Source organism: Ralstonia psammae, from assembly GCF_958405935.1.
GTDB classification, from domain to species: domain Bacteria; phylum Pseudomonadota; class Gammaproteobacteria; order Burkholderiales; family Burkholderiaceae; genus Ralstonia; species Ralstonia psammae.
This window is the reverse complement of record NZ_CATZBU010000004.1, coordinates 511,625-553,333: the sequence shown is the minus strand read 5'-3', so window position 1 is coordinate 553,333 and position 41,709 is coordinate 511,625. Positions and strand designations below refer to the sequence as shown.

Annotated in this window: 45 protein-coding genes (1 of these 45 running past the window's edge); 15 read left to right on the top strand and 30 right to left on the bottom strand. The window is 63.9% G+C overall.

Features of this window, described 5'->3' with window-relative positions:
- Positions 1–600 precede the first annotated feature (600 nt).
- Both R2N16_RS12105 and R2N16_RS12100 read right to left on the bottom strand, forming a co-directional pair.
- The gene (locus tag R2N16_RS12105; RefSeq protein WP_428984119.1) at positions 601–1,320 is read right to left on the bottom strand and encodes a hypothetical protein; all 720 of its coding nucleotides are present in this window, start codon (positions 1,318–1,320) and stop codon (positions 601–603) included.
- Positions 1,321–1,428: 108 nt separating this feature from the next.
- Positions 1,429–2,001 carry a DUF4337 domain-containing protein gene (locus R2N16_RS12100; protein WP_316665919.1) on the bottom strand — a complete coding sequence of 191 codons (573 nt, stop codon included), beginning with the start codon at positions 1,999–2,001 and terminating at the stop codon, positions 1,429–1,431.
- Between the two features lie 292 nt (positions 2,002–2,293).
- Here R2N16_RS12100 and R2N16_RS12095 point away from each other — a divergent pair, with 292 nt between their 5' ends.
- Both R2N16_RS12095 and R2N16_RS12090 read left to right on the top strand, forming a co-directional pair.
- Complete coding sequence (locus R2N16_RS12095; protein ID WP_316665918.1) at positions 2,294–3,499, top strand: sterol desaturase family protein; 1,206 nt, start codon at positions 2,294–2,296, stop codon at positions 3,497–3,499.
- 17 nt (positions 3,500–3,516) lie between these two features.
- On the top strand, positions 3,517–4,035 hold the full coding sequence (locus R2N16_RS12090; RefSeq protein WP_316665917.1) for a cupin domain-containing protein: 519 nt from the start codon (positions 3,517–3,519) through the stop codon (positions 4,033–4,035).
- Here the strand turns inward: R2N16_RS12090 and R2N16_RS12085 are convergent, their stop codons facing one another.
- Entirely contained in the window at positions 4,036–4,164 is a 129-nt protein-coding gene (locus tag R2N16_RS12085) for a hypothetical protein (protein ID WP_316665916.1), read from the bottom strand. It abuts the gene before it with no gap.
- Positions 4,165–4,466: 302 nt separating this feature from the next.
- Here R2N16_RS12085 and R2N16_RS12080 point away from each other — a divergent pair, with 302 nt between their 5' ends.
- Positions 4,467–5,345: a 2-hydroxy-3-oxopropionate reductase gene (locus tag R2N16_RS12080; protein ID WP_316665915.1), complete on the top strand. Its 879-nt coding sequence runs from the start codon at positions 4,467–4,469 to the stop codon at positions 5,343–5,345.
- A gap of 65 nt (positions 5,346–5,410) precedes the next feature.
- Here R2N16_RS12080 and R2N16_RS12075 read toward each other — a convergent pair whose 3' ends face one another.
- From R2N16_RS12075 to R2N16_RS12000, 16 genes are all read right to left on the bottom strand, one after another.
- Positions 5,411–6,814, bottom strand: a complete 1,404-nt coding sequence (locus tag R2N16_RS12075) for an MFS transporter (RefSeq protein WP_316665914.1) — start codon at positions 6,812–6,814, stop codon at positions 5,411–5,413.
- Between the two features lie 71 nt (positions 6,815–6,885).
- Complete coding sequence (locus R2N16_RS12070) at positions 6,886–7,986, bottom strand: porin (RefSeq protein ID WP_316665913.1); 1,101 nt, start codon at positions 7,984–7,986, stop codon at positions 6,886–6,888.
- A gap of 175 nt (positions 7,987–8,161) precedes the next feature.
- On the bottom strand, positions 8,162–9,112 hold the full coding sequence (locus R2N16_RS12065) for a PDR/VanB family oxidoreductase (protein ID WP_316665912.1): 951 nt from the start codon (positions 9,110–9,112) through the stop codon (positions 8,162–8,164).
- Positions 9,113–9,133: 21 nt separating this feature from the next.
- Positions 9,134–10,096, bottom strand: a complete 963-nt coding sequence (locus R2N16_RS12060; protein ID WP_316665911.1) for a VOC family protein — start codon at positions 10,094–10,096, stop codon at positions 9,134–9,136.
- A 47-nt stretch (positions 10,097–10,143) separates the two neighbouring features.
- Complete coding sequence (locus R2N16_RS12055; RefSeq protein WP_316665910.1) at positions 10,144–11,646, bottom strand: aldehyde dehydrogenase; 1,503 nt, start codon at positions 11,644–11,646, stop codon at positions 10,144–10,146.
- A gap of 16 nt (positions 11,647–11,662) precedes the next feature.
- A complete protein-coding gene (locus R2N16_RS12050) occupies positions 11,663–12,466 on the bottom strand; it encodes an aspartate dehydrogenase (protein ID WP_316665909.1) in 804 nt (267 codons plus the stop codon).
- A 32-nt stretch (positions 12,467–12,498) separates the two neighbouring features.
- Positions 12,499–14,226, bottom strand: coding sequence for a thiamine pyrophosphate-binding protein (locus R2N16_RS12045; protein ID WP_316665908.1), 1,728 nt, complete (start codon positions 14,224–14,226; stop codon positions 12,499–12,501).
- Complete coding sequence (locus tag R2N16_RS12040) at positions 14,219–15,022, bottom strand: SDR family oxidoreductase (protein ID WP_316665907.1); 804 nt, start codon at positions 15,020–15,022, stop codon at positions 14,219–14,221. The genes R2N16_RS12045 and R2N16_RS12040 overlap by 8 nt, the downstream gene beginning before the upstream one ends.
- Before the next feature lie 2 nt (positions 15,023–15,024).
- Complete coding sequence (locus tag R2N16_RS12035) at positions 15,025–15,852, bottom strand: IclR family transcriptional regulator (RefSeq protein WP_316665906.1); 828 nt, start codon at positions 15,850–15,852, stop codon at positions 15,025–15,027.
- Between the two features lie 12 nt (positions 15,853–15,864).
- A complete protein-coding gene (locus tag R2N16_RS12030; RefSeq protein ID WP_316665905.1) occupies positions 15,865–16,767 on the bottom strand; it encodes an alpha/beta fold hydrolase in 903 nt (300 codons plus the stop codon).
- Positions 16,768–16,771: 4 nt separating this feature from the next.
- Positions 16,772–17,308: a cupin domain-containing protein gene (locus R2N16_RS12025; RefSeq protein ID WP_253542638.1), complete on the bottom strand. Its 537-nt coding sequence runs from the start codon at positions 17,306–17,308 to the stop codon at positions 16,772–16,774.
- Between the two features lie 32 nt (positions 17,309–17,340).
- Positions 17,341–18,114, bottom strand: a complete 774-nt coding sequence (locus R2N16_RS12020) for an SDR family oxidoreductase (protein WP_316665904.1) — start codon at positions 18,112–18,114, stop codon at positions 17,341–17,343.
- Entirely contained in the window at positions 18,107–19,174 is a 1,068-nt protein-coding gene (locus tag R2N16_RS12015) for a Rieske 2Fe-2S domain-containing protein (RefSeq protein WP_316665903.1), read from the bottom strand. The genes R2N16_RS12020 and R2N16_RS12015 overlap by 8 nt, the downstream gene beginning before the upstream one ends.
- 94 nt (positions 19,175–19,268) lie before the next feature.
- On the bottom strand, positions 19,269–19,574 hold the full coding sequence (locus tag R2N16_RS12010) for a recombinase-like helix-turn-helix domain-containing protein (RefSeq protein WP_316665902.1): 306 nt from the start codon (positions 19,572–19,574) through the stop codon (positions 19,269–19,271).
- Between the two features lie 281 nt (positions 19,575–19,855).
- Positions 19,856–20,323 (bottom strand): GNAT family N-acetyltransferase, encoded by a 468-nt coding sequence (locus R2N16_RS12005; RefSeq protein ID WP_316665901.1) that lies wholly within the window; start codon positions 20,321–20,323, stop codon positions 19,856–19,858.
- A 400-nt stretch (positions 20,324–20,723) separates the two neighbouring features.
- Positions 20,724–20,975, bottom strand: a complete 252-nt coding sequence (locus tag R2N16_RS12000) for a DUF2798 domain-containing protein (protein WP_316665900.1) — start codon at positions 20,973–20,975, stop codon at positions 20,724–20,726.
- A 106-nt stretch (positions 20,976–21,081) separates the two neighbouring features.
- On the opposite strand from R2N16_RS12000, the gene R2N16_RS11995 reads away from it, so the two are divergent.
- The 3 genes from R2N16_RS11995 (at position 21,082) to R2N16_RS11985 (ending at position 23,432) form a co-directional block, all read left to right on the top strand.
- Positions 21,082–22,002: a LysR family transcriptional regulator gene (locus R2N16_RS11995; RefSeq protein WP_316665899.1), complete on the top strand. Its 921-nt coding sequence runs from the start codon at positions 21,082–21,084 to the stop codon at positions 22,000–22,002.
- A gap of 86 nt (positions 22,003–22,088) precedes the next feature.
- Positions 22,089–23,039 carry an alpha/beta fold hydrolase gene (locus tag R2N16_RS11990; RefSeq protein ID WP_316665898.1) on the top strand — a complete coding sequence of 317 codons (951 nt, stop codon included), beginning with the start codon at positions 22,089–22,091 and terminating at the stop codon, positions 23,037–23,039.
- An 87-nt stretch (positions 23,040–23,126) separates the two neighbouring features.
- Entirely contained in the window at positions 23,127–23,432 is a 306-nt protein-coding gene (locus R2N16_RS11985; protein WP_316665897.1) for a hypothetical protein, read from the top strand.
- 42 nt (positions 23,433–23,474) lie between these two features.
- On the opposite strand, the gene R2N16_RS11980 is transcribed toward R2N16_RS11985, so the two are convergent.
- Together R2N16_RS11980 and R2N16_RS11975 are read right to left on the bottom strand one after the other, a co-directional pair.
- A complete protein-coding gene (locus R2N16_RS11980) occupies positions 23,475–24,029 on the bottom strand; it encodes a surface-adhesin E family protein (RefSeq protein WP_316665896.1) in 555 nt (184 codons plus the stop codon).
- A 64-nt stretch (positions 24,030–24,093) separates the two neighbouring features.
- Entirely contained in the window at positions 24,094–24,966 is an 873-nt protein-coding gene (locus tag R2N16_RS11975) for a D-amino-acid transaminase (protein WP_316665894.1), read from the bottom strand.
- Between the two features lie 166 nt (positions 24,967–25,132).
- Between R2N16_RS11975 and R2N16_RS11970 the strand changes: the two genes are divergently transcribed.
- Together R2N16_RS11970 and R2N16_RS11965 are read left to right on the top strand one after the other, a co-directional pair.
- A complete protein-coding gene (locus R2N16_RS11970; protein WP_316665893.1) occupies positions 25,133–25,642 on the top strand; it encodes a GNAT family N-acetyltransferase in 510 nt (169 codons plus the stop codon).
- A 104-nt stretch (positions 25,643–25,746) separates the two neighbouring features.
- Positions 25,747–26,088, top strand: a complete 342-nt coding sequence (locus R2N16_RS11965; RefSeq protein ID WP_316665892.1) for a hypothetical protein — start codon at positions 25,747–25,749, stop codon at positions 26,086–26,088.
- A gap of 18 nt (positions 26,089–26,106) precedes the next feature.
- On the opposite strand, the gene R2N16_RS11960 is transcribed toward R2N16_RS11965, so the two are convergent.
- From R2N16_RS11960 to R2N16_RS11945, 4 genes are all read right to left on the bottom strand, one after another.
- On the bottom strand, positions 26,107–26,850 hold the full coding sequence (locus tag R2N16_RS11960; protein WP_316665891.1) for an ABC transporter ATP-binding protein: 744 nt from the start codon (positions 26,848–26,850) through the stop codon (positions 26,107–26,109).
- An 11-nt stretch (positions 26,851–26,861) separates the two neighbouring features.
- Positions 26,862–28,688 (bottom strand): branched-chain amino acid ABC transporter ATP-binding protein/permease, encoded by a 1,827-nt coding sequence (locus R2N16_RS11955; RefSeq protein ID WP_316665890.1) that lies wholly within the window; start codon positions 28,686–28,688, stop codon positions 26,862–26,864.
- Between the two features lie 4 nt (positions 28,689–28,692).
- The gene (locus tag R2N16_RS11950) at positions 28,693–29,745 is read right to left on the bottom strand and encodes a branched-chain amino acid ABC transporter permease (RefSeq protein ID WP_316665889.1); all 1,053 of its coding nucleotides are present in this window, start codon (positions 29,743–29,745) and stop codon (positions 28,693–28,695) included.
- A 114-nt stretch (positions 29,746–29,859) separates the two neighbouring features.
- The gene (locus tag R2N16_RS11945) at positions 29,860–30,744 is read right to left on the bottom strand and encodes an IclR family transcriptional regulator (RefSeq protein ID WP_316665888.1); all 885 of its coding nucleotides are present in this window, start codon (positions 30,742–30,744) and stop codon (positions 29,860–29,862) included.
- A gap of 279 nt (positions 30,745–31,023) precedes the next feature.
- Between R2N16_RS11945 and R2N16_RS11940 the strand changes: the two genes are divergently transcribed.
- Genes R2N16_RS11940 through R2N16_RS11930 form a run of 3 tightly spaced genes read left to right on the top strand, consistent with a single transcriptional unit; the run spans position 31,024 to position 33,889 of the window.
- A complete protein-coding gene (locus tag R2N16_RS11940; protein ID WP_316665887.1) occupies positions 31,024–31,983 on the top strand; it encodes an MBL fold metallo-hydrolase in 960 nt (319 codons plus the stop codon).
- Between the two features lie 2 nt (positions 31,984–31,985).
- On the top strand, positions 31,986–33,665 hold the full coding sequence (locus R2N16_RS11935) for an FAD-dependent oxidoreductase (protein WP_316665886.1): 1,680 nt from the start codon (positions 31,986–31,988) through the stop codon (positions 33,663–33,665).
- 17 nt (positions 33,666–33,682) lie between these two features.
- Positions 33,683–33,889 carry a DUF2783 domain-containing protein gene (locus tag R2N16_RS11930; RefSeq protein ID WP_316665885.1) on the top strand — a complete coding sequence of 69 codons (207 nt, stop codon included), beginning with the start codon at positions 33,683–33,685 and terminating at the stop codon, positions 33,887–33,889.
- A gap of 79 nt (positions 33,890–33,968) precedes the next feature.
- Here the strand turns inward: R2N16_RS11930 and R2N16_RS11925 are convergent, their stop codons facing one another.
- The 4 genes from R2N16_RS11925 to kduI all read right to left on the bottom strand — a co-directional run bounded on the left by R2N16_RS11925 (position 33,969) and on the right by kduI (position 37,673).
- Positions 33,969–35,021, bottom strand: a complete 1,053-nt coding sequence (locus R2N16_RS11925; RefSeq protein ID WP_316665884.1) for an aldo/keto reductase — start codon at positions 35,019–35,021, stop codon at positions 33,969–33,971.
- 102 nt (positions 35,022–35,123) lie between these two features.
- Positions 35,124–35,963: a DNA-binding transcriptional regulator KdgR gene (gene kdgR / locus R2N16_RS11920; protein WP_316665883.1), complete on the bottom strand. Its 840-nt coding sequence runs from the start codon at positions 35,961–35,963 to the stop codon at positions 35,124–35,126.
- Between the two features lie 83 nt (positions 35,964–36,046).
- Positions 36,047–36,832 carry a 2-dehydro-3-deoxy-D-gluconate 5-dehydrogenase KduD gene (kduD, locus tag R2N16_RS11915; protein ID WP_316665882.1) on the bottom strand — a complete coding sequence of 262 codons (786 nt, stop codon included), beginning with the start codon at positions 36,830–36,832 and terminating at the stop codon, positions 36,047–36,049.
- 4 nt (positions 36,833–36,836) lie between these two features.
- The gene (gene kduI, locus R2N16_RS11910; protein ID WP_316665881.1) at positions 36,837–37,673 is read right to left on the bottom strand and encodes a 5-dehydro-4-deoxy-D-glucuronate isomerase; all 837 of its coding nucleotides are present in this window, start codon (positions 37,671–37,673) and stop codon (positions 36,837–36,839) included.
- A gap of 282 nt (positions 37,674–37,955) precedes the next feature.
- Here kduI and kdgT point away from each other — a divergent pair, with 282 nt between their 5' ends.
- Genes kdgT through R2N16_RS11890 form a run of 4 tightly spaced genes read left to right on the top strand, consistent with a single transcriptional unit; the run spans position 37,956 to position 41,132 of the window.
- The gene (gene kdgT, locus R2N16_RS11905) at positions 37,956–38,975 is read left to right on the top strand and encodes a 2-keto-3-deoxygluconate transporter (RefSeq protein ID WP_316665880.1); all 1,020 of its coding nucleotides are present in this window, start codon (positions 37,956–37,958) and stop codon (positions 38,973–38,975) included.
- Between the two features lie 46 nt (positions 38,976–39,021).
- Positions 39,022–39,480 carry a nuclear transport factor 2 family protein gene (locus tag R2N16_RS11900; RefSeq protein WP_316665879.1) on the top strand — a complete coding sequence of 153 codons (459 nt, stop codon included), beginning with the start codon at positions 39,022–39,024 and terminating at the stop codon, positions 39,478–39,480.
- A gap of 16 nt (positions 39,481–39,496) precedes the next feature.
- A complete protein-coding gene (locus tag R2N16_RS11895; RefSeq protein WP_316665878.1) occupies positions 39,497–40,255 on the top strand; it encodes an SDR family oxidoreductase in 759 nt (252 codons plus the stop codon).
- 28 nt (positions 40,256–40,283) lie between these two features.
- On the top strand, positions 40,284–41,132 hold the full coding sequence (locus R2N16_RS11890; RefSeq protein ID WP_316665876.1) for an ureidoglycolate lyase: 849 nt from the start codon (positions 40,284–40,286) through the stop codon (positions 41,130–41,132).
- Positions 41,133–41,135: 3 nt separating this feature from the next.
- Here the strand turns inward: R2N16_RS11890 and R2N16_RS11885 are convergent, their stop codons facing one another.
- Positions 41,136–41,709: the 3' portion of a LysR family transcriptional regulator gene (locus tag R2N16_RS11885; protein WP_316665875.1), read on the bottom strand. The gene runs 344 nt beyond the window's last position; only the last 574 of its 918 coding nucleotides appear in the window; the start codon falls outside the window, past its right edge; the stop codon is at positions 41,136–41,138.

The window sequence follows — 41,709 nt, the reverse complement described above, 5'->3', positions numbered from 1 at the left end:
CTCAGAATCTGACTTGAACTTTCGTTCAAACCTTACTTCTGTGCGAGCACTTCATTACTTGTAAGCTAACGAACTCGCGTTCGTCGCATCCAGTATTAAGCGCCCACACTTATCGGCTGTTTGCTTGTTAAAGAACTTCGCGATCAACTTTGTTTATCGCGTCGCTGCGTTGTTCGCAGCAGAGAAACGAGATTATGCAGAGCTTTTTTGTCGCTGTCAACAACTCGTCGAAGAATTTTTATCCGCCAACTCGCTGCTAACCACTTCTCGACCCCCTGCCAATCGCCAACCTCTCAATCGACCGGAAACCCGCTCCAACACTGCTTCTCCGCCACTTCAACACCCCGCCGTCCCTTGCGTTTCGGCGCTGTGTTTTGCAGCGAGGGGCGAATACTAATGCGCGGATGCACGGCTGGCAAGCTTTTTTGTGAGCCACTCGCAAAAATCTTGTTGATCACCTGCCTGCTACGCGATGAGACCCCGCGTTAAGGCGGGGTTGAAAGGCCGCCGAACGCCGCGCCCGGCCTGCCAGCGGCACGGATCGGGGGTGCCATTGGTACCTGATCGCCTCTTACGTATATATAGAGAGGCGCAACTGCCTCAATGTTTGACCGGCGCCTTGCACAGTCCCTGATTGTAGAGGATCGCCTTGCTGGTCGATGCGTAGTTGTCGGCGTCGCACGGCGGCAGGCTCAGTGATGCGTCGGCCTGTGCTTTGACGGCAGTCGTCTCGGACAGCACGGCCAGACACTGGGCCTTGTCACCTCGATGGTATTCGGTCACGGCCAGATCGCTGCGGGCCTTGTCGCGCTCGATCCAGTCCATGAAGGCGTCGCAATCGGAGATCAGCGAACGTAGCGTTGTGCGGGCTGCGTCGTAATCCTTGGCGGCGTATTGCTTATGGGCCTGGCCGATGCGGGCTTGGCGCTGGCGATCTGTGCAGGCGGCGGGTGTGCGGCGGTAGTCGCCGTCGAACATGGCGCGCATGCCGCAGAAATCTCGGCAGGCCTCGGCGGTGGCAGATGAATCGAGCTTGAGCGCATCCCTGCTGCCCGACACGGCAATGCGGCACTTGCCCTCGTCCTTGTCGACGCCGATGCGGCCCCGGAATGTGCCTTCAATGGCGCACGTGTGGCAGTTGCCGCCGATGGTGGTGATGTTGAAGCTGTTGCCCTTGACTGTCATTGCGCCGCTCGCGCTGCCGCCCAGAATGTAGACGTACTCGCCTGGCTCGACGACTGGGCCGGCCGCCATGGCCCACGCGCTGACCGACAAGCCTGCGATCATCAATGCTCGCCGCACCCACATTCCAACCACCATGGTTTTCGCTCCAGATTCACGGAGGCGGAGGCCTCCGGCAAGAGCGCCATTCTGGCGGCCGGGTATGCGAGCACGCAACCGCCCGGACGAACAGCGCGCCGTAGGCGGTCAGATGTGAAGCAGCGCCAGCACGGCCACGACACCACCGACAGCGCCCACGGCGTACGAAAGCACCTGCATCCAGCGCCGCCGGGAAAGCAACGTGATGGCTGCCAGCGCGATCGACACCTGAACGGCCACCACCGCTTGCGCCCACCGGTGGTGGTGATGCACGGCAAGCTCGCTGGCCTCGTCGGCCTCTTTGGCCAGGCGTTCCTGGTCTTCGGCCTGGCGGCGGATGTCTTCCTTCTCGACGGCGTAGCGCTGGGCTTCGCGCTTGGCGGCGGCCTGATCGGTGCCGGGCAGTTGGGCCGTCAGCTCGGCAATCGCCTGCTTCTGCCCTTTGGCCTGGTAATAGGCCCAGCGGTTGGCGGCCTCGGTCTTGTGGATGGCGGCTTCGTTCTTGGCGAGTAGCGCGGCGTTTTGCGTGGCACCACCTTGGTAACCGAAGACGGCGCCGGCCGTCGAGAGAATCGCCGTCATGACGGCGATGCGCCCAGCAAAGCTGTCGGCGTGACCGCTCTCTGCTGCGTGCTCGAGCGCGTGATCATGCGCGCCGTGTACGTGAAATTCTTCGGACATGGTTGCTCCCCTTCCAGTCTTGTATGTCGTAGGCCTGTCTCAGGCACGGGCCTCACAATGCATGGCCCTGCGCGGAAAGGCAACGCCCTGCGATGCGCATCCAACACTGCAGATGCCTGACACCGATGCACACAGGAAAAGCGCGTCAATCGTAGACAATCTTTACGCCAAAAATAGCGCCGTTGAATACCCGAAACGGGTCCGTATAATCGCGCAGCAATGCGAATGAGGGCCAATATTCGATTGGCAATCGCATTGTTAATAAAACAAAACAATACTGCGAGTCAGACCCATGGATGCGTCCCAAAAGCCTTTGGCGCCATTGCCCGAAGAGGAACACCACCCTGCCATCGTCCGCGTGGCCGACGCGACGATCCGCGATGCCAATGCGCTGCTGCATGCCAACGGCGGCCTGAAGTTCGGACGCGGCATGATCGGCACGATCCTGGCGTTGGTGCTGGGTTTTCTGTGCTTGCTGGGTGTGCTGGCGTTTCACTTTCCGCAGTATCTGACGACGCCCGAATTGCGGCGCGCGTATTCGGTGGATGTAATTCGACAGATTCTGTTTGTCTCGCTGTTGATCTCGGGCGGGTTATCGCTGGCGAATATCGTGCTGGATAACCGCCGTCGCCTGAACGGCCTGGCGTTCCTGTTTGTGGTGGTTGCCGTTGCGCTGGGCGGCTCGCGCGTGCCGGTGGGCGATTTTCCGGATCACACGCCGTATATCGGCATGGACTGGTTCATTCTCGACCTGCTCGGCTCGACGGCGATTTTCGTGCTGCTAGAGAAGCTGTTCCCGCTCTACAAGAAGCAGCCGGTGTTCCGCGCCGAATGGCAGACCGATATGGTGCACTTTGCGGTGAACCACTTCATCGTGGGGCTGGTGCTGCTGGTGGTGAACTTCCTGATCCACCGCGTGTTCGGATGGATGGTGCATGCGGACTTCCAGCAGATGGTGCAACACATCTGGTTCATTCCGCAGTTGCTGCTGTGCATGCTGGTGGCCGACCTGATGGAGTACGTCACGCACCGCGCGTATCACGAGGTGCCGTTCCTCTGGCGCTTCCATGCCGTGCATCACAGCGTGAAGACGATGGACTGGCTGGCCGGATCGCGTCAGCACATTCTTGAGCTGATCGTTACGCGGGTGGCAGTACTGGGGCCCCTGTTCGTACTGGGGTTCGACAAGGCCGTGGTCGATGTCTACATCATCATCGTGGGCTTCCAGGCGGTGTTCAATCATGCCAACGTGCACTTGCCGTGGGGGCCGTTGAAGTACATCTTCGTGACGCCGGATTTCCATCACTGGCACCACTCGTCGGAAGACGAAGCGATCGACAAGAACTACGCCGCGCACTTCGCCTTCATCGATTACCTGTTCGGTACCGCGGTGAAATCGAAGAAGGCCTTCCCAGAGAAGTACGGCGTGGTGGGCGACTACATGCCCGACGGCTTCGTCAACCAGCAGCGCTTTCCGTTCCGGCGTCAGCAGAACTGAGTCGAAGGTTTCTCATCATGCCGCTCGCCGCCGCTGCTTTGCGCCTCATCGCCCGCCTCGGTCTCGAACCGCACCCGGAAGGCGGCTTCTATCGCGAAACCTATCGCAGTGAGGAACGCATCCAGCGAGGCATCCCGCCCGTCGAACGTGCGGCTGCCACCGCCATCTATTACCTGTTGGCGGATGATGCATATTCCGCCTGGCATCGGATCCAGTCGGACGAGTTGTGGCACTTCCATGCGGGGGACTCACTCAATGTGCATGTGTTGGAGGCTGACGGTACGGTGCGCACGCATCGTCTGGGCCACACGGCCCATGATGCGATGACGGTGTACCAGGCGGTGGTGCCGGCAGGCCGCTGGTTTGCGGCCGAGCGCGTGCCGGGTGAACATGGATATGCGCTGGTCGGCTGCACCGTTGCGCCGGGGTTCGAGTTCAGCGAGTTCGAACTGGCTGACGGCGGTGCTTTGCTGGCAAAGTATTCGGCACATGGCGATCTCATCCAAAGGTTGTTGCCCAAGCCGTCGGTGCCCTGATCAGCACCACACCACGCTTTCATAGCCGACCGTGCGGCGGTAGACGCTCATACCTCCCCATGTGCTGTACTCCATGTACGCGCATGTCAGGACGACGATCCAGTTCGCTGCTGTGGCTTTGGTGGACATATCTCCTCCCTCTCTGCCTGCCCGATAGCTGTCTTATCGGCACGTTTTCAGTCTATGGGAGGGGGCTCCAAAACCATTGCACGAGCAATGACGCTTCTTGGCCCTTATTTCCGGACCGCGTTTCCGCATGGGCACTGCGCGTCGCAAACGCCGACAGGGCGCCGCTCCAATGCATCTTGGAGCGCACAGCATGGCGGCCCCGTCTGGTCTTCATCGGTACCTCTGATCTACGCTTGTGACACGCGCTGCGGCGTGACGCACGCTCCCCATCCACCTCACACAGACGCCTTCGGAAGAACATCATGGCTACCATCGGATTCATCGGTCTGGGCATCATGGGTGCTCATATGGCCCGCAACCTGCTCAAGGGCGACCACACCCTGATCGTCAGCGGCAAGCATTCCGTGCCGCAAGATTTGCGTTCGCGCGCCACCGTTGTCCCCAACTCGGCGGCGGTGGCGCAAACGGCGGACATCGTCATCGCCATGGTGCCGGACACGCCGGACGTGGCCGATGTGCTGTTTGGCGAAGACGGGGTCGCGCAGGGCCTGGCTGCAGGCAAGCTCTTCATCGACATGAGTTCGATCTCGCCGATTGAAACGCAGGCCTTTGCCAAGCGCATCGAAGCACTTGGGGCGGATTACCTCGATGCGCCTGTTTCAGGCGGTGAAGTCGGTGCACGCGATGCGACGCTCACGATCATGGTCGGCGGCAAGGAAGCGGCATTCGAGCGTGCCAGACCGCTGTTCGCCTTGATGGGCAAGAACATCACGCACGTGGGCGACTCCGGCGCCGGACAGACGTGCAAGGTGGCCAACCAGATCATTGTGGCGCTGACCATCGAGGCAGTGGGCGAGGCGCTCCTGTTTGCATCCAAGGCCGGCGCTGATCCGGCACGTGTGCGCGAGGCGTTGATGGGCGGATTCGCCTCGTCGCGCATTCTCGAAGTGCATGGCGAACGCATGATCAAGCGGACGTTTGATCCGGGCTTCCGCATCGAGCTGCACCAGAAAGATCTGAACCTGGCGCTGGAAGGCGCCCGCAAGCTCGGCATCGCCCTGCCGAACACCGCCGCTGCGCAGCAGCTCTTCAACGTGTGCGCCGCTAACGGGGGCAAGGCGTGGGACCACTCCGCGATGGTGCGCGCGCTGGAACTGATGGCGGACCACTCCATCGCATGAAGCAAAACGGGGTGCGTGCCCAACCAAGCGTCGCCCCCGTTTTACGACCATCGACTGCCTTCGGCCTACAGCTCAAGCTGCTCCAGCACCTTTCCCTTGGTCTCGATACCAAGAAAGTGGATGGTGACCGCCGCCAGTATGGGCACCAAGGCCAGCAGCAAGAACGCATTGCTGACGTTGCCCGAGCCGATGGTCGAGCCGATCAGCATCGGTGAAAAGATGGCGGCAATCTTCAGCCATGCGCCGCCCATGCCGCAGCCGATCGCGCGGATATTGGTCGGGTACAGCTCGGGTGTATAGACATACGCGGTAATGAAGCCGCACGCCATCAACCCCAGCGCCAACGAGCACAACCCCGCCACCACATAGAGCGACTGCCCGTGCAGCAGCCCAGCAAGCGCCAGCGAGACGCCGCACAGCACGAATGACACCACCATCACGGGCTTGCGCCCCACTTTGTCGACGATCATCGCGCAGACCAACGAGCCGACCACACCCAGTACCGAAGCCAGCGCCGCCAGGTTCAGTGCCAGTTGGAGCGGCGCATGATAGATCGTCTTGTAGACCGTCGGCAGCCACGTCGACAGACCGTACTGGATGAAACCGCACGTTGCCCACAGCATGGCCACGACCACTGTGCGCTTGATGTACACGGGACCGAACAGATCGCGCATGCCGCGCTTGGGGTGGCGGTGCGACATCTGCTCAAAGGCCGAGGTATCGCCCAGCGGCGGCAGCGGCTCCTTGGCCTTGGCTTCAAAGCGTGCCTGCGCGGCGTCGGCCTCGGCCAGGCGGCCATGGGTCGCCAGCCAGCGCGGGGACTCCGGCACGGCCTTGGGCAACGTGAAGAACAGCACCAGCGGAATGCCGCCGAGGAAGTACATCACCTCCCAGCCGAAATGCGGCACCAGCCACGCACCCAGCGCGTTGGACACCAGCAGGCCAATCGGGAATACCACCTCATAGAGCAGCACGAAACGCCCGCGGCCATGCGCGCGCGTGACTTCGTTGATGTAGGTGGCCGCCACGGGCAACTCGCCACCCAAGCCGATGCCCTGCACGATACGCAGCGCCGCAAACACGGTAAAGCTGGGCGCCAGGCCGCACAGTAGGCTCATCAAGCCAATGATGCCCGCGCTATAACCGATCATGCGCACGCGGCCGAATCGCTCCGCAAACATGGGAAACACCAGCGCACCGATCAACTGCCCGATGCCGGGCGCGCCGATCACAAAAGCAATCTGCGCCGGCGTCAGGTGCCATTGCGCGATCAGCAGCGGCAGCGTAGCCGCAATGACGATCACGTCAAAGCCATCGAAGAACGTCGCAAGCCCGATCAGCAGACGCGCACGCACGTGCATTCCGTTGCTCTTGAGCCGCTCGATGCGCGCAACGATCTTGCCCAGGCTCATCGCGCCCAGCGGCCCATCGTGGTCAATTCCGTTATCAATCAAAACACCTGGCTTCATGTGAAGCTCCTTCCAGGGGATGTTGCGGCGCCACTGGATCGCTGCCCAGCGGCGCGCATTGGGTCAGGACGTCAGAACGAGTGATGCACCCCGGTGCTGACAACGAGCTGGTTGCGCTGCGCCGACACACCCACGCCGTTGATGGCAGCGGACTGCGCATCACCAGCCGCACGCTGGTAGGTGCCTTGCACGTACACCTGCGTGCGCTTGGAGAACGCATACACGTTACCCAGGCTGAACTGGTTCCAACGTGCGCCCTCGTACTTGCTGAAGGTATAGCCCACGTTGAGCGTGTTGGCCGCGCTGTAGTGCCACGCAGTCCCCAGGTCGACGTTCTGCGTGCGGGCATTGGCGCCGCCCAGCGTGATACGCGTTTGCGTGTAGACGGCGTTGATCTGCACCGGCAGACCGCTGAACTGGTACAGCGCGCCGGTACCGAACGACTTGACCGAACTCATCGGCGTCATCACGCCCGGCACCAGCGTCGTGCCCAGCGTATTGGTGATACCCAGGCGGCCAGCAATGTCCAGCGCGCGGTCATTGGATGCCGTAAAGGCCGCGGCTGCACGGAAACCGCCGTTGGTGTAGTACGCGCCCAGGCTGTAGCTGCGGCTCTTCGAGGGCGAACCCGGCACCTCGCCAAAACCGTACATACCGCCCAGCTGCAGCCCGCCGAAGATGGGCGAGACGTAGCGCACGGCGTTGTCGATCTGGAACTGGTTGGCCAGGTTGTCGAAGTTGCCGGGGTGGAACAGGTAGAAATTGGTGAGCTGGAAACCGTTGCTCAGGCGGCCGAGGTAATCAAACATGAAGTCCGCCTGGTGGCCGAGTTGGATGTTGCCCAGGCGATCGTTGGTGAGGCCCACCCACGCGGTCCGGTTGAACAGCTTGCCGGCCACCACGCTGCTGCCGGTGTCGCCCAGAAAGCCCGACTCCAACTGGAAGATGGCCTGCGTACCACCACCAAGATCTTCCGAGCCGCGCAGGCCGAAACGGTCCGGCTGCATCGTGCCCGGGTCCATGCGCAGGGCCGAGCCGCTGGCGGCGCCGCTCTTGAGGCTGTTGATGTAGGCCACGCCTTCATCAATGCTGCCGTACAGCGTCACGTTGCTCTGGGCTGCCGCCGTGCCTGCCAGGCTCATCGCCGCAATGGCGATCAAGGTTGTCTTCATTTGCTGTTTCCTCCACTGGACAAGGTGTCCGCCCCGCCAGTTGTTATCGCCGTCTTGGTGGACGAGCTGGTTGTGATGCTTGCCTTGTTTCGTATACGAAACATCGTTTAAAAGAAAAACACGGCGCAAAAAAGAGAGCGCGGCTGGTCAGGCCTGCGCCCAAACCATCCTGCGCTTACAGATCAATCACCAGCCGCTTGCCCTTGCAGCCGGATACGCAAACCATCATCGTTTGGTTGGATGCGCGCTCGCTCTTGGAGAGCACGCTGTCACGGTGGTCGGGCTCGCCTTCCAGCACGCGTGTTTCGCACGAACCGCACACGCCTTCCTTGCAGCTGTGTTCCACTTCGACGCCAATCTCGAGCAGCGCGTCAAGAAGCGACTTGCCTGCCGGCACACACAGCTCCGCGCCGTTGCGGGCGAGCTTGACCTGGTACTCCCCCTCCTGCACCGACTCCACACCGGGATCCGCCGCAAAGCGTTCGATATGGACGTTGGCGTAGCCGAGTTCCTCACAAGCGGCCTCGAAAGCCCGCAGCATCGGGCCAGGGCCGCAGCAATAGAAATGCGTATCGGCCGGATGCCCTGCAAGCAGCGCTTTCAGATCGGGCGGGCCGCCTGCTTCAGCATCCAAGTGGAAGCGCACCGCATCGCCATGTGCGGCCAGCTCATCGGCAAAGGCGGCTTCGGCACGCGAGCGTGCGCAGTACAGCATCGAGAACGTCTTGCCTTGCTCGGCCAGACGACGCGCCATGCAGACGATGGGCGTCACGCCAATGCCCCCCGCGACCAGCACCGTGCGCGGCGCGGTTTCGTCCAGCTCGAAGTGATTGCGTGGGCCGCCAATCTTGAGTGTCGAGCCCACGCGCAACTGCTCGTGCACGTAACGCGAGCCACCGCGGCTATGGCGGTCGAGCAGCACGCCGACCACGTAACGGTCACGCACCTCCGGCGCGCCGCACAGCGAATAGCTGCGTACCAGCCCGTTACCGAGATGCAGTTCGATATGCGCGCCAGGGGCGTACTCGGGGAGGGTCTTGCCGTCGACATCGCGCAGCTCCACGCTCACGATGCCTTGGGCTTCGTAGCGCATGGCGTGCACGCGCAGGTTGAGGGGGGGATTCATAGAACTTCTCTCTGCAACGTTTCAGCGCTTTTCCGTCAGGAACTTGCCTTCCGGGCCGACGGCGTTCTTCTGCCGGCGTGTGTTGCCGTCAATGCCGCCGTCGATGGCCCATTCGGCAAACACGGTCGGGCCGGGCTCGAAATCACGCGGTTGCCAGTCCGCATCGAGCTGGTCCTCATCGGCGTAGTACTCGATCAGGCCGCCGGCGGGGTTCTTGAAATACCAGAAGTACGCAGACGAAATCGGGTGCCGACCCGGACCCAGTTGCGTATCCCAGCCACAGCGCGACACATGCATGCCGCCGCCAAACACTTCATGGATGTCGCGCACCGTGAAGGCGACGTGGTTGAGCCCGCTCTTGGCCTGCGGCGTTTGCAGCAGGAACAGGTCGTGGTGACCGCCTTCCGGCTCACAGCGCAGGAACGCCCCACGGCCCGGGTAGTGGTCGGACGGGACAAAGCCGAGCTTGTCGATATAGAAGCGCTCCGTGGCGGCCACATCCTTCACGAAGAACACCACGTGGCCCACTTCAATGGGCGTGGCACGTTCGTAGATCGGGCTGGGCTGATTGCGGCGCGGTTTGTCCGTCCACGTGTTCATCTCAGCGCATTGCACGTCGATATCGCGCTTGACGGTCAGTTGCACGCGCACTGCCAGGCCGTTCGGATCGGTGCAACCGACCCGACCGTCGGCGTGGACGTAACCGGGCTGGTCGGCAAGTTTGTCGGCCAGGCGGTCGAGTACTGCTTGCGAATCGGCACCCCAGATCACTTCGCGCAGCGTCGGGCCGGCTTCCATGGCGGGCGGCAGCGTGGCATCGTCGCTGCGCTTGACGCGCACGCGGCAGCCGTTGAGCGTTTCGAACAGCAGGCCGCAAGCGTCTTCCGATTGCAGGGCAAGCCCCCAATCCTGGAAGAACTGCTTGCAGGCGGCGAGGTCGTCGGCACCGTAGACGATTTCGTCGATGCCTCGAATCGTGTTCATCTTCATCTCCTGTGGTCCGGGCGTTTGCTTCAGCTTCGGCTTCAGCTTCAATTGGCGTTGGCCCAGGCCAGCGGTTGTTCGTTCAGGCCCCAGTAGAGGCTCTTCTGCTCCATGTATTGCAGGATGCCAAGCCGGCCCTTCTCGCGGCCCAGGCCGCTGTCGCGCCAGCCGCCAAACGGCGTCGAAATCGAGAACTGCTTGTACGTGTTGATCCACACGTTGCCGGCCTGCACCGCGCGGCCGATGCGCCACGCGCGCTTGTAATCGCGCGTCCAGATGCCGGCGGCCAGTGCGTAGACGCTGTCGTTGGCTTGTTCGATCAGCTCGTCTTCATCGTCGAACGGCATGGCAACGAGCACGGGGCCGAAGATCTCTTCCTGGCAAATGCGTGCGCTGTTGGTGAGGCCTTCGATGATGGTCGGCGTGTAGAAGTAGCCCGACTCGCAGCCGGAAATTTCCGGGCGCAAGCCGCCCGTGCGCAGGTGGCCGCCCTCTTCCACGCCCATGGCGACGTACGACTCAATGGTCTCGCGGTGGCGATCGGTGATCAGCGGGCCCATTTGCGTGGATTCATCGGCCGGATTGCCGACGCGCAGGCGTGCTGCGGCAGCGGCCAGGCGATCCATGAACGGCTCGTACAGCGAACGCGCCACAAACAAGCGCGAGCCCGCGATGCACGATTCGCCCGACGAGCTGAAGATGCCATACAGGACGCCATTGACCGCGTGGTCAATATCCGCATCTTCAAACACCATCGTCGGCGACTTGCCACCGAGTTCGAGCGACACCGGCATCATCTTGTCAGCCGCGATGTGCGCGATATGACGGCCCGTGTTCGTGCCCCCCGTGAACGACACGCGGCGCACCAGCGGGTGCTTGGTGATCGCATCGCCAATGAGGGAGCCCTTGCCGGGCAGCACGCTGATCATGCCCTTGGGTACACCCGCCTCTTCGCAGATGGCGGCGAGTTCCAGCGCCATCAGCGGCGTGACTTCGGCCGGTTTGACGACGACGGCGTTGCCTGCGGCCAGCGCGGGCGCCATCTTTTGCGCTTCGCTGGCAATGGGCGAATTCCATGGCGTGATGGCGGCCACCACACCCATCGGCTCGTGCACGCTCATCGTCAGGCAATCGCCACGCGCGGGCGTGAGCGATTCTTCCAGCGTCTCGCATGCGGCACCGAAAAACTGGAACGTGGCGGCAGCGCTCGCCACCAGGGCGCGCGTCTCGTTGATCGGCTTGCCGTTATCCAGACGCTGGCGTTGTGCCAGTGCTTCGCTGCGCGAACGGATCAACTCGGCTACCCGGTACAAGACGGCAGCGCGCTCGTGCGGCTTACGCTGCGCCCAGCCGCCGGAGAGGAAGGCCCGATAGGCACCGGCCACAGCCTCTTCCACATCGGCGACGCTGGCAGCGTTGAGTTCAGCCACCACTTCGCCCGTGGCGGGGTAGCGCGTGACATAGCGCTCGCCAGTGCCGAGGCGCCATTCGCCTGCGATGCAGATGGGCAGCAGGGATGTTGCGGTTGCGTTCAGGGTAGAGACAGTCATGGCGCAATGGCCTCGCTTAAATCGAAACGGCGTGCGCGCGGTTGCCCAGCGCACGCACCACGCTGAACACCGTCAGCGCAGAAGTTTTTGGATTGGCCGCGAGCGGCTTGCCGCGCATCGTCAGCTCGAAGCCGCCAAAGGCACCGCGCGCCTCGACGTGATGGATGTTCTCGTCCACCGTCGGGTCGGCCAGCAGCTTGACGTGCGTGTGCTCCAGCCCGAGGCCGGCCAACGACAGCGTGGCCGCCACATTGGCGTTCTTCGGGAACAGGCGTGCAGCTTCGCGTGCGCTGCCTTCGAAGATCACCGTCGGCTCGCGCAGCGCATCAAGGTCAAACTGCTGATCGGCCGGCGTGTCCTTCCAGGCACGCGGCGGCTTGCGGCCGGTGTAGATCACGGCGTCCAACCCGCCAACGCGCGCAGCGGCCAGTGCATCGATGGCACCGATGGCGCCCGACAGCAGTTGCACTTGCGCGTTGCCACGCCGGGCCGCGGCCTCCAGCCGTTCGGCCACCCCGGGTTCGGACAGCGCACCCACCGATACCACCAGGCAATCAATGCCCTGCTCCAACGCCGGCAACACGTGCTCTTCAAGCGCGTCATGACCAGCGCATTCGACCAGCAGATCCGGATGCGCATCGGCCGACAGATGCGTCATGACACGCGCATTCGGCGCGAACGGAGCGATGGCCTCGCGCGCCTTGTCCATCGCGTGCTTGGGCACGATCACGGCGTCAAAGCAGACGTCCGGATCGCTCTTGAGCAGCTCCAGTACGCCCTGCCCGATCGCTCCGCACCCGACCATCGATACATGCAGCATGTCCGGCTCCTTGAATTGGCTCGGTGGCAGGTTCACGCCACCACCGTCGTGCGCTCGGCTGCGCGTTCGCCCTGGCCGTCCTTGGCCTGCTGATTGACCGGCGGGCCCGCAAAGATGGTCTTGAAGCTGCCGATGGAGAGCATGTCGATCTCCATCAGGAACGGGCCCTCGCCGCTGGTCGCTTCATTCAATGCGCTGCCCACGTCGGCCAGGTCCGACACGCGGCGATGGCGCAACTGCAGCGACTGCGCAAGTGCCGCGTAGTCCGGCGTGTGCAGGTCCACATAGTGGCGGCGGCCGCCGTATTGCGCGTCCTGAATGTTCTTGATGACGCCGTAACCCTTGTCGTTCATGAGCACGATGACGAGGTCGGCGCGCTCCTGCACGGCCGTGGCCAGTTCACCCAGGTTCAGGATGAAGCCGCCATCGCCGGCCAGGCAGAACGTGGTCTTGCCCGATCCGGTTGCAGCCGAACCGATGGCCGCACCGATGCCCATCGCCAAACCTTGGCCAATGCCGCCACCCAGGGCATGCACGCCCGCACGCGAATCAAAGATACGGAGCTGACGATTGCCCCACGTGCTGTTCGACACCGTCACATCGCGCACCCAGTTGAATTCGCGCCCAACTGCGGCTTGCAACGCCTCCACCAGCTTCGCGTACGGGCCAAGGCCATCGATCAGCCCGCCCACTGCCGTGTCGTGTGCGGCACGCAAGTCGGCAGCGAAGGCTGCGTCGATCTGCATCTTCTTTTCCAGCCGATCAGCCAGGCCGTCCAGCGCGAGGGCCGAATCGCCGCACACGAAGTAGTCGCTGGCGTAGCAACGGCCTTCCGCCGACGCATCCGCATCGATGCGGTACAGCGGGCGCGGCAGCTTCAGTTCGTACTTGAGCGTTTCGTTGCCGCGCAAGCGTGAGCCCACCACGACCATGGCATCGCACGTCTGGTAGAACGCTTCGACCGGCTTATGCAGGTTAAACGCGCCCAGCGAGCGCGGATCGTCTTCCGGCACGATGCCGCGGCCCTGCGTACTGGTGACCACGCCAAAGCCGAGGTCCAACAAGCGCTTGACCTGCTTGGCGGCGTGACGGGCGCCACCGCCCAGCCACAGCATCGGACGGCGTGCGCGCGACAGGCGCTCGGCCAGCTCATCCAGCGCATGGGCCGACGGCACATGCTGCGGTACCTGCAGCGGGCGCAGATCATCCGGCATCGGGATCAGCGCGGCTTGAATGTCGATGGGGATCTCCACGCTTACCGGGCCGGCCGGGGCCGTCAGCGCGGTCTGCACGGCCAGCTTCATCGTGCTGATGGCGGTGTCTGCACTGCGCACGCGGAAGGCAGCCTTGGAGACGGCCTTGAGCATCGTGAGCTGGTCCGGCGCTTCGTGGATGTACGCGAGGCTCTGGTCCAGGTACGGCGTTTCGATCTGGCCCGTGATGTGCAGCAACGGCGTGCCGGCGGTCAGTGCTTCCACCATGGCGCCCGCCGCATTGCCGGCAGCGGTGCCGGTGCTGGTCAGGCAGACGCCCAGGCCGCCCGTGGTACGGGCGTAGGCGTCGGCCATGTTGGTGCCGCCGGCCTCACCGCGCGCCATGATGAAGCGGATCTTGCCGCGCTCGCCCATCGCATCCAGGATGGGCATGTTGTGGATCGAGATGACGCCAAAGGCCGCCTTGACCTCGCAGGCCTCCAGGAAGGCGGCAATCGCGTGACCCACCGTGACCAGTTGTTGTTCCTGTTGTTGTCTATTAAGCATGACGGGAGTGTCCTCCGGAGATATCGATGTGGCTGCCCGTGGTGTACGAAGACAACGGCGAGGCAAGGAACAGAATGGCGCGGGCTGCCTCTTCTGGCAGGCCCAGGCGTCCAAGGGGAATATGTTTTTGCGAGGCAAGGCGGCGCGTCCACGCGGCCCAGTCCAGATGGCGATCTTCTTCGGGGCGAGCCTCGAAGCGGCGGCGCCATTGGCCGGACTCCACCAGCCCGATCAGGATGCCGTTGACGCGCACGCCCTTTTGTGCAAATTCGGTCGCCATTGATCGCACAAGGTTGAGCACACCGGCACGCGCGGCCGACGTGGCCACCATGTGTGGCTCGGGCTGCTGCGCCAGGAGCGAATTCACGCAGACGATCGCGCCGTGCTCCGAGCGCTCCAGTTGCGGCATGAAAGCGCGCGTCGGATGAATCACGGAGAAGAACTTGAGATGCAGTTCCTGCGTCCACGCGGCATCGTCGGTATCGGCAAACGTCGAGACGCGGCCCTGGCCAGCGTTGTTGACCAGCATGTCGACGGGGCCGAGCGTTTGCTCCACCGCATCGGCAAACGCAGCCGTCTGCGCGGTGTCGAGCACGTCGCACGTTGCAGCAAGCAGCCCGGCATTCGGGAAGCGGCTGCGCAGCCCTTGCTCGGCTTGTGCGAGACGTTCGGCATTGCGGCCGCACAGCGCCACGGCGGCACCGGCTTCCAGCAGCAGTTCAACGGTGGCAAGGCCAATGCCGGAGGAGCCTCCGGTCACGACAGCGGTCTTGCCACTCAGGTCGATCATCGGCATGGTCATTCCCGGAACAGGTTGACGACCTTGCCGCTGGCGGGGCGGTAGTCCAGCAAGTAAGACAGTTCACCGGCAGCGGCGCGCACCTTGTCGATCATCAGATCGAGTTGTGCCGCGTCAATGCGCGGCGACGGGATGGTCGTGCCGAGCGCAGCCACCACCTTGCCGGCGCGGTCCAGGACCGGCGCAGCAATCGTCGAGATGTTGGCTTCGAAGAACCCTTCCTGCAGCACGTAGCCGTGCTCGCGGTCACGCTGGACCATCTCGAACAGCTCCTCCACCGTGCGCGGCGTGTTGGCGGAAAACACCTCCAGTTGCGGCTCCGGATAAAGCTGGCGGAGTTCAGCCAGCGACAGGTCTGCCAGCAGCACACGACCCAGCACCGTGGCATGTGCCGGCAGGCGCGTACCGACATTCACCGAGCTGGTGAACGGCGTGGGCGCCACCGATTTCGCCACGTAGACGATCGAGCGGCCGTCGCGCACGACGAGGTTGCACGGGTAGTGAATGTCGTCACGCAGGCGATCGAGCAGCGGGCGGCCCAGCTCGGTCAACTCCAGCGAGGCGAGATACTCAAAGCCCAGGCGCAGCACCGCCATGCCGAGGCGGAAATCGCGGCCACCGTCCACGCGTTCGATGAAGCCCATCACTTCCAGTGTGGTCAGCAGGCGGAACACCGTGGAGCGCGGCACCTTCAGGCGGCGCGCAAGTTCCGGCGCAGACAGCACGCGGTCTTTGTGGCTGAACTCGCACAGCAGGCGCAGGCCGCGTTCGAGCCCCGGCACGATGTATTTTTCCTGCACGTCTTCTGGGATGAGGTCGTTGCTCATACGTCTTGGCGCTTAGGTGTTTTGAGATTGGGAGAGAACAGCGTGTTCGATCCAGCCTGCAACAGCGTCAGGTGCATCGATATAAGAGGCGTGCCCCGCAGACGGCACAAGCGCAAACGGCAGACCCAACGTCTTGGCTAGCGCTTCGCAGCCTTGCGGCGGCGTGATGCCATCCACATCGCCGCAAGCGATTTGCGCCGGCGTCGACGCGGGGCGTTTGCGCAGGTAGGCGCTGATGTCGTCGCCGCTGAGCATCGCCACGGCCTGGCGATAGCCGCCCTCGTTGAGGCGCTTCATGTTCCAGCGCACCCAGGCACGTTCTTCGTCGGTGGCATTCGGGCGCAGCAGGTGTGCGTGACGCGACTCCGCCATGCCATCGATGCCGAGCTGGTCGAGTGTTGCTAGCCGCTGGGCGTGCACGCTGCGGGCCTTGTCTTCCTGCCCCGGTTGGCCGTAGCCCTGTGCCGGGTTCAGAAGCAGCAGGCACTTCGGCTGCATCGCCACGGGCGCTTCGGCCACATACGCCGATGCCATCAGCGCGCCCAGCGAATGCCCCACCATCGCCGCAGGTGTCACATGCAACGCTGCGAGCCATGCCCGCAACCGCACCGCATAGTCGGCGGCGCGCGGCGCAACGTGTTCAAGCGGGGTGGAATTGCCGTAGCCCGGCGCATCCCAAGCCAGCACGCGCATGCTTTGCGAAAGAACATGCGCACAAGGCAGCCATGATGCAGCGCTAGAGCTGATGCCGTGCAACAGCACCACCACCGGTCCGCGCTCGCCCCATTGCCGATAGCCGATGCGATCGCCTCGCACGTTGATCGCGATGGTGCGCTCGGCAAACCCGGCGCCGAGCACGGCGAGCGCGTCGGCAACACGGAACGGATGGGAAGACATGACAGCCTGCACGCTCATGGCATCAACGCTTGATCTTGGCGAGCGGATGCTCGGGCGGGTACGTCGGGGTGATCGGCTTCTTGGCACCGAGCATCACGCACATCAGGGCGTCTTCATCGCCGATGTTGATTTCTTCGCGGTACACGCCGGGCGGCACCGAGACGAGATCGCGATCGGTGAGGATGGTCTCGTAGCGTTCGCCGTCCTTCTCCAGAACAAGCTTGAGCTTGCCGCGAATGACGAAGAACACCTCTTCCACATCGGTGTGCAGGTGCGACGGCCCCTCATGACCGGCCGGAATGACCATGGTCGAAAACGTGAAGTGCTCCGCCGGCACCGTGTTGGTGTCAGCCGCCACGCCCGTGCCGCCCGTGCCGAGGTAGCGCATTTGCGCACGACGGTATTTCGGGTCGTAGTCGGCCTGAAACTTGAGGGCGTCCCAGTCGTACCGACGGGTGGAGAAACGTGCCACGCGGCTGTTCATCCAGTCTTCAAACGACGCCCCTTCCGGGCGGTCCCACGTGCGTTGCACTTGCTGTTGTTCGGAGAGATCGCTCATCGAATACCTCTTCTGAATAATGTGTGGATGCGTTACTGCATGACAAAGCCGCCGTTGACGGCCAGCGTCTGGCCCGTCACGAATCGGGAAAGATCGGACAGCGCGAACAGCACGGCGCCGCACACGTCGTCCGGCAACTGATCGCGTGAAATGGCGCGCTGGTCGCGGTACAGCGCATGCCGATGCCCGGGCACGTATTCGGTGGCCTCCACCAGCGTCAGGCCGGGTGCGATAGCGTTGACCGTGATGCCGTCTGCGCCGCATTCGCGCGCCAACGACTTGGTCATACCAATGACAGCGCTCTTGCTGGCCACGTACGCCAGCAGGTTCGGCGCGCCCCACAGCGGTGTGTCCGACGACAGGTTGACGATGGCGCCGCGGCCCGACGCCTTGAGCGCCGGCAGGCAAGCCGTCGTCATCAGCCACGTCCCGCGCACGTTGACGTTCATCACGCGGTCCCAGGTGTCAACATCGATGGACGATGCATCGCGCCCACCCGAATTGGTGATGGCTGCGTTGTTGACGAGCCCGTCGAGGCCGCCCAGTGCCTGCGCAGCCGCAGCAGCGCACGCCTGAATCGAAGCGGGATCGGCCAGATCGAGCGTGAAACCGTGTGCTTCGAAGCCGGCCGCACGCAGTGCCGCGGCCTCTTGCTGCACGCGTTCGCCAAGAATGTCGGCCAGCGCAACCGCGCCGCCGGCTTCGACAATCGACTTGGCAAACGCCAGACCCAGTCCGCGCGCAGCGCCGGTCACGAGGACCTTGCGGCCAGCGAGCAACCCGGTGGTTGAATTGCGCTCAGGCATGTTGGGCTTCCGTGGGAACGGGCTTGAGCATGGCGACCGGCGCATCGGCAAGTTCAGCCGCGGCGCGGCGTGCCAGCACGCGGCGGATACGCGTGATGCCGATGTCGTGCTGATACAGCGTTTCGTGATCGCGCGCCTCGGGTGCCATCGACTCCAGCACCACGCGGTCCTGCTCCAGCACATCCCAGTGCAGACCTTCCAGGCGGTTGCGATACAGGAAGCGCCACACGTCGCGCTGCCAGCCCTGCACGTGGCGCGTGCGCCAGAAGTAGACGATGCAATGCGCTTCATCGACCGGCGTCACGATGCCGATGATGGTGAACGGGCCGCCGGGGCCGACCTTCGGCTGATACGGAATCGACAGGCGTAGCCACATCGTGCCGGTCTCGCCAAACTCGGTCCAATCGAAGTTCACCCCGCGCTGGCCGGTCTTCTGGAACATGATGCCGTGGTCGGTTTCAACCACTTCCATCACGGCCTTCTTCTCGCCGCTGGCCATCGAGTGCGACACGGCGTGCAGGTACGCACCGTGCATCGGGTCCATGACGTTGTCGATGGCATAGCGGTAGTTGACGTTCCAATGCGCGAAGCAGAGGAAGTGGCTGTGCTCGTCGCTGGTCAGTTCTTCGGGCAGGCGCAGCGTGCCGACAGCGTCATCGAACTCTGACGGGGCCTTGTCGCCAAACCACAGGAAAATGGCGCCGGCGCGCTCCTGCACCGGGTAGCTGCGCACGCAGGTCTTGCCTTCCATGGGGCAAGCGTCAACGGCCGGCACGCTCGTCACCGTACCCTGTCCGTTCACTTCAACACCGTGGTACCAGCAAGCCACGTGGTCGCCCAGGTTCCAGCCCATCGACAGGCGTGCGCCGCGGTGCGGGCAGCGGTCTTCCAGCGCATGCACCTGGCCGGCGGTATCGCGCCACAGCACGATGTTCTGGCTTAAACGGGTGATGCCCACCGGCGCGTTCTTCACATTCCACGACGCCGCCACCGGATACCAGTAGTTGCGCAGACCGGTGTTGATGCGCGCTTCCTTCTGCGCTTCCTTGTTGCCTTCCATTGCTTGCCTCTTCTGATGGGGTTGAGCCGGGCGCCTCTGCGAGCGGCGCGGCGTCGAATCGTGTTGGAACGGTCGTGTTGAACCGGGCCTCGGCTCAGGCGCCCAGGCGGCGCATCTCGGCCAGGAACGTGTCTTCCGTCCAGGTCTCGCCGCCGGCGGCATTGCGCGGGCCGCGCTCGTTCAGCACGGCCACGATGTCGGCCGGCGTTTGCGCGCCGCCCAGAAATGCCGCCTCCAGCGAATCGGCCAATTGGTTCTCATAGGCTGTCGGCTCGGTTGCGCGCGTTTGCCACACCAGATTGGCGACGTGGCCGGGCCGCTCGACACGGCCCTTGCCCGCCACGTTGTTCGGAGAAATGGGCTCCCACGGAGCGAGATCGGGGTTGTATTGCGATTGCATTTCTGTCGACTCCATCACGTTTCGCTTGTTTTACCTATGAAACGTCTGTTAATATCTGGAACACAGGTGCAACTATAGACCGCGTCTTCGAAATCGCAGATGCGGGATTACCCTATGGTTTGCAGAAAAATGAGTCGGCAGTGGGCGGCCCATGCGCCGGATCGCGCATTGGACGCAGGTCTTGGCGCCGCGCTTGCGTTGCGTTCCAAGCGCCGGCCCCGGGCAGCCTGTGTCCGCGCCAGCACGCGTTACTTCACGTCTTACTGGATGCCGTTAGCCGCTCAGAACAATTTGCGGTAGACCACGAAACCAGACTTGTCCGCCAGCGTGTCATACAACCGCATGGCGGTCGTGTTGGTTTCGTGCGTCTGCCAATAGACGCGTGGCAGCCCATCCGCCTGCGCGCGCCGGTAGACCGCCTCAATCAAGGCCCGGCCCACGCCCTGCCCGCGCGCAGCCTCAACCGTGAACAGATCCTGCAAATAGCAACTCATGCCGATCTGCGTGGTGCTGCGGTGGTAGAGAAAGTGCACGATGCCGAGCAGCTCGCCGCCACGCTCGGCCACCAGCGCGTGGACAGGCTCCGCTTCGTCGAAGAAGCGCTGCCACGTCGTCTGCGTGACGACGTCGGGCAAGGCGGTTTCACCCGCGCGGCCGTAAAAGGCGTTGTAGCCATCCCAGAGGGGTTTCCAGGCGGCAAAGTCGTCTCGGTGGATGGGGCGGATCTGGAGGTCGGCAGGTGCGGGCATGGTGGGCTGATTGAGTGGCAACGCTCCGGCATTCTGCCAGCCACCCGCCCCCTGCATGCTGCCGGCTTTCCTGCCGATGGCTTAGCGAACGCCGAGCACCGAAAGCGCCTCCAGCAGCAGCACGCCGGCACGTCGATCCTAGGGATACTCCGTAGACGACCCAGCGCCCGAAGAAAGTTTGCTGAAAGCATCGACCCTCTACAGTGCGCTCCATGGCCCGGTCACGACCCGGTATCGGGCAGTGCGATCTCCACGCACATCAGCGTCACTACGATAAGGGTCGGGTGTTGTACCAGCCATATCGCCGGACCATACGGGATGTCAGTCCGGCGTCCGTTTCATCGGTCTTTCCTGCTGTCAACCTTGCGGCCCACCGTCCTCCCGGTGGGCTGTTTTCTTTTCAGGGTTGCACGGCATTGGGCACCACCAGGCGCTGCGTCAGCCGCTGTACCGCCGGCGCCGCGATCAGCACGACGGTGAAGGCAGCCGGCCAGGCCAGCACGAAGGCATGCGCCCAGCGGGCGAGAAAGTCAGGGCTGATACCGGCGTTGATCCAGCCGATCCAGCCCGTCATCAACAGCGACATCAGGCCGGACATCAGCCAGGCAAAGATGATGCGAAGACGTGTGGGAGTGGAAACAGGCATCGACATGGCGGTTCTCCTTGCAAGCCATCAAATGTGATTGACGGTATGCTAGACAACCGCGTTTCAAGAAACTATAGACGTTTATTGAAACTTAAATTCCAAAAATGGAATCATGCTCGACGACTTGGCGCTCTTTGTCTCCATCGTGGACCACGGCAGCCTGCAGGCTGCGGCCCGTCACGCCAACCTGCCGCCCGCCACGCTGACCCGGCGCCTGCAGAAGCTCGAGGCCTCGCTTGGTTGCCAGCTTCTGCTGCGCAGCGCCCGCAGCCTGAAGCCGACACCAGAGGGCCAGCTTTACTACGAGCAATGCCGCCCGCTGCTGACCGCGCTTGCGCAAACCGCCGCCACGCTCGACGACGATCTGAACCAGGTGAAGGGCACCCTGCGCGTGCTAGCGCCACTGAACCTCTCGCGCGGGCTGCTGGCGCCCGCGTATGCGAGCTTTATGGCGACGTGGCCGGAGATCCGCCTGGAGCTGTCGCTGAGCAACCGCAATGAAGACGTGTGGCGGCATGGCGCCGATCTTGCCATCCGCGTCGGCCAGCAGGACGACCCAAAGCTGCGGCAGCGCCGGCTGGGTGCCATCGGGATGGTCCTGGTGGCGTCACCTGCGTACGTGGCGGAGCACGGCGCGCCACAACATCCGCACGAACTGCAAGCGCATGGGTTGTTGGTGTCGTCGCCGCTCTCGACATGGCGCTTCACTTCCCCCGATGGCGCAGAAACCATCGAACTGCAACCTCGTGGACGCTGCGACCTGAACGACATCGAACTGGGCGTGACGCTGGCCGAAGCCGGCCTTGGCCTGCTGTACTGTCCGCACACGCTCTGCCATCAGGCCCTGGAGGCGGGCCGGCTGGTGCGCCTGCTGCCGGAATGGCGTACGCCGCAGCGGCCCATCTACGCGGTGTGGCCGCAGCAGCAGTTGCCACGCAAGGTGCGTACGTTGCTGGAGCATCTGGCGGCCTTCACCGCCGCCACGCCGTTGCTGCAGGCTGACTCCGTCCCGAGTGCGCCACACACTGCTTGAAACGGGTGAAAACACGCGTTGTCGCATCGCCCCATCACCCCGTAGCCTGCAGAGATTCACCGCGCCCTTTTCCTGGAGGCCCGCCCATGCATAGCAGCCACGTGGTGCGCTCCGGCGACATTCGCCTGCATGCCCGCATGACACAGCCCGCCGACCATTCGGCGCAGCAGCGCCCTGCCATCGTTCTCGTGCATGGCTATCCGGACGACAGTTCCGTCTGGCACGGCGTGCGCGATACCCTGGCGCGCGACCGCCGCGTGGTCACCTTCGACGTGCGCGGCGCCGGCCTGTCAGACGCGCCTGCAGACACCATCGGTTACCGCATCCCCGAATTTGTCGACGACCTTGCCGCCGTAGTCGATGCGCTGCTGCCCGGCGAGCGTTTCCATCTGGTCGGGCACGACTGGGGCTCCATCCATAGCTGGGAATCGGTCACGACCGATCGGCTGCGTGGGCGCATCGCGTCGTACACGTCGATCTCGGGCCCGTGCCTGGACCACGTCGGCCACTGGATGCGCACGCAACTCGATGCCGGCACATGGACCGCCAAGCGCGCCGTGTGGAAGCAGCGGCTGCAATCGTGGTACGTGGGGTATTTCCACCTGCCGCTGGTGCCGGAATGGTCGTGGCGGCTGTGGGTGGCGCGCGCGTGGCCGTGGTGGCTGCACCAGACAGAAGGCATTCGCGTCGAAGCCCAGCGGCCGACGCTTGTGCGCGATGCCTGCAACGGCGTGCGGATGTATCGCGCAAATTTTCGCGACCGCCTCGCCCGCCCCCAGGCACGTGCACCGCATGCACCCGTGCAACTGATCGTGCCGACGCGCGACCGCTATGTCAGCCCCGCCGTTACGCGCGCCGTGGAAGCTTGGGTGTCGCACTACTGGCGCCACGAGGTCGACGCCGGCCACTGGTTGCCCCTGCATCGCCCCGACTGGGTGGCGGACTGCATCCGCCGCTTTGCCGACTACGTCGAATCAGGTCACGAGCCCGCCGAACTGCGGCAAGCCCGCGTGGCTGGCACGCTCGCCCTGGTCTGAAGCCATTAGAGCATTGCGCCCAACGCAAACGTTGACGTGCGTGTAACACGCTGTAATCATCGTCCGCCACCACGCTGACGGCGCGCCATGACCTGGCGCCCGGACGGCTCGAGCCGCCGCTTCGCGCAAACCGCGTCGCAGGCCATCGACAAAAGAAACAGGGACAAGACAATGAAAAGCAAGGTCGTGGTGTACGGCCCGCTGTACGGGAAGTGGTACGCAATCCTGGTCAACGACGGCGTGGCCGCCGAATCCAACCAGTTCGGCTCGTACGAAGCCGCCATGGGCTTCGCTTCACGCCGTTATCCGGAGCTTGAGCAGGAACGGCAGCCCTACGCGCGAGGCCGCGAAGAAAGCGAGAACGGCGACCGCCGGGAAGCCGCGCCGATCTGAACACGTGGGGCGGCATTGACGCCGCCCTTGCTGAGCACAGCGTTAGTGGCCCGCCCCGCAAAAGCGGCCGGCAATCCACTCGAACACGCTGCCTTCGCGCAGCGAGCGGCTTTGTGCCTCGTCGCCGTAGTGAATCTGGTAGAGCGGCTTGCCCGTTGCATTGCGCGCGCGGTAGAGCGTTTGCGCAATCACCGTGTAGCTATGTCGGGCGCAATCGAGCACCACCTGTTTGACCGACGAGCGAATCGGCTGGCCGTCTGCCGTTTTGATCGTGAAGTCGGGCAGCACGTTGCGCAGCAGCCGGAAGTGCACGGTGTGCGTGTCGGCGTCCGCCTGGGCGCCTGGCTGCGGCTTGACCGATTGCCGGTCGATATACGACACGATGCCGTTGATGCCCTCGAACCGGCGCCAGCGGGAATCGGTGCTGGCTGATTCGAGCGCGGGTGCCGCATTGCTCGAAACGGCTTGCGCGGACACCGTCGGCACAGCGGCCGACGCCGACACGGATTGTGCGGATACGGGCATCGCTGCCCACTGCGCGGCAACCAGAGCGGCCGCCGCGATGGCGCTTTGCCAGCGCCAGCCTCCTGTTTTCATGGATGTCTCGCCTTGCTGCAAAAACTGAGCGGGCGATTCTACCGCGCTGGCGCAACCGCTTACGTCACATCTGGTCGATGGGCTCGGCAACATCCACGCCGGCAAAGCGCAGATACAGCGTGCGCAATGCCTGCGTGAGCGGCCCGGGCTGGCCGTTGCCAATCTGCACGCCGTCGATGGACGCCACCGGCATCACGAACGTCGACGCGCTCGTGTAGAACGCTTCGGCAGCTTGCTGGGCTTCAGCCACGGTGAAGGTGCGTTCCTCCAGCGTCAGGCCATGTTCGCGCGCCAGCGCCAGGATCGACACGCGTGTGATGCCGGGCAGCACGGCGTTCGACAGCGGGCGCGTGATCAGGCGCTTATCGGCGGTGATGATGAACGCGGTAGACGACGCGCCTTCGGTCACGCGGTCGCCATCGGTCATCCAGGCTTCGTGCGCGCCGGCGCGGGCGGCAATCTGCTTGGCCATCACCTGCGGCAACAGGCCCACGCTCTTGATGTCGCAACGCTTCCAGCGCAGGTCGGGCACCGTCACTACGGTCGCGCCCTTCTTCGCCAGCGGGCTGTTGACGATGGACTTGACCTGCGTGAACGCCACGGCCGTCGGCGTGATGTCTGCCGGGATGCCGAAATCGCGCTCGGCCACGCCCCGCGTGACCTGCATGTACACCACGCCCTCTTCCAGCCTATTGCGCGCCACCAGCTCTTCGCACACACGCGTCCATTCGGCGGCTGTGTACGGGTTGTCGATGCCGATCTCGGACAGCGAGCGCGTCAGGCGGGCGAGGTGCGCATCGTTGTCGACGAGCTTGCCGCGCGCCACGGCGGTCACTTCGTAGATGCCATCGGCAAAGGTGAAGCCACGGTCCATGACGGAGACGGTGGCTTCGGCGGTCGGCACGTATTGGCCGTTCAGGAAGATGATTCGGGACATGCTGGGAGAAAGGAATTCAAGTGCGGGCGGGACTGCCCTGCCAACGAATTTACAGGATACGTGCACCATGCCGCGAATACCGATGTGTGCCCACGTTATGCGAAAACAGCATGATGCGCGGAACACGTCCGGTAAACTCTGCCGCTTCTCGGCCCACCGCGCGCCCATGTCCGAACTCACCATCCGCCAGATCGTTGCAGACGACTTGCCCGGCATCCTGGCCGTACAGCAGGCCTGTTACGGCGACGGGTTTCTGGAACCGGGCGATGCGCTCGCCAGCCGCTGGGCACGCAGCCCGGCCATGTGCCTGGTCGCGCTGCGTGGGGCCGATGTGGTCGGGTACCTGCTGTCGCATGCGTGGCACGCATGGACGCCGCCCAAATTGCACGTGCCGCTGCCTACCACCGATGCGGCCGATGTGCTCTGGTTCCTGCACGACATGGCCATCGCGCCGGCCGGCCGTGGCCAGCGTTTGGGCGAGCGGCTCTACGCCATTGCATCCGCCAGCGCCCAGGCACAGGGCCTGCGCCAATCCCGGCTGGTGGCGGTGCAAGGCGCGGATGTCTTCTGGCGTCGCCTGGGTTATCAGTCCGCCGACATGGATAGCGCCGCGTTGGCAGGGCTGCGGGCCCTCTACGGCGAGGATGCAGAATTGATGGAGCGCCCGCTGCCGTGAGCAGTCATCGCTTCACTCCGTTACAATTTGCAACATCCGTATATCTTCTGTAAGACTGCGCGCGCCCGGTTCAACTACAGTGCGGGGTCTTGAGGAATTCCCACATGCATAAGAACTTCGCGCTGTTCGTGCTGGGCGCTGCTGCGGCGCTGTCGTCGCAGGCGGTCCTGGCCCGCGTCAATGTCGATATTGGAATCGGCGTGCCTGTCGCACCGGTCTATGTCGAGCCCGCGCCGGTCTATGCCCCTGCACCGGTGTACGCCCCGCCCCCGCCGCCGGCCTACTATGCACCGCCGCCGGTCTATGTCGCGCCGCAGCCCGTCATCGTTGCACCTGGCTACTATGACGATGGGCGCGGCCGCGAATGGCAGGAACGCCAATGGCGCGAACAACGCTGGCGTGAGCGCGAATGGCGCAAGCACCATCGTCATGACGACGACGATTGATCCTGTACCCGGCAGCGCTCAGGCTGCCTTCTTCGCCAGGCCCAGGTAGGTCTCGATCACGCGCGGGTTGACGGCCAGTTCCGACGCAGGACCTTCGAGCGTCATGTCGCCCGTCTCCAGCACGTAACCGTAGTCGGCCACCTGCAGAGCGGCGCGTGCGTTCTGTTCGATCAGCAGCGTTGCCACGCCGGTTTTGCGCAGGTCGCTGATGATGTGGAAGATCTCTTTAACGATCAGCGGCGCAAGGCCGAGGCTCGGCTCATCCAGCATCAGCAACTGCGGCTTGGCCATCAACGCGCGGCCCACAGCGAGCATCTGGCGCTCGCCGCCGGAGAGCGTACCGGCCTCCTGCGCACGACGCTCTTTCAGGCGCGGGAACAGGTCGTACACCACATCCATCTGATCGAGGTAGTTGCGTTCACCTGCACGCTTGCGTCGGTACGCGCCGAGCACGAGGTTGTCTTCCACGCTCATGGTGGCAAAGAGTTCGCGCTTTTCCGGCACGAGGCACATGCCGCGTGCCACACGCTTTTCTACCGGCAACCCGGTGAGGTTGTGACCGAGATACGAAACCACGCCGTTGGCCGAGCCGGTGGTCGGCAGCGCCCCCATGATGGCGCCCAGCATTGTGGACTTGCCCGCGCCGTTCGGGCCAATGACGGTCACGATCTGGCCCGCCCCGACCTTCAGGTTGGCGCCATGCAGCGCTTCCACCTTGCCATAGCGGACGTGCAAATCCTTCACTTCGAGGATGACTGACATGCGCGTTCTCCTTATTCCACGCCGCCCAGGTAGGCTTCAAGCACCGCGGGGTTCTGCTGCACTTCCTGCGGCAGCCCTTCGGCGATCTTGGAGCCGAATTCCATGACGACCAGCCGATCGGTGAGGTTCATGACGAAGTCCATGTCATGCTCGACCAGCAGCACACTCATGCCTTCGGCTTTGAGCTTGGTGAGCAGCGCAGCCAGCGCCTGTTTTTCCTTGTAGCGCAGGCCGGCGGCGGGCTCGTCCAGCAGCAGCAGCGCCGGGTCGCAGCACAGCGCGCGGGCGATTTCCAGGATGCGTTGCTGGCCCAGTGCCAGACTGCCGGCTTCCTGATACATGCAATCGGCCAGGCCCACGCGCTCCAGTTGGCGGCGCGCCTCAAACAGCAGCTTCTGCTCTTCGGCCTGGTTCATGCGCACCACGCTGGCGAGCACGCCGCCCTGCGCCGCGAAGTCACCGCGCAGGTGAGCACCCAGCGCGACGTTCTCCAAGACGGTCATGCCCGACAGCAATTGCACATGCTGGAAGGTGCGGCCGATACCGCGCTTGACGATCTCACGCGAAGGCCTGCCGCTGATGCGCTCCCCGCGGTAGAGCACCTCACCACGCGTGACAGGCAGCACGCCGGTCACGAGGTTGAAGGTGGTCGACTTGCCCGCGCCGTTGGGGCCGATCAGTCCGATGATCTCGCCGGCTTTCACCTGGAAGCTGACATCGTTCACGGCAACCAGGCCGCCAAACTCCTTGCGCGCGGCGCGCACGTCCAGGATCAGCTCACCAGCTTGCGGCTTCTCGCGCTGCTTGAGTGCCGGCGCGTCGTCGGGCGCACGCGCCGTCGGCGCCGATGGAAACAGCTTGCGGATGAACGGCCATACGCCGTCGCGCGCGTACTGCAGCAGCAGCACCAGCAGCACGCCGAACACGATGATCTCGAAGTTGCCGTTGGAGCCCAGCAGCTTCGGCAGAATGCTCTGCAGGCTGTCTTTCAGGATGGTCAGCAAACCCGCGCCAAGCACCGCGCCCCACACGTGGCCCACGCCACCGACCACCGCCATGAACAGATATTCGATGCCGTAGTTCAGGCCGAACGGCGTCGGGTTCACCGCGCGCTGCAGATGCGCATAGAGAAAGCCCGAAATGCACGCCAGCACCGCCGCAAAGACAAAGATCACCACCTTCATCCACGCCGTGTTCACCCCCATTGCCTCGGCCATCGTGCCGCCGCCCTTGAGCGCGCGGATGGCGCGGCCGGGGCGTGAATTCAGCAGGTTCTGCACCGCCAAAACAGCCACGACGACGACGGCCCAGATCAGGTAGAACATCTCCCGCCCGGTCTGCAGCGATTTGCCGAGCACGTTCAGCACCGGAATGCCGTTCAGCCCGTCGTACTTGCCCAGGAATTCCAGGTTGCCGAACAGGAAGAACAACGACAGGCCCCACGCAATCGTCGCCAGCGGCAGGTAGTGGCCCGACATGCGCATCGTGATCAGGCCAATCACGTACGCGCTGACCACCGTGATCACCAGCCCGGCCAGCAAGCCGATCCACGGCGAGACACCGTACTGCGTCGTCAGGTAGGCGGTGCTGTATGCCCCCAGGCCAACAAACGCCGCTTGCCCGAACGAGGTCAGCCCACCCACACCCGTGAGCAGCACCAGCCCCAGCGCGACGAGACTATAGAGCCCGATGTAGTTGAGCAGCGTGATCCAGAACTCGGGCGTCGGCACGATGGGGATCAACGCCAGCACGACCACGAACAACGCGGTCAGCACGCGGTTGCGCGAAAGCCAGCCGCGCTGCGCAATGCCGCCGGAAGATTTGGTCAGCGTGTTCATCGGCTTATTCCTCTTCCTCGACATGCTTGGTGGTGAGCGATCGCCACAGCAGCACGGGAAGGATGAGCGTGAACACGATCACCTCCTTGAATGCCGACGCCCAGAACGATGAATACGACTCCAGCAGCCCCACCAGCAGCGCGCCCAGCGCCGCCACCGGATAGCTCACCAGGCCACCCACGATTGCGCCCACGAAGCCCTTCAGGCCGATCAGGAAACCGGACTCGTAGTAGACCGTGGTGAGCGGCGCGATCAGGATGCCGCACAGCGCGCCAAGCGCCGCGGCCAGCGTGAAAGCCAACCGCCCCGCCTGCGTGGTGCTGATGCCCACCAACCGCGCTCCCAGCCGGTTCACCGCCGTTGCGCGCAGCGCCTTGCCCGACACCGTGCGGCCAAAGTAGAAGTACAGCGCCACAATCATCAGCACCGACACGGCCACCACCCACAGGCTCTGACCCGACACGGTGAGCGTGCCCAGATCGAAGCGCGCATCGGAAAACGCATCCGTGCGCGAGCCTTCCGCACCGAACATCACGAGGCCGAGGCCCACCATCGCAAAGTGCACGCCTACCGAAACGATGAGCAGCACGAGCGTGCTCGCTTCGGCCAAGGGTTCGTAGGCTAGGCGGTAGATCATCGGCCCCATGGGAATGACGATCAGCAGCGTCAACGCGACCTGCACAATCATCGGCAACGCCATCGGGGCGAACATGCTGGCCGCCACGTACACGGCAATCGGAAAAACCAGGTATTTGCCTGCATAGATAGCGCCTGTGCGCAGCGCATGCAGGCGCAGTTCGGGTTGCAGCAGCGTGCGGCCCATCTCGACGAGAAACGTCAGCACGCCCAGCGCAACGAGCATGCTGGCCGAGAGGGGCGCCTTGTTGGCCTGGATGGCTGCCAGCGTAAGCGCGCCATACGCCACGAATTCACCCTGCGGGATGAAGATCACGCGCGTGACGGAAAACACCAGCACGAGCGCCAGTGCCAGCAGCGCGTAGATCGCGCCCGATGTCACGCCGTCTTGCGCCAGGATGGCGGCAATCGACAAGTCCATGAAGCTCCTCGTTCTTGTAGTCGTGGAGTTCGCGCCGGAAGTGAACCGGGCGAGGGGGCGCCACGAGTTACGAGATAGTAAATTTCTTACGACAGGATGAAATTGGCGACAACCCTAACGCGCGGCCCTAGTCCGTCGGCCGCCGGCCTTGGCAGGGCTCACCGCGGGCGCCTGCAGCATGGCAGACAGGCGCATCACGAACGTGCGCAGGGTGTGCTCCAGCTCGCCGCCGCGCTGCGCGTGAAACAGCGGTTGCAGGTTCAGCGCGATCAGCACAAGCACAAGTTGCCCGCGCGTGCCGAACACCGGCAGCGAGAGTGCGTTCACGCCCGGCAGCAGGCTACCCGTGACCCACGATGCGCCTTCTGTGCGGACGTCTTCGCACAGGCGGTAGTAGTCGGTCAGCGAACGCGGCAGGCCGGGTAGATCGTCGCCGGCACGCTCGTGCAGTTCGCGTTCAACCAACGGCAGCGTCTGCTCCATCGGCTGATAGGCGCCGAACAGGCGGCCGGTGGCGGAATTGAGCATCGGCAGGACATCGCCAATGCGCAGATTCACGCCGGGCGCACCACCCGCCTTCTCCCAATGCACAACGGTCGGGCCACGGTCGCTCCAGACGGCAATGCCGATGGTATGGCCGGTCTGGTCTCGCAGGTCAGCAAGCAAAGGCCGCGTGCGGACGATGGCATCGGAACGGTTGAGGCTGGCCAGACCCAGGCGCAGTGCAAACGGGCCGAGTTCGTAGCGGCCGGTCAGCGGGTCTTGTGACACCGCGCCCACGCGCTGCAAGCTCACCAGATAGCGGTGCGCCTTGGACGGATGCATGTGCGCCGCGCGTGCCAGGTCGCCGAGCGCCATCGCACGCATGGCACGCGTCAGCGCAACCAGCAATTGAGAGCCGACTTCGATGGATTGGATGCCCGAACGGTCACGGTTTGCGCGCGCGTCTTCTGCATCGCCATCGGGTGGCAGGTCGTCTTCGACTTCCGTGGTCTCCATGTCTCGGGGGCGCATTGGCTTAGGCTGAGCCGACAAAGTGCTGCGAGCGTAGCACGCGGCGTCGCCTTGACGGGCAGTTCTAAATTTTTATGCATTGTAGAAACAATGCTTCTAATCATAATTCACGTATACCCTAGGCGCATCTCCCGACCCTGCGATCTATGATTGCCAGCGTTCGGTATAGCCTGACATCAGCGCACCCCAATCCAGGCATTCCGGCCCATACACGTTGAAAAGACAATTCCCCCAACCGTAACCCACTACACAAGGAGTGACAGAATGGCCAAAGCCTTCGCCTCGCAAGCCGACCTCGAGGCCAAACAAGTCACCTTCACCCAGCTCTCCCCCAACGCCTACGCCTACACCGCCGAGGGCGACCCGAACTCGGGCGTCATCATCGGCGACGACTCGGTGCTGATCGTCGACACCACCGCCACACCGGCGATGGCGCAAGACCTGATTGCGCGCATCCGCGCCATCACCGACAAGCCGATCAAGCACGTGGTGCTGTCGCACTATCACGCGGTGCGCGTGCTGGGTGCGTCGGCCTACTTTGCAGAAGGCGCGCAGAACGTCATCGCCAGCCGCGGCACGTATGAAATGATCGTCGAGCGGGGTGAGGCGGATATGAAATCCGAAATCGAACGCTTTCCGCGCCTGTTCGCGGGCGTGGAAACAGTGCCCGGCCTGACTTGGCCGACGCTGGTGTTCGAGCGCGAACTCACGCTGTTCCTTGGGCAATTGGAAGTGAAGATCCTGCACCTGGGCCCCGGCCACACGAAGGGCGACACGGTGGTGTGGATTCCGTCGCAGAAGGTGCTGTTCTCCGGCGACTTGGTCGAGTACGACGCCGCCTGCTATTGCGGCGATGCCCAACTCGAAGAATGGCCCGCCACACTGGATGCGCTACGCGCACTCGGCGCTGACAAACTCGTGCCCGGCCGCGGCCCGGCGCTGCTCAATCCGGCCGAAGTCGACAAGGGTCTCGCCTATACGCGCGATTTCGTATCCACGCTGCTCCAGCGGGGCAAAGAAGCCGTCGCGCACAAGATGGACCTGAAGGCAGCCATGGCGCACACCCGTGCGGCCATGGACCCGAAATTCGGCAACGTCTTCATCTATGAGCACTGCCTGCCATTTGACGTGACGCGCGCCTTTGATGAGGCCAGCGGCATCAAGCACCCGCGCATCTGGACAGCGGAGCGCGACAAGGAAATGTGGGCCGCCCTGCAAGGCTGAACATGAACCCCGACTTCCAGAACCGCGTCTTCCCCTATACGCCGTGCGCCGAACAACAACCGGGCGCGGCAACGGCTGCTCGCCCCGTGGTCATCGTCGGCGCGGGGCCGGTTGGTTTGGCCACGGCAATCGATCTGGCGCAGCAGGGTGTGGCCGTGGTCATTGTGGATGACGACTGCACACTCTCTACCGGCTCGCGCGCGATCTGCTTCTCCAAGCGCTCGCTGGAGATTTTCGATCGGCTCGGCTGCGGCGATTGCATGGTCGACAAGGGCGTGAGCTGGAACGTTGGCAAGGTCTACCTGAAGAACGAACTGCTCTACAGCTTTGACCTGCTGCCGGAAACTGGCCACCGCCGGCCCGCGTTCATCAACCTGCAGCAGTACTACGTGGAAGGCTTTCTCGTTGAACGCGCGCAAGCCTTGCCGAACATCGAGCTGCGCTGGAAGAACAAGGTAACCGGCCTCACGCAGGATGCCGACGGCGTAACGCTCAGCATCGAGACGCCCGACGGCACGTACGAACAGCGCGCGCAATATGTGGTTGCCTCCGACGGCTCGCGCAGCCCGGTACGTCACATGATGGGCCTGGAAGCCCACGGCCAGACGTTCAAAGACCGCTTCCTGATCGCTGACGTGCGCATGCATGCGCCCTTCCCCAGCGAGCGCTGGTTCTGGTTTGATCCGCCGTTTCACCCGAATCAATCGGTGCTGCTGCACCACCAGCCCGATCACGTCTGGCGCATCGACTTCCAGCTCGGCTGGGACGCCGACCCCGTGGCCGAAAAGCAACCCGAGCGCGTCATCCCACGCGTGCGTGCGCTGCTGGGGGAAGGCGTCGACTTCGAGCTGGAATGGGTCAGCGTCTATACGTTCTCGTGCGAACGCATGGACCGCTTCCGCCACGGCCGCGTGCTCTTTATCGGCGATGCAGCGCATCGTGTGTCGCCATTCGGCGCGCGCGGTGCCAACAGCGGTTTGCAGGATGCCGAGAACCTCGCGTGGAAACTGCGCATGGTGCTTGCCGGCGATGCTCCCGACGCGCTGCTCGACACCTACGCGAGCGAGCGCGAATTTGCCGCCGACGACAACATCCGCCACTCCACCCGCTCGACTGATTTCATCACGCCCAAGAGCGCGGTCAGCCGGCTCTTTCGCGATGCCACGCTGCGCCTGGCCAAGCACTATCCGTTTGCCCGCACGCTGGTCAACAGCGGGCGGCTGTCGATGCCGACGGTGCTTGAGGGCTCTCCATTGCAGACAGCGGATGAGGCGCCCTTCGCCTGCGCGCTCGTGCCGGGCGCCGTCGCGCTCGACGCACCGGTGCGCAATGCCGATGGCCGCGCCGATTGGCTGCTCAGCCATCTGCACGACGGCTTCACCGCGCTGCGTTTCTGCGGTGCGGGAGAACACGTCGATGCGCTGCCGCTGCCTACGCTGGCAATCTTCCCAACCGGCGGCATGGGCACGGTCTCGGCCAACGTGACAGCGTTGGAAGACATCGACGGGCTCATCGCGCAACGCTATGACGCACGCCCCGGCACGGTCTACCTGATCCGTCCCGATCAGCACGTCTGCGCACGCTGGCGCGCGCTCGAACCTGCCAAGCTGGCCGCTGCGTTGCTTCGCGCCACGGGACAGGCCGCGCCTGCCGCAATGCCGCGGGCCGCCGTCTCCGCCTGAGCTGAATACCGACCACCATGCCCCTGAACACGCAACCCAACCTGCCGCGCCCGGACGATTTCTACGAGGCGCTGATCGACGCGCACCGCGACCTGAACGACGAGCACAGCGCGATGCTCAACGCGCAGCTCATCCTGCTGCTCGCGAACCATATTGGTGACATGGCGGTACTACGCGAAGCACTGACAGCAGCGCGACTGGCATTGCCGGCGACGACAACCTGAGCGCCGTGGCGCTCTATCTTCTGGTGGAACGGGGCAACCCGAGCCGCGTGTTCAAAGGCGAACGATTTGAGCCGGCAGACTAGCGCCCGGCCTGCCGCGTTCCGGCAAGCTGGCCACGGCGGTACTCGCCTTGGCGCTCCAGCATCCAGCCCGGGTATTCGGCCGGCAGCTTGCTCAGCGCGTCGAGCTGTGCCAGTTCTTCCGCCGTCAGTTCAACCTTGGTCGCGGCAATATTGTCGTCGAGCTGCTCGACCTTCTTGGCGCCGACGATCACGGTCGTGACTGCGCGCTGATGCAGCAGCCACGCGAGCGCAATCTGCGCAACCGACACGCTGCGCGCATCGGCCATGACGCGCATGGCATCCACACAGGTGTAGGCACGCGCACGGTCCACGGGCGGGAAGTCGAACTTGTTGCGGCGGCTGTCTTGTTCGCCGTGCTGCTCGCGCGTGTATTTGCCGCTGAGCAGGCCGCCGGCCAGCGGACTCCACACCATCAGGCCCAGGCCTTCGCTCTTGAGCATCGGCACCAGTTCACGCTCCAGGTCACGGCCGGCGATGGTGTAGTAAGCCTGCAGGCTTTCGAAGCGCGCGCAACCGAGGCGCTCTGCAATCCCCAGCGCCTTGACGATCTGCCACGCAGCCCAGTTCGATACGCCGACATAGCGCACATGGCCATGCTGCACGAGCGTATCGAGCGCGCGTACGGTTTCTTCGATGGGCGTGGCCGGGTCGAAGCCATGGATCTGGTAGAGGTCGATATGGTCGAGCTGCAGGCGCTTCAGACTCGCCTTGATGCCGTCCATGATGTGGGAGCGCGTGGCGCCGCGTGCGTTCACACTCTCACCGGTCTGGCCGAACACCTTGGTCGCGACGACCACGCTGTCGCGCGAGACCTTCAGGTTCTTGAGCGCCTGCCCCGTCATCTGTTCGGCGACACCGTTGGCGTACACATCGGCGGTGTCGATGAAGTTGATACCGGCGTCGAGCGCGCGCCCGATCAGGCGCTCGGCATCGGCTTGCTGCAAATCACCGATGTGCTGCCAGATGCCGTCGTTGCCGCCGAAGGTCATCGTGCCAAGGCACAGCTCCGATACAAACAGGCCGGTCCGGCCAAGTTGGTTGTAACGCATGTGTTCGACTCCGATACGATGGGAATGGAATGCTGAGCGCACAGGCCCAGATGCGGGAAACAACGCACAGGATAGGGCGGACTGATGGATCCTGCAGAACGCTCAGTCGGACGCCGGGTGATGACCCAGGCGCGACGAGATGGCTGCGCCCGCCTGCTGCAGCAGCGCAACGTAGTGCGCTTTGGTGTCGGCGCCACAACGCATGGTCGGGAACGAGATCGACAGCCCCGCAATCACGCGGTCAAAGCGATCGAACACCGGCACGGCAATGCATAGCAGCCCGTCTTCCTGCTCTTCGTTGTCTTCGCCAAAACCTTGCTGGCGCACGCGCGGCAGGATGCTCAGCACGGCCTCGGCCGAGCCCAGCGTCTTCTGCGTCGGCTTCTTGAACTCGACTCTGGAGAGCACCGCGCGCGACTCGTCCGGTGGCATGTACGCCAGCAGCACCTTGCCGATGGCCGTGCTGTACAGCGGCTTGCGCCATCCAACGCGCGACTGCATGCGCAGACCGTAGTCGCCCTCGATCTTGTGGATATAGATGATGGCGTCCTCGTCGAAGGCGCCCAGGTGCACCGTCTCCCGCGTGAGCTGGGCGATGCGACGCATCTCGATGTCGGCCTCGCGGACGAGGTCGACGTTTTCCAGGGCCTTGGCGCCAAGCTCGAACAGGCGGATGGTCAGCCGATAGCGATCGGTGTCACCTTCCTGCGCCACATAGCCCAGGCCTTTGAGCGTCTGCAGGAAGCGGTGCACAGTCGTCTTTGACATGCCCAGCCGCTGCGACAGTTCGCTGGGGCCTACGGCGCCAAGCTCGCCCATCGCGCCCAGGATCGTGAACACCTTGTCGACCGCCGACACCGATTCCGCTTTATCGGCACCGGTATCAACGGGTTCATTGGCAGACGGGTCTTCCGACTTGCGTTGCCGGGGCGTGGCTTTCATCTCTCGTGGTTCCGTGATTTCAAAATCTGGAGAGAGCATAACCGGTCTCATACTGCGCTCCATCAATCCATCTGCCGACTTGCCTATCGCGCCAGCCAACCGCCATCCACCGCCAGCGTGTGGCCATGCACGTAGTCCGACGCGGCAGAAGCGAGAAAGACCACCGCACCTGCGAGATCGTCCGGCACGCCCCAGCGCCCCGCCGGAATGCGCGCGAGGATCTCTTCGCTGCGCTGCCGGTCTTCGCGCAGTTGCGCCGTGTTGTCGGTTTCCATGTAGCCGGGAGCGATGGCGTTGACGTTGATGCCGCGCCCCGCCCATTCGTTGGCCAACAGCCGTGTGAGCCCCAGCACACCGCTCTTCGACGCCGTGTACGACGGCACGCGAATGCCACCCTGGAACGACAGCATCGACGCCACGTTGATGATCTTGCCGTGCCCACCTTGTTCCACGAACTGCCGCGCCACCGCTTGCGAGAGAAAGAACACACCCTTGAGGTTGACGTCGATCACCGCGTCCCAATCCGCTTCGGAAAATTCGAGTGCATCGCAGCGGCGGATGATGCCCGCGTTGTTGACCAGGATGTCGACGCGGCCAAAGGCGTCCATCGCGGCTTCGACAATGCTGTCGATCGGCTCCAGCGAAGACAGATCGGCGCGCACGTCGACGAACCGTCGACCGGCCGCTTCCACGCGCGAGGCTGTCTCTGCCGGGTTGGAACGGTTTGCCCCCACGATGTCGCAACCGGCGGCCGCGAGCGCCATCGCCATGCCCGCGCCCAAGCCCGTGTTGCTGCCGGTGACGATGGCCACCTTGCCGGTCAGGTCGAACAGGCTTGCGCTCTGGAGATAGGGATTCTCTAACCGCATGGCGTCAGCGCAGGTCTGCAATGGCGATGTGGTCCATGTCGTGGAACACCTGATTCTCGCCGACCATGCCCCAGATGAAGGTGTACGCCTGCGTGCCCACGCCAGAGTGGATCGACCAGCTTGGCGAAATGACGGCCTGCTCGTTGTGGACAAGGATGTGGCGCGTCTCCTGCGGCTCGCCGAGCATGTGGAACACAGCGGCATTCTCCGGCAGGTTGAAATAGAAATAGACCTCCATGCGGCGCTCGTGCGTGTGGCACGGCATGGTGTTCCACAGGCTGCCGGGCTCGAGCTTGGTCATGCCCATCGAGAGCTGACAGGTCGGCAGCACGTCCGGCACGATGAGCTTGTAAATCGTGCGCCGGTTGCTGGTGGCCGGATCGCCGAGCGTTTCGGGCGACGCCTGGGCCAGCGTGATCGTGCGCGTCGGATAGGCCGTATGGGCGGGCGAGCAGTTGATGTAGAACTTGGCGGGCCTGGTCGCATCGTTGCTGCCGAAGACGATGTTCTGGCCACCCAGGCCGATGTAGATCGCCTCTTCATTGCCGACGGTGTGCCGTGTGCCATCCACCTCCACCCAGCCCGGGCCGCCAATGTTGATCGCGCCCAATTCTCGGCGCTCCAGCAGATGGCTCACGCCCATCGACTTGGCGAGCGATGCGGGCACTTCCACCGGCCGTGTCGCCGGCCACGCACCTCCGACGATGATCCGGTCGATGTGGCTGTACGTGAGTTGGAGCGCATCGCGCTCGAATACCTGCTCCACCAGGAACTGGCGGCGCAGCCCGGCCGTGTCGAGGGTTCTTGCGTGTTCGCTATGGATTCCTTGCCGCACTTCCATGCCGTTTCTCCATTGGGGATGCACCGGCATTCACATGCGCTGCCGGGGGTTCTGGGCTGGATTGAAGCATAAAAAACAAAAACACGGAACGACGATCCATTTTATTGATGCAAAGCACAATGGCATTGGAATAACGACCACAGCGCTCATTTGCAGGGCAGGGTAAACGATCAACCCGACAAACCTAAAAATATGGAACATCGTTCCAATTCATCCGCTATAGTCACAGCCACGATGTTGGGACCCTAACCAACCGAGCACACAGAGGCTCATGGAGGAGACGTGAAGATCAAGAAGGCGATTGACCGCATTCCGGGCGGGCTGATGCTGGTGCCAATGCTGCTGGGCGCGTGCGTACACACGCTCGCGCCTGAGGCTGGGAAGTACTTCGGCTCGTTCACCAACGGCCTGATCAGCGGTACGGTGCCGATCCTGGCGGTGTGGTTCTTCTGCATGGGTGCGACCATCGACCTGCGTGCCACGGGTGTGGTGCTGCGCAAGTCGGGCACCCTGCTCGCCACCAAGATCGCGGTGGCATGGCTGGCCACATTGGTGGCCGCTCAGTTCATTCCGGACGATGGCATCAAGACGGGCATCTTGGCAGGGCTATCGCTGCTGGCGATCACCACGTCGATGGACATGACCAACGGGGGGCTCTACGCCGCAGTCATGCAGCAGTACGGCACCAAGGAAGAAGCCAGCGCGTTCGTGCTGATGTCGGTCGAATCGGGGCCGCTGGTGAGCATGCTGATCCTGGGGGCGACGGGCATCGCTGTGTTCGAGACGCGGCTGTTCATGGGCGCCCTGCTGCCCTTCCTGATCGGCTTCACGCTTGGCAACCTCGACAGCGAACTGCGCGAACTGTTCGGCCGCTGTGTGCACCCGCTCATCCCGTTCTTCGGATTCGCGCTGGGCAACGGTATTGACCTGGGCGTGATCGCCAAAAGCGGCTTCCCGGGCCTGCTGCTGGGCCTGACCGTGATTGTCGTGACGGGCATACCGCTGATCCTCGCAGACAAGTTCATCGCCGGCGGCAACGGCGGGGCGGGACTGGCAGCATCGTCTACGGCCGGCGCGGCAGTCGCCAACCCGGCAATCATCGGCGAGATGATCCCCAAGTTCAAACCGATGGTGCCTGCAGCGACCGTGCTGGTAGCCACCGCCTGCCTGGTAACGGCCATCCTCGTGCCGATCCTGACGGCGATGTGGGTGCGGCGCGTGGGTCGCGCGGCGCCATTGCCCGAGCGCGATGTCGCGGGCCTTCCGTCGCCGCGTACCGTGGAACGCGAAGCCCATTTCTGAACAAGCCGTTGCTGCACCCCATACAAGACCCGAGAGGAGAACCCTCATGCCACTTCACGCGCTCACCCGCCACACTGCAGGTGTCATCATGACCGCTGCCCTCATTGCAGGCAGCGCCCCGTCCCAGGCCGCCACCAATGCCGAAGCGGTCGCACAGACCGTCGAACGCCTGCGCGTCGCCATGGTGTCCAGCGACGGTGCCACACTCAAGTCGCTCATTGAAAACGACCTGACCTATGGGCACTCATCGGGCAAGCTGGAAGACCACGCGGCCTTTCTCAAGGCACTGGACGGCACGAACTCGTTCCAATCGATTGCGCTGACCAACCAGACTGTGCAGGTCAATGGCGACAACGCGTGGGTGCGCCATGTGTTCGACTCCGTCAACAACCTGCCCGACGGCAAGACCAGCACCGCGCATATCGGCGTGCTGCAGGTGTGGAAGAAGCATCCGGACGGCTGGCGCCTCTTCGCGCGCCAAGCCTACCTGCTGCCCAAGGAATGACGGAGCGGATACCCCAATGACTGCACTCGCATGCCAAAGCCGATTGGCCGGCAAGACGGCACTCGTGACCGCTGCCGCCCAAGGCATCGGCCGCGCCTGCGCCGAACGCTTCGCCCGCGAGGGCGCCCACGTGATCGCGACCGACATCCACATCGACGGGTTAAACGACCTGCCGTTTGAAGTGCGCCGCCTGGACGTGCGCGATACCCGGCAGGTGAATGCACTGGCCGCCGAGCTTGGTGGCATCGACATCCTCTTCAACTGCGCTGGCTTCGTACACGCCGGCTCGGTGCTGGAGTGCGATGAGGATGCGTGGGATTTCTCGTTCGACCTCAACGTCAAGTCGATGTACCGGACCATTCGCGCGTTCCTGCCGGCCATGCTGGAACGCGGTGGCGGCAGTGTCATTAACATGTCGTCCGCAGCATCGAGCATCAAGGGTGTGCCGAACCGCTTTGTGTACGGCGCATCAAAGGCAGCGGTGATTGGGCTGACCAAGGCGGTGGCTGCCGATTTTGTCGCGCGGGGCGTCCGCTGCAACGCGATCTGCCCCGGCACCGTGGTGTCGCCGTCGCTGGCGCAACGTATCGACGCGCAGGCAACTGCACAGGGCAAGCTGCAGGCCGAGGTCGAAGCCGCCTTCGTGGCGCGCCAACCGATGGGGCGCCTCGGGCGGCCGGAAGAGATCGCTGCGCTGGCCGCCTACCTGGCCTCCGACGAGGCGGCCTTCACCACCGGCCAGGTCCACCTGATCGACGGCGGCTGGTCAAATTAATGTTCCCTCAACGACACTGAGTCTTTCCATGAAACTGCTGCGCTTCGGCCCCCACGGCCAAGAGAAACCGGGCCTGCTCGATGCAACCGGCACCATCCGTGATCTGTCGGGCATCGTCGACGACATTGCAGGCAATGTGCTGTCGGACGCATCGCTGGCCAAGCTGCGCGACGTGGATCTCGCCACGCTGCCGGCAGTCAACGGCCAACCCCGCATTGGCCCCTGCGTCGGGCGTGTCGGCAAGTTCGTCTGCATCGGACTGAACTATGCCGACCACGCTGCGGAATCCGGCCTGCCGGTGCCGGCCGAGCCGGTCGTCTTCAATAAATGGACCAGCGCCATCTGCGGCCCGAATGACGACATCGAAATCCCGCGCGGCTCCATCAAGACCGACTGGGAGGTTGAGCTGGGCGTGGTCATCGGCAAAGCCGCCAAGTACATCGACGAAGCCAACGCGCTGGACTACGTGGCGGGCTATTGCATCGTCAACGACGTTTCCGAGCGCGAATGGCAGATCGAGCGCGGCGGCCAGTGGGACAAGGGCAAGGGCTTCGACACGTTCGGCCCGCTGGGCCCATGGCTGGTCACGCGTGACGAAGTGCCCGACCCGCAGGCGCTGGACCTCTGGCTCGAAGTGGACGGCCATCGCTATCAGAACGGCAACACGCGCACGATGGTGTTTGGCGTGGCGCAACTGGTGGCGTATCTGAGCCGCTGCATGAGCCTGCAGCCGGGCGACGTCATCTCGACGGGCACGCCGCCGGGCGTGGGGCTGGGCATCAAGCCGAACCCGGTCTACCTCAAGCCGGGACAGACCATGCGATTGGGCATTGCCGGCTTGGGCGAGCAATTGCAGCGCACGGTCTCGGCAGGCTGAGGCCTACCCTTCCAGCTCCGCAAAGCGCTGCGCGACCACGTTGCGCAGCCACTGGTTACCGGCGTCCTGATGGAAGCGCCGGTGCCAGAACACATTGGTCTGCAACGCCGGCAGCTTGAGCGGCGGCGCCACAAACTCCAGCCCGAACGGCGGGGCCGCGCGCTCGGCCAGCTTGCGCGGCACCGTTACGACCAAGTCGGTCGTGCTGACGATGTACGGCACCGCCACGAAGTGCGGCACCGAAAAACGCGCCGATTGCGTGATCCCCGCCTTGTCCAGCAGCGGCCCGATGGCGTTGTAGGGGCTGGCCGAACTGGCCACCACCAGGTGCGACGCGGCGCGAAAGCGTTCCAGCGTCAGCTTGCCCTCCGATAGCGCATGGCCGCGCCGGAACATCGTCACGTAATCCTGCTGAAACAGACGCCGCTGGAAGATGCTCTCGCCGGACAGATCATCGAACGCGCCGATGGCGAGGTCGATGGCGCCCGCCTCCATCTCCGCTTTCATGTCGAATCCGCCCGCACGCATGGTGTCGATGCGCACGCCGGGCGCCTGCTCGGCACACAACTGCGCCAGC

Bases quoted from the DNA above. Each gene is read 5' to 3' on its own strand.
- R2N16_RS12015 (WP_316665903.1), bottom strand. From the start codon at position 19,174: ATGGAAGGCAACAAGGAAGCGCAGAAGGAAGCGCGCATCAACACCGGT.
- R2N16_RS12085 (WP_316665916.1), bottom strand. From the start codon at position 4,164: ATGTCCACCAAAGCCACAGCAGCGAACTGGATCGTCGTCCTGACATGC.
- R2N16_RS12095 (WP_316665918.1), top strand. From the start codon at position 2,294: ATGGATGCGTCCCAAAAGCCTTTGGCGCCATTGCCCGAAGAGGAACAC.
- R2N16_RS11970 (WP_316665893.1), top strand. From the start codon at position 25,133: ATGTCCGAACTCACCATCCGCCAGATCGTTGCAGACGACTTGCCCGGC.
- R2N16_RS12100 (WP_316665919.1), bottom strand. From the start codon at position 2,001: ATGTCCGAAGAATTTCACGTACACGGCGCGCATGATCACGCGCTCGAG.
- R2N16_RS11895 (WP_316665878.1), top strand. From the start codon at position 39,497: ATGACTGCACTCGCATGCCAAAGCCGATTGGCCGGCAAGACGGCACTC.
- R2N16_RS11985 (WP_316665897.1), top strand. From the start codon at position 23,127: ATGACCTGGCGCCCGGACGGCTCGAGCCGCCGCTTCGCGCAAACCGCG.
- R2N16_RS11935 (WP_316665886.1), top strand. From the start codon at position 31,986: ATGAACCCCGACTTCCAGAACCGCGTCTTCCCCTATACGCCGTGCGCC.
- R2N16_RS11900 (WP_316665879.1), top strand. From the start codon at position 39,022: ATGCCACTTCACGCGCTCACCCGCCACACTGCAGGTGTCATCATGACC.
- R2N16_RS12005 (WP_316665901.1), bottom strand. From the start codon at position 20,323: ATGCCCGCACCTGCCGACCTCCAGATCCGCCCCATCCACCGAGACGAC.
- R2N16_RS12105 (WP_428984119.1), bottom strand. From the start codon at position 1,320: ATGGTGGTTGGAATGTGGGTGCGGCGAGCATTGATGATCGCAGGCTTG.
- R2N16_RS11980 (WP_316665896.1), bottom strand. From the start codon at position 24,029: ATGAAAACAGGAGGCTGGCGCTGGCAAAGCGCCATCGCGGCGGCCGCT.
- R2N16_RS12020 (WP_316665904.1), bottom strand. From the start codon at position 18,114: ATGCCTGAGCGCAATTCAACCACCGGGTTGCTCGCTGGCCGCAAGGTC.
- R2N16_RS12075 (WP_316665914.1), bottom strand. From the start codon at position 6,814: ATGAAGCCAGGTGTTTTGATTGATAACGGAATTGACCACGATGGGCCG.
- R2N16_RS12025 (WP_253542638.1), bottom strand. From the start codon at position 17,308: ATGAGCGATCTCTCCGAACAACAGCAAGTGCAACGCACGTGGGACCGC.
- R2N16_RS11930 (WP_316665885.1), top strand. From the start codon at position 33,683: ATGCCCCTGAACACGCAACCCAACCTGCCGCGCCCGGACGATTTCTAC.
- R2N16_RS12055 (WP_316665910.1), bottom strand. From the start codon at position 11,646: ATGACTGTCTCTACCCTGAACGCAACCGCAACATCCCTGCTGCCCATC.
- R2N16_RS12035 (WP_316665906.1), bottom strand. From the start codon at position 15,852: ATGAGCAACGACCTCATCCCAGAAGACGTGCAGGAAAAATACATCGTG.
- kduD (WP_316665882.1), bottom strand. From the start codon at position 36,832: ATGCGGTTAGAGAATCCCTATCTCCAGAGCGCAAGCCTGTTCGACCTG.
- R2N16_RS11955 (WP_316665890.1), bottom strand. From the start codon at position 28,688: ATGAACACGCTGACCAAATCTTCCGGCGGCATTGCGCAGCGCGGCTGG.
- R2N16_RS11965 (WP_316665892.1), top strand. From the start codon at position 25,747: ATGCATAAGAACTTCGCGCTGTTCGTGCTGGGCGCTGCTGCGGCGCTG.
- R2N16_RS12045 (WP_316665908.1), bottom strand. From the start codon at position 14,226: ATGCTTAATAGACAACAACAGGAACAACAACTGGTCACGGTGGGTCAC.
- R2N16_RS11945 (WP_316665888.1), bottom strand. From the start codon at position 30,744: ATGGAGACCACGGAAGTCGAAGACGACCTGCCACCCGATGGCGATGCA.
- R2N16_RS12065 (WP_316665912.1), bottom strand. From the start codon at position 9,112: ATGAATCCCCCCCTCAACCTGCGCGTGCACGCCATGCGCTACGAAGCC.
- R2N16_RS11950 (WP_316665889.1), bottom strand. From the start codon at position 29,745: ATGGACTTGTCGATTGCCGCCATCCTGGCGCAAGACGGCGTGACATCG.
- R2N16_RS11925 (WP_316665884.1), bottom strand. From the start codon at position 35,021: ATGCGTTACAACCAACTTGGCCGGACCGGCCTGTTTGTATCGGAGCTG.
- R2N16_RS12080 (WP_316665915.1), top strand. From the start codon at position 4,467: ATGGCTACCATCGGATTCATCGGTCTGGGCATCATGGGTGCTCATATG.
- R2N16_RS12040 (WP_316665907.1), bottom strand. From the start codon at position 15,022: ATGCCGATGATCGACCTGAGTGGCAAGACCGCTGTCGTGACCGGAGGC.
- R2N16_RS12070 (WP_316665913.1), bottom strand. From the start codon at position 7,986: ATGAAGACAACCTTGATCGCCATTGCGGCGATGAGCCTGGCAGGCACG.
- R2N16_RS11990 (WP_316665898.1), top strand. From the start codon at position 22,089: ATGCATAGCAGCCACGTGGTGCGCTCCGGCGACATTCGCCTGCATGCC.
- R2N16_RS12000 (WP_316665900.1), bottom strand. From the start codon at position 20,975: ATGTCGATGCCTGTTTCCACTCCCACACGTCTTCGCATCATCTTTGCC.
- R2N16_RS11995 (WP_316665899.1), top strand. From the start codon at position 21,082: ATGCTCGACGACTTGGCGCTCTTTGTCTCCATCGTGGACCACGGCAGC.
- R2N16_RS12010 (WP_316665902.1), bottom strand. From the start codon at position 19,574: ATGCAATCGCAATACAACCCCGATCTCGCTCCGTGGGAGCCCATTTCT.
- R2N16_RS11960 (WP_316665891.1), bottom strand. From the start codon at position 26,850: ATGTCAGTCATCCTCGAAGTGAAGGATTTGCACGTCCGCTATGGCAAG.
- R2N16_RS11975 (WP_316665894.1), bottom strand. From the start codon at position 24,966: ATGTCCCGAATCATCTTCCTGAACGGCCAATACGTGCCGACCGCCGAA.
- R2N16_RS12060 (WP_316665911.1), bottom strand. From the start codon at position 10,096: ATGAACACGATTCGAGGCATCGACGAAATCGTCTACGGTGCCGACGAC.
- kduI (WP_316665881.1), bottom strand. From the start codon at position 37,673: ATGGAAGTGCGGCAAGGAATCCATAGCGAACACGCAAGAACCCTCGAC.
- R2N16_RS12030 (WP_316665905.1), bottom strand. From the start codon at position 16,767: ATGAGCGTGCAGGCTGTCATGTCTTCCCATCCGTTCCGTGTTGCCGAC.
- R2N16_RS11890 (WP_316665876.1), top strand. From the start codon at position 40,284: ATGAAACTGCTGCGCTTCGGCCCCCACGGCCAAGAGAAACCGGGCCTG.
- kdgR (WP_316665883.1), bottom strand. From the start codon at position 35,963: ATGAAAGCCACGCCCCGGCAACGCAAGTCGGAAGACCCGTCTGCCAAT.
- R2N16_RS12050 (WP_316665909.1), bottom strand. From the start codon at position 12,466: ATGCTGCATGTATCGATGGTCGGGTGCGGAGCGATCGGGCAGGGCGTA.
- R2N16_RS11940 (WP_316665887.1), top strand. From the start codon at position 31,024: ATGGCCAAAGCCTTCGCCTCGCAAGCCGACCTCGAGGCCAAACAAGTC.
- R2N16_RS12090 (WP_316665917.1), top strand. From the start codon at position 3,517: ATGCCGCTCGCCGCCGCTGCTTTGCGCCTCATCGCCCGCCTCGGTCTC.